The sequence below is a fragment of the Pseudomonas sp. P7759 genome, assembly GCF_013386445.1.
Lineage (GTDB): Bacteria > Pseudomonadota > Gammaproteobacteria > Pseudomonadales > Pseudomonadaceae > Aquipseudomonas > Aquipseudomonas azotoformans_A.
In genome coordinates, this window is the sequence record NZ_JACART010000009.1 from 111199 (window position 1) to 167018 (window position 55820).

A 55820-nucleotide genomic window follows, 5' to 3' on the forward strand; every position below is an offset into this window, starting at 1 on the left:
AAAGCCATCTTCGGCACGCTCAAGCCCCGCAATACAGCGCAGGCAAGTGGTCTTGCCGGAACCGGAATGCCCGTACAGCGCTGTCACGCCGCGACCGGGCACGTGCAGGTCCACCTCCAGGGCAAAGCCCGAATACTTGTGGTTCAGACGTACATCAATCATCGACATCAACTCCAGCCCATCTTGGTTTTACGGCTGGAATACAGCGCCAGCAACACCAGGAACGCGAACACCACCATGGAGCCGGCCAGCCAATGGGCCTGGGCATATTCCATGGCTTCCACATGGTCGTAGATCTGCACCGACACCACCCGGGTCTTGTCCGGGATGTTGCCGCCGATCATCAGCACCACGCCGAATTCACCGACGGTGTGCGCAAAACCCAGGATGGAGGCGGTGATAAACCCTGGCCGCGCCAGGGGCAAAATGACCGTGAAGAACGTGTCCCAAGGATTGGCCCGCAAGGTTGCGGCCACTTCCAACGGGCGTGTGCCGATCGCGGAGAAGGCGTTTTGCAACGGCTGCACCACAAACGGCATGGAATAGATCACCGAGCCAATAACCAGCCCGGCGAAGCTGAAGGTGAGGGTGCCCAGGCCCAGCCATTGGGTGAACTGGCCGAAGTAGCCATTGGGGCCCATGGTCAACAGCAGGTAGAAACCGATCACCGTCGGTGGCAACACCAACGGCAGAGCGACGATGGCGCCAATGGGGCCGCGCCACCAGGAGCGGGTGCGCGACAACCACAGGGCAATCGGAGTGCCGATGACCAGCAGGATCACGGTAGTCAGTGACGCCAGTTTGATGGTCAACCAGATAGCGGAAAAATCGGCACTCGATAACGGCATTTACTTGGCCAGCTCGTAACCATAGGACTTGATGACAGCAGCAGCTTTAGGCCCCTTGAGGTAATCAACCAGTGCCTTGGCAGCAGCACTGTCCTTGCCCTTGTTGAGGATCACTGCGTCTTGTTTGATCGGGTCGTGCATGGCCGCGGGAACGATCCACGCTGAACCGCTGGTGACTTTGCCGTCTTTGTAGATCTGCGACAAGGCCACAAAGCCCAGCTCGGCGTTGCCGGTGGACACGAACTGGTAGGCCTGGGTGATGTTCTGGCCTTCGACGATCTTGTCTTTGACCTTCTCGGTCAGCCCTTCCTTGGCCAGCACTTGGGTAGCGGCCAGGCCGTATGGCGCGGCTTTCGGGTTGGCGATCGACAAATGCTTGAACTCGTTTTTCTTCAGCACGTCGCCTTTGGCATCGACGTAACCTTCCTTGGCCGACCACAGCGCCAGGGTGCCGACGGCGTAGGTGAAGCGCGAGCCTTTGACGGTGTCGCCTTCGGTTTCGAGCTTTTGCGGGGTGGTGTCGTCGGCGCTCAGGAACACTTCGAACGGCGCGCCATTCTTGATCTGTGTGTAGAACTGGCCGGTGGCACCGTAGGCTGCGACCAGTTTGTGGCCGGTGTCTTTTTCGAAGTCGGCGGCAATCGCCTGGATCGGTGCGGTGAAGTTGGCGGCGACAGCCACCTGGACTTCATCGGCATGGGCCGAACCGAAGGCGAGGGCAGCGACCAGGATGGCCAGGCGTGAGGCGTGAATCGTCATGAAGCAGCTCCTTTGAGGGTGTACGGCTTGTTATAGGTAGAAGGCTTAACCGCTATGTATGGGAATATATAGCGGTTGGCCATTGCCGGTACAGTGCAAAGTTGCCACAGGTGCTACGGGTTGAGTTTGGCCAGGGCCTGCTCCGCCAGTTCGCGCGTCAGGTCATAGGTGGTGGTGTCTTTGCCCAGGCGCAGCGCCTGGCCGGACCATAAATTGCTGAAGCCCGCTTCATCCTTGGCCTTGAGCGGTATCAACGCGCCGCCGGAGGTGGGGAATGCCGGGGCGGCTGGGTTGATTGCGCCCAACTCACGCATCACACGGTTGACGATGCCCCGTGCCGGGCGACCGGTGAACAGATTGGTCAGCGCGGTTTCGCTGGCCTGGGCATGGCGCAGTGCGTGGTGGTGCGAAGGGGTGACATTGGCTTCAGGCGTAAACAGGTAAGCTGTACCGATTTGCACCGCCGAGGCGCCCAGGGCAAAGGCCGCGACAATCCCGCGTGCATCACCGATCCCTCCGGCGGCAATCACCGGCACGCTGACGGCGTCGACCACTTGCGGCAGCAGGGCGAAAAGGCCGATCTGGGTATTGAGGTCGTCGGTGAGAAACAAGCCACGATGGCCGCCCGCTTCACTGCCCATGGCGATAATTGCGTCGCAGCCGTGCTGCTCCAGCCAGATCGCTTCTTCCACCGTGGTGGCCGAGGACAACACTTTCGCACCCGTGGCTTTTACTCGATCCAGCAGGTTTTTTTCCGGCAGGCCGAAGTGAAAGCTGACGACTTCGGGACGGAATTCCTCGATGACCTGGCACGCGGCTTCGTTGAATGGCTCGCGGTTGGACACGGGCGTTGGCGCCTCAAAATCGGCACCCAATTCGCGGTAGTAGGGTTCCAGCAAGTCCTTCCAGCGCCGATCGCGCGCGGCGTCGGGGGCTGGAGGCTGGTGGCAGAAGAAGTTGACGTTGATCGGGCGTGGGCTGGCCTCACGGATGGCGGTCAGCGCTTCGCGCAATTGCGCAAGACTCAGTGCCGCCGCTGGCAATGAGCCCAGCGCGCCAGCTTTGTTGGCCTCGATGACCATGGCCGTGGTTGTGCCTACGGCCATGGGCGCCTGGATGATGGGCAGTTCGATCCCCAGCAGGTCGATGATGCGGGTGTCGGGCCAGGTGCTCATGGGATGTCTCTCCAGCGTTAATGAGGCTTTTCGCTGTTTTAACAGGGCCCATGACACCCGGCTACTCTGTTTTATTCACTGGACGAACGGCGCGTTTCGTGGGTTGCCATCAGTTGATGGCGTTTCCCAGTACCGCGTGAATCCGCCCGGCGATGTGGGCTGCGTGGGTTTCCAGGGCGAAGTGCCCGGTGTCGAGCAGTTCCACCACGGCGTTTGGGTTGTCGGTTTTATAAGCGTGAGCACCCGGGGGGATGAAGAACGGATCGTTCTGGCCCCAGATCACCAGTGTCGGCACGTGTTTGGCCCTGAAGAAGGCCTGGAACGCAGGGTACAGCGTCAGGTTGTTGCGGTAGTCGAGGAACAGGTCCAACTGGATCTCGTCATTGCCGGGGCGCTGCATGAGCAGTACGTCGAGCATGTAGGACTCCGGCGCAACCCGTTCGGGTTGATGGACACCGTGCAGGTATTGGTAGCGCGTGCCTTCCAGGCTGATCACCGCGTTGCGGATCACCTCGCGGTTGGCCTGGCTTGGTTCGGCCCAATAGGCGCGAATGGGTGCCCAGGCGTCGCCCAGGCCTTCGAGGTAGGCGTTACCGTTTTGCGAGACGAGCGCGCTGACCCGTTCAGGGTGTGCCACTGCCAGGCGCAGACCTACGGGTGCGCCGTAGTCGAAGACGTACAACGCGTAACGCGTCAATTCCAGCGCATCGACAAAATGCCCGACGGTGATCGCCAGGTTATCGAAGCTGTAGTGGTAGTCGCGCTGGGCCGGGACTTCGGTGAAGCCAAAGCCCGGCAAATCCGGCGCGATCACTCGAAAGCGTGTAGCGAGCAACGGGATCAGGTCACGGTACATATGCGACGAACTGGGGAAGCCATGCAGCAGCAACATGACCGGCGCCGAGGGGTCGCCGGCTTCGCGGTAGAACATGCGTACGCCGTCGGCATCGACATGGCGGTAGTGAACGACGGAGGTTGGAGTGGTCATGATGAAGGCGCCTTTGTAACTTGATTGGATGGATATACGGGTTACCGTTTTAAAAAGTTGCGCCGAAAAATGTAACCGGTCAAGTGATTTATAAAGGTTTCATATTTGTTTCGTGTAACTATCCATCCTCTTGGATAGCGGTTACTATGTCGACGCCCTGAAGAGGAATGACCATGACTATCCCAGCACCCCTTGAGCCTTATGTCCTCGCCGATGACCCGGTGCTGGACATGGTCAACACCCGCGCCAATGTGGACGCGCAACCCCACGACTTCTGGCAGTGCGATGCCGATGTCGAGCGTTGGCTGGTGCGCCTGGAGTGGGTGAAGGAAGGGCAGGTGCCTGCGTTTGAACCGGGCGCATTGCTCCGGGTGGGCCGGGAACTGCGCGAGGTGATCCGTGTATTGCTGGAGTCGCGCAAGGAGGGAGCGCGGGGCGATCCCGCCGCGCTGAATGGCTTTTTGCGCAAGGCCGTCAGCCATCCGCAGTTGGCTTGGCTGGCGTCGGGTGAGTTACGCGTTGAGCGTCAGCGCAAGCAGCAGACCCCGGAGCAATTTCTCTCGATGATTGCTGAGGCTGCAGCACGTTTACTGGTGGAGGGCGATTTCAATTTAATCCGCACCTGCGAACATCCCGAATGCGTGTTGTGGTTCTACGACCGCACCAAGGCTCATAAGCGCCGTTGGTGCAGCATGGCGCTGTGCGGCAACCGACACAAAGTTGCTGAGTTTCGCAAGCGCAAGCTGGGTTAAGCCTTGCTCTCACGCTCCAGCAACTGCTGCTTACGTTCTACACCCCAGCGGTAGCCCGAGAGTTCGCCGTTACTGCGCACCACTCGGTGACAAGGGATCGCCACCGCGAGGCTGTTCGCGCCACAGGCTTGAGCCACCGCGCGGAACGACTTCGGCGCACCGATTCGCGCGGCTATTTGCGCGTAGCTGGCCGTGCTTCCCGCTGGAATATCGCGCAAGGCTTGCCACACCCGCTCCTGAAATGCGGTGCCGCGCAAGTCCAGCGGCAGGTCCAGGCCGAGCGCAGGCGCTTCGATAAAGCCCACGACCTGCGCGACCAACTGCTCGAAGCGCTGGTCGGCGCCTACCAGTTCCGCCCTGGGAAATTGATCCTGAAGATCGCGTACCAGCTTGTCAGGGTCATCCCCCAGCAGAATCGCGCACACGCCACGCGCACTTTGCGCCACCAGAATCGCCCCCAGCGAGCACTGCCCGACGGCAAACAGGATCGCCGAGTTAGTCCCTCCGGCTTTGTAGTCGCTGGGTTTCATGCCAAGCAGCTGGTCAGCCGACTCATAAAAGCGGCTGTTGGAGTTGAAGCCGGCGTCATACAGCGCATCCGTTACCGAGTGCGAGCCTTTGAGCCCATCGCGCACCTTGCGCGAACGGTGCGCAGTGGCGTAGCCCTTGGGGGTCAGGCCAGTGACGGCTTTGAACACACGATGAAAATGAAACGGACTCAGGTTGGCTTGCGAAGCCAGCGCGTGCAGGCTGGGTGCAGTGTCGGCCTTTTCGATATGCCGGCACGCGTCCGCGACCAGTTGCGCATGGTGCGCAACCAACTGGGTCTGGTCTGCGCTCACGCGTTTACTGGGGCGATACCCGGCGGCTTCGGCCTGTGCGGGGGTGTCGAAGAACTCGATGTTTTCCGGGCGTGGCAAGCGTGAAACGCTGCTGGCGCGGCAGTACACACCGGTGGTTTTTACACCGTAGACGAACAACGTATCGGCCTTGGGGTCTCGGGCGAGGATGGCCGCCCAGCGCGGGTCTTGTTCGGTGGTCATGCTCGGTACTCTTGACGGATTCCGTTCAGACTAATCGCGCCGCGCACATCTGGCACTCTGAAGCTTGCGGTCAAATCAGCCGGCGGTGCGAAACGTGAGGTTGATGCGTTGCGGGCCCATGACCGGATGTACGCCTTCCTTGATCGGCATCACCCCGTGGAAACGCAGGCGGTCCACGCCGCCCCACACCACCACGTCGCCGTGGAACAGCGAGACTTTGCGGGTTTTGTCACTGCGCTCATGTCCGCCAAACAAGAAAATCGCCGGCAAGCCGAGTGACACGGATACAACTGGTTCGCTATAGCGACGTTCGTTTTTGTCCTGGTGCAGGGACATTTTGGCGCCAGGTACATAGCGGTTGATCAGGCAGGCGTCGGGGGCAAAGTCGGGAAAACTGGCCTCTGCCGCCGCCTGCACCGCCAATTGACGCAAAACGTCTGGCATCTGCGGCCATGGCTGTTGGCTACGTGGGTCAAGCGGTGAGTAGCGGTAACCGGAGGTGTCGGTGGTCCAGCCCAGGTCGCCGCAACTGCTCAATGCCGCCGACATGGTAAAGCCGCCAGGTGTGACCATTTGCCGGAAGGGTGATTGAGCCAGCACCTGTCGCAGTTCTGGCAGAACGCGCTCAATCCAAGGTAGGGCATAACCCCTTAATACGTAGGACTGATCGCCAATTTGCTCGCGCCCTGCGGGTTGCTGCAGGGCGTCGTCGGCAAACAGGTCAGCGGTGGGGCCGGGCATCGCCTTACAGCGCCTTGCTCACATTGATGTCGGTGATTTCATCACTGGCATCGTGAATTTTCGCCAGGGCTTGTTTGGCTTCTTCCACGCTGTTGGTCTGCAGTTGGGCGAACTCAAAGCGGCGTTCGCCGTTGAGCTTGTACTTGATCACGTATTTTGTAGTGGTGGTCACGGCTATTTCCTGTGAAGTATGCGGATCAGCTCAGTTTGGAGCTGGTACGACGCACAATGCGGATCTTGTGGGACAACGCGGGTTTGCGGGTCACGCTGATTGCACGACGCGTGACCACATCCAGGGTGATGTTCCAGAACCCGGTGCTCGGTGCGGTTATTTTGGCGGGGAACTTGTCGAAAGCACCGCCGTGATAGGTATGACGGCCGCCATTTTTGAAGCTGCGAAAATTCGCGTCGCTCATCAGACGAATATTACAAGTCTGCGAGCATTCGATGACGACAATGTCACCCTCGTTGAGGTGCTCACGCTGATGGATGAATTTCATGGGTGGGGGCTCCAGAAGGGCTTTTTCTGAAAAATCAGAACGATACGTAGGTTAAGATGGAGTTTATCAGCCCCAGCGCGTTTATTATCGGCCCGTCTTCAACGACATCGACAATTTAAAACAGTTATTTACCGAGTTATCAGGGATAAATCCTACGTGGGCGGGAGAAAATTACCATCCCCGCTGTCGTAGGGTCTTTATCGGAGGTTTTAGTATGAAGTGGAGTGTGTTGGTTCTGGCCCTGGCGATTGGTGGGTGTGCTTCGGTTGCAGATATCAAGCAGACCCCTCCGACCTTGGCCGTCATTTCCGGGAAGAAACCCCAGGAATACGCCGCGTGTGTGGTGAAAAAACTCTCGGCGACCCGTCGGCCGTCGCAGATCGAACCGCATAAGGATGGCGGTGTGCAGGTGATTGTGCCGCAGAAGTTTTCCGCCGACCCTTCAGCGATCTTCGAGATCGATGAGCGCTCCAGCGGTAGCAGCATCAAGCTCTACGAGAGCATGTCCAATGTGCCGATCCGTCCGGGTGATGTGAAGAAGGCGGGCGAGGACTGCATTTCCGGCTGATCTGGCCTGTTCAACCCAGCGACTTCCTATCCGATAAAAAAGCCTGGCCGCGTAAGCGCAAAGCCGGGCTTTTTTGCGTTACGTTTTTGGAGTTGTCGCGACGGGGTCATTCCCCTACCATTTGTAGGCTTATGCCGTAAGCGTCTAAGCATATAACTATAAAATGGAGCCGTGATGATGTCCCTGGAACGAGTACTGATGGGCAGTGCGCTGATGTTGTTATTGGGCAATGCCCACGCGCTGGAGGGGAGTAAAATCTTTGCCGAGGGCGGTTCGCAGCCGGGCGCCATGCCCTGTGTCGCCTGCCATGGCGCCGATGGCGCGGGGATGGCTGCAGCAGGTTTTCCTCGATTAGCGGGCTTGTCCGCGACGTATGTACGTAAACAACTGGAAGACTTTAAAAGTGGCAGCCGTTCCAATCCCGTGATGCAGCCATTAGCGAATGCGCTCACGGATGCCGAAATCGAGGCGGTCAGCCGGGCGCTGGCGGCAATGCCAAGTGCTGTTCCCCAGGCGGTCTATCGCAGCGAAATGCCGATCAACGCCGCCCAAAAACTCGCACAACAGGGCGCCTGGGAGCGGCAGATTCCGGCGTGCTCCAGCTGCCACGGCCCAGCAGGGACGGGCGTCGGCGACGCGTTCCCACCCCTGGCCGGTCAACCCGCCGCTTACCTGGCAGCGCAGTTGACGGCTTGGCAAAACGGCACCCGCCACAATGATCCGAATGACTTGATGGGGCACATCGCCAAGTCTCTCACGGCAGAAGAAGTGCAGGGCGTGGCCCAGTATTTCGCCTCGCTGAAACTGGAGGCCAAGCCATGAGCCCGTTGATATTGGCCTTGGGCCTACTGGGTCTACCCTCGGCCCACGCCGCCACGATCGCCATGGAAGACCAGTCGCAGTTGCAACCTGCCAGCCACGCTGCTGCCAGCCAATTCCAGCCTCCTCAAGAAAGCGAACTGCCTGACAATGCCTACGGCAAGCTGGTGAAGGAGGGGTACGCGCTGTTCGTGGATACCAGACGTCTGGCGCCGAACTATGTCGGTAACGGACTCAACTGCAGCAACTGCCACCTGGACCAGGGCCGCCTCGCCAACTCGGCGCCCTTGTGGGCTGCCTACCCGATGTACCCGGCCTATCGGAAGAAAAACGACAAGGTAAACACCTTTGCCGAGCGATTGCAGGGCTGCTTCCAGTTCAGCATGAATGGCGGCACGCCTCCGGCTGCAGATAGTCCCGAGATCACCGCGCTCTCGGTTTACGCTTATTGGTTGGCGAGCAAGGCGCCACTGGGTGTTGAATTGCCGGGGCGCGGCTATCCGGACGTTGCGCAACCGGCCAAGGGTTACGACTTGAGGCAGGGCGCCCAGGTTTATGAAGCGCAATGCGCTGTCTGCCACGGCGCCGAAGGGCAGGGCCAAAAGGTCGGCGACAGCTATGTGATGCCGCCGTTGTGGGGTAAAGACTCCTACAACTGGGGCGCGGGGATGCACCGCATCAATACGGCGGCGTCCTTCATCAAGCACAACATGCCGCTGGGCAAGGGCGGTAGTCTGAGCGACCAGCAAGCCTGGGACGTGGCCGCCTATGTCAACAGCCATGAACGGCCGCAGGATCCGCGCCTGGTTGACGGTTCCGTGGAGAAAACCCGGCTCAAGTTCCACGCAAATGACGGCGTCAATCTCTACGGCCAAACCGTAGAAGGCGTGCTGATCGGGCAGGGCATCCGTTAAACTGTTGCCCAGTCAATGCAAAAATGCCGCGCAAACCCTCGGTTTGTGCGGCATTTGTCTTTTTTGGGAAGTTATTCATGAAGCGTGAACACGTCAGGGCTCGTCAGGCCGAAGGCCAGATATCGGCGACGCACATCATCCAGAACCCGGCCGACTTGGGCGAGTGGATCGTATTTTTCAAGAAAAGCGGCGGCCGCAGTTTTTTCCTGGTGGACGATCAGGACGAAGTCGAGTCGTTCCCGCGCCTGGATGACCTGGTGGAGACCATTCGGGACCTGGGTATCAAGTTTGCCGATATTCAGCTGTAAGCTTGAGGCTTACTTGCACACGACGACCACACTGCGGCTTTTGAAATTGCCCACGTCCTTGCCCAGGGTCTTGTCACTTTCCTGGAGCGAGGGTGTGCCTTCGGTGCCGACGATGCGGTAGCCGGTGCCGGCACATGAGGCGTCGGCCTTTTCATAGCAACTGGCCCAGGAATTGGCCTCGCCGGAGCAGTCGATGGTCAGGCCTTGCTCGCCATTTTTCAGGTAGACGTCAGACGTGGTGGTGCACCCGGCGAGCGCCAGGACTGCAGTCAGTGCCAGAAACTTGTTCATAAGAGTTCATCGTCGAGGGTGTTGGAGGGACGCTGACACGGTCGTGGGGCGTTGGCGCAGGATTATAGCGAACTGCCACCTGGTGCGCAGTCACAGAAATACACTTCGCAACTGCGCGCTCTTGCCCTCAGCGGTTTTTCTGTGTCACGGAACTCCCATCACGAGTACGCCGCTCCCAGTCACAGGCCCCGCGGCAGGCAGCGAGCCCGGTCGCTGAACCAGCGAGAACGTCACATCATCCCCTCCGACACTGTTGGTGATCTGGGTCAGGAACCTACCGTTCACAGTCACCGCGGATCCTGCCCGGACCATCGCCGTGCCAACGTCCGGGTTGGTCATCATCAGCAGGCGGTTGTCGAACGACGTCGCGATGCCTTTATAGGTGATGGTGATCGGTGTGGTGATCCCGGCGTTCGGGCACGAGTAGGTGAGCCTGCGGTTGCTCTTGATGGGCGTCGTCAGCGGGTCTGTACCGATTTGTCGTTGGTGGACGTTGCCAAAGTTGACCTCGATGGGGTTGTTATTGTTGATCGTGCAGGTTGAGGGAGAGATGGAGAAATTGTTGGCGGCCCTGTATACGAGCGAAAGACCTGTCCTACCTGAGTCATAATTGTTTGTCTGGCTCAGGCGCAACGTGCCGAGGACGTCATTTACGACGACGTTGATCGGGTTCGCCGGATCGTTGCGATTCAGGATGTAAGGCGTCACGTTGACGGCAACACCGATGGCGTTATTGGGCATGGTTGCAATTCGAATGTTAGTCGGTACCGGGGTGTTGTAGTACCCCCCGTTTATTCTTAAACCAGTGCCTTGGTTGACAAACTTAGGACCGGGTGTCCAGGCTGGACCGGCGAGAGCCGATGTTGACCAGTAGTCCTCGTAATGGGATGGCCAGCCCGGATAAGGCGTGAATCTGCACTCAAGCCTTACGCCTTCCAGAAGGATGCGGCTTGTGTCAGAACCTAATTGGACGGTTACGGGAACCTCTAGGGGCAGCGTGCCCCCCGTGTCCACTTGTTGCCACGGGCCGCCATTGACCCGACACTGGGCAGCATTCACGTTTGTTGTAATACCCACCAAGGCAAGCAGCACCATGGCGCCATAAAGTCGTTTCATGTTGATCTCTCGTTGCCTCTCTACTGGAATTACCCAGGGGAGATTTGAGTTTTGTCTGGGACTGTTACGGATAGTCCAGGGTAAAAGTCGAGGTCACCGTGTACCGGCCATGCCCGATGGTCTGATCCCTGATCGCATCCGGCTCGCCCTGCACATAGGCTTTGAGCTCAATGACGTTGCTGCCAGTGCTTAACACCTGTTTGTCGCTGACGGTATTCACGGGGAAAGGCTTGTTGTCCGGTGTCTCTATGCCAAGGCCAATCCCCGTCGCTCCGCTGCCACCGTCCAGCGCGAACAACCCCGGCAGCTTCACGTTTTCCGTACCACCGAGCAGGATGGTGACCGTGTCCCCAATCGTGGTGTCGCAGTTCTCCAGGTGCACCTTGAAAGCCTTCGCTCGAGTGCGGGTATTGATGTAGAGGTGCTTGCTGGTCACGTCCCAGAGTTCCAGAGTGATTGCGTCGTCGCCTGGGCGGATCGTGCAGGCCTCCTCCACCAGGTTGCCCTTGAAGCGAAGGTTGTCCGCAGCATCCGCATTGGGCGTCAGTCCGAAGCTCAGCAGTAACGCCAGCCAGGCGCATGCCCCTCGTTTATGATCCATTTCATGTCGCATCGACGCGGCTCCTACTGGTATTCAGCCAACAGCGTGGCCACTGCTGCAAACGGTGCGGGGGGCAGGGTTGCGCCCGGTTGTTTGATGGGCACCACTTCCAATCTCGGCGGAGACGAGAGGACGATGTCCATTGGCGTATTGAGTGGAAACGGCACGTTGTTCTGGAAGAGCCGAATCCCCAGCGCCGGCACGTTGGTTTGAACCGCCGCGCCATCAAATGCCGTGGGCGTGCCGTTGACACTCAATTTCAGCGCCCAGGGCAGGGTGGCTGCGCCACAGCTGATGGTGTAGGGCACCGCTTTGCGGTACTTCACGCCGTCTACGCGCTTTACGCCCACATCGCCAAAGTCGACTTCAATCGTATTGCCTGCATCAATGGTGCAAGGCGGTGGTTCATTCAACGTTCCGCTGAACGTCAGGTTTGCCACCGCGCCACCGCAAAGGCCCAAGGAGCACAAGGCGAGCACCGCTCGCTGCTGCCAACCAGTCATTGATCATTCCTCTTCATTGATAATCGACCACCAGGGTGGCAGCCGCATCAAAGGCCCCTCCGGTCAAGGTGCTGCCCGCGCGCTTGACCGGCACCGCCTGCACCACCGGAAAGTTCGGGTGGGTAAAGTTCACGGGGGTATTGAGTGGCCAGTCAGCGCCATTCACGAACAGCTTTACCCCCAGGTCCGGTTTGCGGGTCATCAGCACACGATTGTCAAACGCAGCGGCCGTGCCCTTGAGTTCCAGCTTCATCGCGTTGCTGACAGGTGAATTGCAGGTGATGGTATAAGGCACCCCGCGACGATAATTGACGCCGTCAACCCGTGAGGTTTGAAGGTCATTACCAAATGGCACGTCGAGTGTGGCGCCGCTGTTAATCACACAGGGCGGTGGTGCGATAATCACTGCGCGGATAGTCAGGCTGGTCTCGGCCTGCACACCCTGGTTGACGGCCCAAAGCAGGCCACCACTGATAAGAACGGCCCATGGGCCGGTTGGCTTAGCCATTGTCACGCCCTTACTCATAGTTGAGCTTGAAATCCACCACGGCCCGGAACGCCCCGCTGGTCAGCGGGGCGGTGGTGCGTGTGGGCTGAACAGTCCAGGTCTGGGTGTTACTGCCCAGTGGCAAAAACAGCGGTTCACCCCGCGATCCCAGCTGTACATCGCGTCCCAGGGCGTCGGCCAGGCGCAGGCCCATTCCTGTTATGCCCTGCACTTTGACGAGCCTTGAGTCATCAGCATCGGCAGGGGCAACAAACATGACCGACAGCACCGGTTGAAAGGCGCTCCACGTCAGGTTGCCCGTTCGTTCGCTGCGGATGCTGCCGGCGGTGCGCTGGCAATCGGCAAAGCGCAATTGGAATGCCACAGGTCTTGCTTGATCACCGGGGCGTTGCAACTGGCTGGCCGATACGGCGCCAAGGTCGATGGTTTGATGCAGTGAGTTCATTTCCAGCGCGCAGGGGATTTCATGCATGCTCCCGGAAATGTTCAACATCCCGTTCATGCCTTCGACGTCCTCGGCCTGTGCGACCCATGGCGCGGCCAATAACAGTCCGCCCAAGCCCTTCACAATGTGCCACTTCATGGTGTTCTCCAGCGGCTGGTGCTACTGATTGGATGGGGAGGCTTGTGCATTCACCGTGCAGGTGTCGCCACTGCAGGAGAAGGCCATCAATGGGCGTCCGCCGTAATCATTCACGTAGGCCAGATGCGGCGTGGTGCCGAGCGCTTTAGCAGTGACGCCCAGGGCCAGCATGCCTTTGGGTGGAACCATCAAGGGCTCAAAACCGGCCACGGTCTTGCCGTCCTTGGTGCTGCGCGCATCCACCAGCGTCACGTAGTAAGGCGTCGGGTTATTCACCTGGTAACGCTCGCCATCGCGGGTGAGGGTGAGTTTTTCCTGCCACGGGGTGGACAAGTCCTGCTGGCTGGGCGCAATGGCTTGCGGCCGGTAGAACAGCTTGATTCGGGTCTGCAGGGCAATCTGCAGGGTGTTGGCTTTATCGCTACGCGGCGGAATTTCGCGCAAATTGAAGTAGTAGACGGTCTCCCGGTCCTGGGGCAACGATTTGGCCGCCGGTAACGCCTGAACCTTCACCTGGCTTTGTTTGCCGGGTTCCACACGCTGGACCGGCGGTAGCACGATCAAAGGGGTGGTGATTTTTTCGCCGGCTTCGTCTTCGATCCAGCCTTGAGCCAGATACGGCAACTGGGTGTTGTTATTGGTGATGCTTACGCTGGTGGCATCTTTGCCACCATCAAAAATCACTCGGGTACGATCAAGGCCAATCGCGGCGTTGGTGCTTTGGCTCAAGCCAAGAACCAGCCACGCGCTGGCCTGGATAAGACGTGTATTCAGCTTCATGAGGATGTTTTCTCCGTGTCGGTACGCTTCCCGGTCAGTGTTTCTTGCTCGGGCAGGGATGAATCATTGGCTACCATTCGGCAGCCCAGTTGCAGCGCGTCAGTCAAGGCATCAGCGGGTAGCACGACAGGGAGCGTGAGGGTGCATCGCTCTGCACCTCCCCAACTGACGGTCATCTCTGCGCCAGGCTGTATGCCGCTCAGGTAGACGTTGCCGCCGTCATTTACAATGCCGGTGTCTTGCTGTTTGAGGTTCTTCACCGTCGCACCGAACGGCGGCGAAGTGCCGTCCGGCAGGCGCAGGACCGCCATGGCTTTTTCGCCGGCAATCACAGGCAGGGATCGATAGCCAATCGCGCCTTCGGTCAGTGTGAGTTGGGTGACGGATTGGGTGGCTTCGACATTGCTGGGCAAACTTTCCAGGTCGACACTGGCCGCCATGCGCTGATAGCTGCCGATGTCGGAAATGACTGCTTTGCCAAAGGCGTTACTGCGTGTCGGTGCGCCGTAACCGCGTACCGGCACATCGGCCACGCCGCCGGTGTCGACCATCAGCCGAGTGCCACCCATGCTGTTGGCCCGATGCAGGGCTGCGCCTTGGGGCGTGAGCGTGGCGCCTCCGCGCGCAGACACACTCAAGGTGCTGTAGCCGTCCCGTTGTTGGCTGGCTGCAAGGTCGATGTCGGCTTGATCACCGATGTGATTCAGGTAGCCACTGACAGCCTTGTCACTGGCACTGAGTTGGTAGCCGTTACGTTCATCCAGGCGATCGCTGTATCGCGTTGAAAAACCGTTATCGCCACGGGTTCTATCAGCGTCCATCGACAGAGTGCCCGTACGCCCTAACGGAAGGCTGACGGTCAGCGTAACGCCGTTATCTTTATAGTTGTAGTCCAGTGTGCGGTGTACATTCAGGGACAGGCTCATGTTTTTGACCGTCCCAAGATTGAAGTAGCGTGACACCGCCAAGTTCCAACGTTGTGTGTCCGCGCGCTCCCAATAAGTCTGTTTGTTATAACTCAAGTAAACGGTGGTGCCCAAATCGCGAAATTGCTTATTGATCGTCGCGGTGTACAAGGCTTTACTGCCACCAATAGGTTTCCAACTTTCTGTGTACTCGTCGTACCTGTAGCGCCCGGCGAGTTCACCGTTCCTGCCGTAATGACGCGCATCGAGGTATTCGCTCATGCTCAAGTAGTTCTGTTCTGAAAACCGATAGCCAGCAAAGGTTATTTGGCTGTCGTACTGCTCGAAGTGCTTCGAATATTGCAGGCGGTAGGATTTGCCCGACAGTGTGTCATTCCAGACATTGGCCTGGGCCTGGGTGGCATCCAACGAAAGGGCGCCGAATGACAACAAGTCACGACCCACCCCGACCGATAACGCGCGGTAGTTGTTATCGGTAATGACGCCGCCAAACAGCGACCAACCGTTGCTGACGCCCCATGAGAACTCCCCGGTAGTGAAGAAGTCGCCATCCGCGCCATATTGAAGATTGGACGGTCGTCCCGCCGCGACCTTGTAACGGATGTGGCCAGGGCGAGTCAGGTAAGGTACGCCTGCGGTATTGACCTCGGAGGTATGGACCGAGCCATCCTGTTCTTCTACCCGCACGTCGAGCTTGCCGCTCACCGCGTCATTCAGGTCCTGGATACGAAAAGGTCCCGCGGCCACCAGGGTTTCATACAGCACGCGCCCCTGCTGGCTGATGATGACCCTTGCATTGGTCTTGGCGACGCCGACCACCTCAGGTGCATAACCGCGCAGATTCGGCGGCAGTTGACTCTGATCGGAGTTGAGCGCGGCGCCGGTAAAACGGAAGCTGTCGAACAGGTCCGAATACAGGTAGTTTTCTCCCAGTACCAGACGTGCCTTCAGCGATGGAATGGCGCGATAGGCATAGTAACGACTCCATTCGAGTCGCGAACGCCTGGCCGACGCCTCGCGGTCCTGGTCGACCCGGCCCTGCCAATCCGCCCTCAAGCGCCAAGCGCCGGCGTTGGCTCCCAACGTGCCGTTACCACTGACGTCATTGCGGGTGCGGTCGTTCCTCTGATGGCTGGTTTGTGCCGTCATGTTGTAGTCGAGCAGCAGCCCTGGCACCCCTTCATCCCAACGCGAAGGCGGGTCCCAGTTGATCGCGCTGTACTCAAGGTAAGCGTGCGGGAGGTTGATGTTCAGCGTGCCGGTGGCCAGGTCGCCACTTACTTCCATACCGGGCAGCGCCCGGATATCCAGGCATTCCCCGCCTTTCCACCAAGTCAATTCAGTGGCGCCGGATTCCTTCAGGCCCAATTGCTCCACGATAGCGGGAGACAAGCAGGCTTCACTGCCTTTGGGATCGTTATCGGGAGGGTAAAATGCGACGGATTGTTCAGGCAGTGGCTGGTTGTTTAGTTGCACCACCATTGAATAAGTGCCGGGCAGAATAAAGCCGCTGCGGGCAAACTGGGACAAGTCAATATTAGTGCGATCATTCAGATCCAGAACGTCAGTATTGAACTCGATATCCCCTGCACCCAATGCAGTGCCCGCCACGGATATCAACCCTCCAAACAGGGTAGGGCAGAGCGAATGTTTGATTTTCGACGCATTCAACATGAAAGCAACCCATCAATATTCAGAAGTATTCCAACTTGAACCGCACTGCCGCGCGGTGATCCCCAGGCATCAGTTGCAATCCGTTACCGACCAGGCGGACCGTGTAGTGAAGGGTCATGTCGCCTTCATTCAGGGGCACCAGCGGCATCGGCTCACCTGGAACACTCTCCTGGCCAAGCGAATCCCAGATATGAAATGCAACCCCTTGGGAAAGCCCTGCGGCGGCGAAAGAGCGGCCTTGACGGTCGCTCGCCCCGTCAAATGTCACGCGCAGATGCTCCCAGTCGGGCAGCGTTAACCCAGGGCGCAGAGGGTCCGGGCGAGTCAATGAGCAATTGACCAGGCGCAGCTGGAAGGGATGAGGCTCGCCGATCGTGTTGCGCAAGAGCCTGCCAATGGGTTCGGGCGGCATTTCGATGGACTGGTCGGCGCTCGCCAGTTCCAGCCCGCACGCCGAGTCAATGACCTCTCCACCCAGCGTGACAACTCCATCGCCCTGACCGGATGTCTTCGCGACGACGCTGAGGCTGACGACCGCCAATGAAGAGGCTATAGCGAGGCTTATTAATGTTTTCACCGTTATCTCCCATCAGTTCGCCCCCCGCCATGTGGGATGGCGGGGGTGAAGTGCTTACTGATAAGCCAGGGTGAAGTTGGTGGTCGCGCTGAAATCCCCGGGTACGACGTTGCCCGTCGCCGCACCTTGTACGTAGGCACCGAACTCCAGCGTGTTATCACCGGCAACGATGGCCTGCGGGGTAGTAGGCACACCCAACTCAACGAGTTTGCCGCCGTGGGTCATCATGATGCCGATGTTGCCCGCGCCACCCACGGTGCCTATCGCGCCTGGAACGACGGACGATGGTGCAGCCGTGAAGGTGGTGGTTACGGTGTTGTCGGTCAGGCCGGTGAGATCGCAACCTTCAAGCTCGATCAGTACGCGGCGGGCTTCGGACTTGCCTCCCGTTTGCAATTGATGTTTTCCGATTGCACCCAGGTGAACGGACTGATCGACAGAGTCTGGCTTGATAGAACAAGCACCTGAGTGGACCGATCCTAAGAAGGTGATAGTGCCATCCGCAGCTTGCGCGACGGACATCGACCCCATCAGCAGCCCAATAGACAACAGTGCGGTTTTGATTTCAGTTTTCATCAGCTAAGACCCATCTATATTAATGAACGTCATAAAGAAACCCCGCAGGCAGGTGAGCACCTACCGTTCATTACTGACATGTAAAGCATGCAGGGAACTTGGTTCGACGCCGACCAAGTTGCAGTGAGGAGGAATTTGATTTTTCCAACTATTTGCATTGCAAGTTTCAGCGGCGTTCGAACTCAGGCCATTGTTGGGTTTGCGTGGATAAAAGTAAGTCGCCTGATTCGCCTAGTTGCGTAGCCGGTTATGTCAGGTTGTGTAAGAGGGATATGGCATTTTGCCAAAAAACAATAATTAGCTGTAAGAGATGGACTACCATCATTAAGGGAGAGGGTGTTTTGAACGTTATGATTTCTGTAAGAATAGAATTACAGAGATTAATGATGCAAACATCGATAGATGTCGCCATGTAACGGCCACGGCGCGGTTTCAGCAGGCAGCCTGCATGAGATGAGCGCCCACAAAAAAGCCCCGATAAACGGGGCTTGATGACAGCGCAGCGGAACTTACTTGGTTTTCGGTCGTTTGCTCGACGCGTGGCCTGCTTCGTCCACAAACACTTCGGCCACGGCGATCGCCTGGCTCTCGGTGGGGAAGACCCCGGCGACGCTGTCACCGTGGAAGTTGATCAGGTGCCAACCGTCCGCTCGCTTCGTGATCAAGTAGCCGTTTACGCCTTTTGGTTCTGACATCTATCAATCTCGTGGTGTGATTCAAGGCGTAATGATAGCGCCAAATGCGGCAGGTGCGCGCAGGTTATTCTCGGTCAGTGTCCTGGGTGCAAAAGCGTGCTAAAAAGGATACAGCCCTTTGAAATCCTGAGGTGCAGGTGGTTTTTGCCGTGCCGGTGTGGAGGCTCTTCACGAGACCAGCGGAACTTACGCCGACATTTTTTCTCTATGATGACATCGCAACGCCAGCAGGACCCATTGTAAGGTGACTGCGGCCTGATTAGACTGCGCCGAATTCCGTACGCACAGCCCTTTGTAAGGACCCATATGATCAAGAAATGCTTGTTCCCAGCAGCCGGTTACGGCACTCGCTTCTTGCCAGCGACCAAGGCCATGCCCAAAGAGATGCTGCCGGTGGTGAACAAGCCACTGATTCAGTACGGCGTCGAAGAGGCACTGGATGCCGGTCTGAACGAAATCTCCATCGTGACCGGCCGCGGTAAGCGCGCGCTGGAAGACCACTTTGACATCAGCTATGAGCTGGAAAACCAGATCAAGGGCACCGACAAGGAAAAATACCTGGTTGGCATTCGCAAGCTGCTGGACGAGTGCTCGTTCTCCTACACCCGCCAGACCCAGATGAAAGGCCTCGGCCACGCCATCCTGACCGGCCGCCCGCTGATCGGTGATGAGCCGTTCGCCGTGGTGCTGGCGGATGACCTGTGCGTCAACCTGGAAGGCGACGGTGTACTGACCCAGATGGTCAAGCTATACCAGAAATACCGTTGCACCATCGTTGCCGTGATGGAAGTGAACCCGACTGAAACCAACAAGTACGGCGTTATCGCCGGCGACGACATTGGCGATGGCTTGATCCGCGTACGCGATATGGTTGAGAAGCCAGCACCGGAAGATGCCCCGTCGAACCTGGCGATCATCGGCCGTTACATCCTGACCCCGGACATCTTCAAGTTGATCGAAGAAACCGAGCCAGGCAAGGGCGGTGAAATCCAGATCACCGACGCCCTGTTGAAGCAAGCCAAAGACGGTTGCGTGATTGCCTACAAGTTCAAGGGCCAGCGTTTCGACTGCGGTGGCGCTGAAGGCTACATCGAGGCGACCAACTTCTGCTACGAGCACTTCTACAAGACTGGCAAGGCTTACTGATCCACGCTGTAAGCGGCCGGTTCCAAAAAAGCCACCTTCGGGTGGCTTTTTCGTTTTTCAGCCCCATGTAAGTCGGTATGCTGGTTGCCTGCCGAGGAGAGTGAAATGGCTTACGATTTTGACCTGTATGTGATTGGCGCCGGTTCCGGCGGTGTTCGTGCGGCGCGTTTTGCCGCAGGTTTTGGTGCCAAGGTGGCCGTGGCGGAAAGCCGCTACCTGGGCGGCACCTGCGTCAACGTCGGCTGCGTGCCGAAAAAACTATTGGTGTATGGCGCACACTTTGCCGAGGATTTTGAGCAGGCCAGCGGGTTTGGTTGGTCCCTGGGCGAGGCGAATTTTGATTGGGCCACCCTGATCGCCAATAAAGATCGCGAGATCAATCGCCTCAATGGCATCTACCGCAACCTGCTGGTCAACAGCGGTGTGACCCTGCATGAAGGGCACGCGCGCCTGGTGGATGCGCATCAGGTCGAGATCAATGGCGAGCGCTTTACCGCCAAGCACATCCTCATCGCAACAGGTGGCTGGCCGCAGATTCCGGAGATTCCAGGGCGTGAACACGCCATCGGCTCCAATGAGGCGTTCTTCCTCAAGGAATTGCCAAAGCGTGTACTGGTGGTCGGTGGTGGCTATATTGCCGTCGAGTTCGCAGGGATTTTCCATGGCTTGGGTGCGCAGACAACCCTGCTGTATCGCGGTGACCTGTTCCTGCGTGGCTTCGACGGTTCGGTGCGTACACACCTGAAGGAAGAGCTGACCAAGCGTGGCCTCAACCTGCAATTCAATGCCGATATCGAGCGTATCGACAAGCAAGCCGATGGCAGCCTCAAAGCCACGCTGAAGGACGGCCGCGTGCTGGAAGCAGACTGTGTGTTCTACGCCACGGGTCGCCGCCCGATGCTGGACAACCTTGGGTTGGAGAACACCGGCGTGAAGCTCGATAAGCGTGGTTTCGTCGAAGTGGACGATCTGTACCAGACCGCCGAATCGTCAATCCTGGCCATCGGCGACGTGATCGGGCGCGTGCAACTGACTCCAGTTGCGTTGGCCGAAGGCATGGCCGTGGCGCGTCGGCTGTTCAAGCCTGAGCAGTATCGTCCGGTGGATTACGCCATGATCCCGACGGCGGTGTTCAGCCTGCCCAACATTGGCACGGTTGGCCTGACTGAAGAAGAGGCGAAAGAGAAGGGACATAAGGTGCAGATCTTCGAAAGCCGTTTCCGGCCCATGAAGCTGACCCTGACCGAGTGCCAGGAAAAAACCCTGATGAAGCTGGTGGTCGACGCTGACACCGACCAGGTGCTGGGTTGCCACATGGTCGGCCCGGATGCCGGCGAGATCGTCCAGGGCCTGGCGATCGCACTGAAGGCGGGCGCGACCAAGCAGCATTTCGACGACACCATCGGCGTGCACCCAACGGCGGCGGAAGAGTTCGTCACCATGCGCACGCCTGTGGCGGGCTGATCAGCGCTCGGGCGTTGCCTCTGGCGCCGTCGCAACGGCGGCCGCCAGGCGCAATGCCTCGATATTCGCCTGGGCTTTGATCAGTTCCAGTTCCAGGGTTTTGTTGGAGAGTTGATGCTCAGTCAACGCGTCCTGGCGTGACTGGCTCTCCAGCACGGCAACGCGCAGGCGCTCCTGGAGCAGGGCGCGCTCGCTGTCAATCAGACTCACCTGTTCGCTCAGCTTGAGCTGCTGGGCCTGGTCTTTGCGGGATTGTTCCTGCTGCGCCGTCAACTCTTTCGATGTCACCCGATGCTCGATCAGCAGCCGCTCGTTGTCGCGATGCAGTTGGGTGATTTCCTCCTGACGCACCATGGCGCTCTGCTGGGCCTGACGCAATTCGGCCTGGACTTGTTGCAATTGGCCTTCGTGGCGGCGCTGTTCCTGCTCACGCTGCTCCTTGATCGCATTACGGTAATGCTCCAGGGCATCCCTTGCGTGCAAGTGCTTTTCTTCCAGCGAGCGAATCTGCTCGTCCTTGTCGTTGATCCGTAATTCGTAATCACTGCACGCCTGGCTCAGCCCGGCGTTACGGGTTTGCTCGGTCTGCAGGCTGGTGCTGGTGGTTTGCAGGGCGGCGCTTTCGTCTGCCAGGGCGGCGGCCTGGATATCAAATTGTTGCTTGAGCTGGTTGTGGGTCTCCTCAAGGGCTTCCACTTGAGCGAGCAGGGCGGCCTTCTGTTGCTCGAACTGCGCCAGGGCCAGGTCGATAGGTTCCTGGGCTTTCTCCTTCAAGCGTTGCGCCAGGCGCGCCACCAGTTCGCCAAGCTCGTCGTCGATGGGTGCCTGGGTGATGGTGGCTCGGGTTTCGCTCTCATCCAGCTCCTTCAGATAGCGATGAATCGTGGTTTTCGAGCCGGTGTTGCCCATTTCGATGCGTACAGCGTCGATGCTGGGATTTTCGCCGCGAGCGAGGATCGCCAGGCGTGCCGTTTGAACTACCGCTTTATTAATGCCGCCACGAGCCATGGGGTCTCCGTCGATTTAGTACTGTGGTACGTAGTATGTATATACGTACTATATCATGAATAAAATATCGTTTGAATTCATGATTTAACAGATGGGATATTGGCGTATTATCCCGTGTCATGCGGGTTTGACCCGCGAAAGCCACCGCCAGCAGTACGAATAGGCCTCTCATGAGCGATCTGGATCGTTACCTCAACGCCGCCACCCGCGATAACACGCGACGCAGTTACCGTGCGGCCATCGAGCATTTCGAAGTGAGCTGGGGAGGGTTCCTGCCCGCGACCAGCGACAGCGTGGCGCGTTATCTGGTGGCGTATGCCGGCGTCTTGGCGGTCAACACGTTGAAGCTGCGACTATCGGCACTGGCGCAGTGGCATACGAGCCAAGGCTTTCCCGATCCGACCAAGGCGCCGGTGGTGCGTAAGGTGCTCAAGGGCATCCGTGCCGTGCACCCGGCGCAGGAGAAGCAAGCCGAGCCCTTGCAACTCAAACACCTTGAACAGGTGGTGGCCTCCCTTGAAAGCGAGGCGAAAGACGCTGCCCACGACTTGCCTCGGCTACTGCGCGCCAAGCGCGACACTGCACTGATCCTGTTGGGTTTCTGGCGCGGCTTTCGCAGCGATGAGCTGTGTCGACTCGAGATTGAGCATGTGCAAGCGACGCCCGGTGCCGGGATCAGCCTGTATCTGCCGCGCAGCAAAAGCGACCGCGACAACCTCGGCAAGACCTACCAAACCCCGGCGTTGCTGCGCCTGTGCCCGGTGCAGGCCTACAGCGAATGGCTCAGCGCCTCGGCATTAGTGCGTGGCCCGGTGTTTCGCGGCATTGATCGCTGGGGCAACCTGGGAGAGGAGGGGTTGCATCCCAACAGCGTGATCCCGTTGCTGCGCCAGGCGCTGGAGCGCGCCGGCATCCCCGCCGAGCACTACACCAGTCACTCGCTGCGCCGTGGGTTTGCCACCTGGGCTCACCGCAGCGGCTGGGATTTGAAGTCGTTGATGAGTTACGTCGGCTGGAGCGACATGAAATCCGCCATGCGCTATGTTGAAGCGACGCCCTTTCTTGGCATGACCCTGGCGACGCAACCGCTGCTTTGAGATTTCTTCTATTAATACAGTCACCTGATAGGGAAAACCAATCGTCAGCATCAGGTTTGCCAATGAGCCATCGGTCGAGAGAGTGGGTAGGATTCACCTCATCAACTTACTAAGCCCTTCTACAAACCTGACGGAGAGTCAACGATGCCTATCATCAACAGCCAAGTAAAACCGTTCAAAGCTACCGCCTACAAAAACGGCAACTTCGTCGATGTGTCCGACGCTGACCTGAAAGGCAAGTGGTCTGTTGTGTTCTTCTACCCAGCCGACTTCACCTTCGTTTGCCCAACCGAGCTGGAAGACCTGGCTGACAACTACGCCGAATTCCAGAAACTGGGCGTCGAAATCTACAGCGTTTCCACCGACACCCACTTCGCCCACGCTGCCTGGCACAACACTTCGCCAGCCATCGGCAAGATCCAATACACCATGATCGGCGACCCAACCCTGACCATCTCCCGCAACTTCGACGTGCTGATCGAAGAAGCTGGCTTGGCAGACCGCGGTACTTTCGTGATCAACCCAGAAGGTCAGATCAAGATCGTTGAGCTGAACGACGGCGGTGTTGGCCGTGACGCTTCCGAGCTGCTGCGCAAAATCAAAGCCGCTCAATACGTTGCTGCCCACCCAGGCGAAGTATGCCCAGCCAAGTGGAAAGAAGGCGAAGCCACCCTGGCTCCGTCCCTGGACCTGGTCGGCAAGATCTAAGTCTGTGAAGTCCCAAGGGCGGTATTCCGCACTGAAGTAAGCTGCATCCGCCCCCAAAACGCCCGGGCGAGATTCGCTCGGGCGTTTTTTTGTCTGCAATAAACCGAAATTGATAGGAAATCGCCCGTATGTTGGACGCCAATCTTAAAGCTCAGTTGAAGTCATACCTGGAACGGGTCACCCAGCCGATCGAGATCGTCGCCTCCCTCGACGACGGTGCGAAATCCCAGGAAATGCTTGCCCTTTTGCAGGATGTGGTCAGCCTCACGTCGCTGATCACCCTGAAAACCGATGGTGATGATGCGCGCAAGCCGTCGTTCTCCATCAACCGCCCAGGTGCCGAGATCAGCCTGCGTTTCGCCGGCATCCCGATGGGCCATGAATTCACTTCGTTGGTGCTGGCCCTGCTGCAAGTCGGTGGCCACCCGTCGAAGGCCAGTGTCGAAGTCATTGAACAGATCCGCGCCCTTAAAGGCGAGTTCAGCTTCGAGACTTACTTCTCGCTGTCCTGCCAGAACTGCCCGGACGTGGTCCAGGCGCTGAACCTGATGGCCGTGCTCAACCCGAACATCCGCCACGTCGCCATCGACGGTGCACTGTTCCAGGCTGAAGTCGACGAGCGCCAGATCATGGCGGTACCGAGTGTTTACTTGAACGGCGTGAACTTCGGCCAGGGCCGCATGGGCCTGGAAGAGATCCTTGCCAAACTCGACACCAGTGGTATTGAAAAAGCCGCCGAGAAAATCAGCGCCAAAGATGCCTTTGACGTGCTGGTGGTCGGTGGTGGCCCAGCCGGTTCTGCGGCCGCGATCTACGCTGCACGTAAAGGCATCCGTACCGGCGTCGCTGCCGAGCGTTTTGGCGGCCAAGTGTTGGACACCATGTCCATCGAGAACTTCATCTCTGTACAAGAGACCGAAGGGCCGAAACTGGCCAGCGCGCTCGAAGCCCACGTGCGCCAATACGACGTGGACATCATGAACCTCCAGCGCGCCAGCAGCCTGGTGCCTGCGAAAAACGCCGGCGACCTGCACGAAATCCGTTTTGAAAGCGGTGCGACCCTGAAGTCCAAGACCGTGATCCTGGCCACCGGCGCCCGCTGGCGCGAAATGGGTGTGCCAGGCGAGCAGGAATACAAGGCTAAAGGCGTGTGCTTCTGCCCGCACTGCGACGGTCCGCTGTTCAAGGGCAAGCGTGTGGCGGTGATCGGCGGCGGTAACTCCGGCGTTGAAGCGGCCATCGACCTGGCCGGTATCGTCAGCCACGTGACCTTGCTTGAGTTCGACAGCAAATTGCGCGCCGACGCCGTGCTGCAACGCAAGCTCTACAGCCTGCCGAACGTTGACGTGATCACCAGTGCGTTGACCAGCGAAGTGAAAGGCGATGGCCAGAAAGTCACCGGCCTGGCGTACAAGGATCGTGACAGCGGCGAGTTCAAGACCATCGACCTGGAAGGGATCTTTGTACAGATCGGTTTGCTGCCCAACACCGATTGGCTCAAAGGCACCGTGGAACTGACACCACGTGGCGAGATCATCGTCGACGCGCGGGGTGAGACTTCACTGCCAGGCGTATTCGCCGCCGGCGACGTGACGACGGTGCCGTACAAGCAGATCGTGATTGCAGTGGGCGAGGGCGCCAAGGCTTCGCTGAGTGCTTTCGATCACCTGATCCGGACTTCCGCCCCGGCGTAAATCCGCAGACGGAAATGAAAAACCCCATGAGTGATCATGGGGTTTTTTCGTTACAGCGGTGCGGGCTGGATAATCTCGACCCAGTAAGCGTCCGGGTCCTTGATGAAGGCCAGGCTCTTCATGCGACCATCGCTCAGGCGCTTCTGAAAGTCGCAGCCCAGGGCTTCGAAACGTTCGCAGGCAGCGACGATATCCGGCACCGAGATGCAGATATGGCCAAAACCGCGTGGGTCGGTATTACCGTTGTGGTAGGCAAAGTCGGCATCGTTTTCGGTGCCGTGGTTGTGGGTCAGTTCCAGGATGCCTGGAATCGACTTCATCCACTGGGTGCGCTCGGCGGCGTCGGCCGGGATCTGGGATTTGTCCACCAGGGCGAGGAAGTACAGGCTGAATTCGGCTTCCGGGAAGTCGCGCTTTTCAACCAGGGAAAAACCCAGGACGCGGGTGTAGAAGTCCAGCGACTTGGTGATGTCCTTGACCCGCAGCATGGTGTGGTTGAACACGAAGTTCGTGGTGGCGGTGTCCGGTTGGGCGGTAACGCCCGGGAAAGTGTTCAGTTCGTGCAGGCTCATGGGCCCTCCAGAAAAAATGGGGCAAACGCAGCTCTGAAATGTGAGCGGTTCCTTGGCTTGCGGCTGGCATCCCTGCAGCCGGTCCATGATACGCAAGGCTCGCCCCAGGCGCCAAATGAAAAAGACCATGCAGGCCTTGCGACACAGGGGCGCCGGGGCTCAAACTTTGACGCTTGAACCTTGGGTATTTTTTGCAATGATCGCATTTCGTAAACCGCTGTTGAGCGCTGTGTGTTTGCTGGTCGGCAGTTCCTGCGTACTGGCGGCCGACCCCGAAATTCACTGGCCCAGTGGCTGGCAAGTCGAAGAGGTTGTACCGGATGGCGAAGCGCCCGCCAAACCTCAGACGGTGTCGCGCCAGCGTGCAATAAAGAATGATGAGAATGGCACGGCCTTGATGGTAATGGAGTTGACCGGTACGCCGATTGAAGCGGGGCACAAGGTTAATCTTCAAGGTGTACTGCTGGAAATGCGCAAGTCCATCCAGAAAGATTTTGCCCAGGGCGGTTATCAAAGTGTGTGCAGCAAGATGCACCCTACAACATTGAGCCGTCTTGAGGCGTTGGAAACTACTTGTGTGATAACCGAAAATGGACGTCACGTGCTTTCGCAAACATTGGTGGGCGCGGTTGATGCCAATAAGGCCTATGTTTTTTCATACGCAGGGCAGGCCGAGGCGTACGAATCAAGCAAGGATGAGGTCAGTTCGGTACGCGATAGCCTGAAACTTTAAGTGTGGGGTCCCTGTCGATTCTGAACATAATGAAACGTTATTTAAGTTCGGTTTCGAACCGCAGAATTAAAAAAGCCCCGCATATGCGGGGCTCTTTGTTAGTGCCGTGCAATCAACCGCGAAGCCAGGAATCTACAGTGGCTGCGCCGTACTGTTCTTTCCAGGCCTTGAGGCCACGGTGGTTGCCGCCTTTGGTTTCGATCAGCTCACCGGTGTGCGGGTTCTGGTAAACCTTGACCACGCGTGCGCGGCGCTGTTTTGGTGCGCTGACGGCAGCAGCACTGGACTTGCCCGGGTTTGGATCAAGGATGGAGATGATGTCGCGCAGGCCTTTGCCGTAGGTCTTCATCAGGCCCTGGAGCTTTTCTTCGAATTCGATTTCTTTCTTCAGGCCGGCGTCGTTCTTCAGGGATTCCAGCTGGGCAAGCTGCTCTTGAAGGGCTTTTTCGGCTGCGCGAAATTCGGCGAGTCTGGACAAAATAGGTACTCCAATAGTGTGTTTGGCTGATATCAACTGCAGACAAAGCTATAAGCCAAGCGCTTTAAGGCGACTCAAGAAAGAAGCCGTCCCGCGAGTTCTGCACAGGCTGGAAAAATTGTAGTAGTTAATTTGCCACGAGTAAATCATGTCTTTTGTCTAAATAACATTATTTCAGTGCAGGTAGTGCATGGCTATTCAATGGCTGGCCAGTGATTTAATAAATTCATCGCACGGCAAAGGCTTTCCAAACAGGTAGCCCTGCAGGAAATCCACGCCTTGAGCGGCCAGGTAATCGGACTGTTCAGGCGTTTCCACACCTTCTGCAACAATGCCCAAATCGAGTTTGCCGGACAGTTCAATGATGCTGTCGAGAATATGCCGCGAGAGTGCATCTGCACCGATCATGGCGACAAAACTCTGGTCGATCTTCAAGTAGTCGACATTGAAGTTACGCAAATAGCCCAGGCTGGAGTGGCCGGTGCCGAAGTCATCAATAGCGATCATTACCCCCAGTTGATGCAGGGCGTCGAACAGCTGGCGGGTAATGTCAGTGGGCACGATCAGCTCGCGCTCGGTCAACTCCAGCACCAACGTCACCTGGCCCACAGCAAAGGCGGCCAGAAACTCACGGCAGTCATCCACCAAGGCCAAATCCTGGCAATGGCGTGCGGTGATATTCACGCCGATATGAAACCCCGGACTGAAACGCGACGCATGGGGCGCCAGTTGCGCGGCGGTCTGGCGCAGCAGGGCGCGGGTCATCGGTACGATCAGGCCCGAATGCTCGGCCAGGGGGATAAACAGGTCAGGGCGTACCAGGCCTTCTTTAGGGTGTTGCCAGCGCATCAGTACTTCGCAGCCGGCCCACTCACGGGTATCGCCTCGGACCACCGGTTGGAAATACGGAATGAATTCATTGGCGCCCAATGCCCGCTGCAATTCGTGAGTCGGTGCCGATGAGCGCTTTTGCAGCCAGTGCGCCAAAAGGCCTGCCAGCACGCCAAAAAACATGATCAGGCTGAACAGTGCCGGGTATCGGGCCTGCATGTAGCGCCACACTTCACCGGCCGGCATGCCTGCGTCCACGCTATAGTGATAGCGCGCGGACGCCAAGTGATGGTGGGCCACTGCGAATGTCGGCACCGCAGTGTCATGCACCTTGCCATCAGCCCCGAGCCAATTGGGGCCTACTTGCAGCACCAGGTGGGCGTATCGGCTGATCAGGCGCAGGGCGTTGGTCAGGTGATAGCCATCAATCGACGCAAAAGCCGCCTTGTCGCCCTCAACCAACCGGTAGACCAGCAGCGCGGTATCGGGTGTCACCGGGTTGCCGTTCATCAGCCATAAGCGGCCATCTACGTAATCATCCGGGTTGACCGGCGATTCGTAGTTGCTGCCAAACAACGAGCTGCAATAGATGTTTTTTTGCCAGGACAGGGTGGTCGCACGCACAAACGGGCGACGTGTGACTTGTTCGCGCAGGGCCAGTTGTGCGCCGTTATCACAGGGTTGCCCCGCCAGTGGCAGCAAGGCCTTGGCGGCAAGTGCGGTGTTGTCGAGCATCAGGTCGAATTGGCGCACCGCCTCCTGGGCGGTCTGGGCCGTGCTTTGTTGCAAGGTACGTTCGGCTTGCCAGTGCAGGATGACGACCCCAAGCGCAATCGGCAGCAGCGCACTCAGCGAGGTGATCAAGTAGCGAGTGGCGCGTTTTCGCGGGCCGTTGACGGTCAGGGGCATGGAGTGAACGGCCTGTTACAGGGATCAGATTGAGTCGATGATAGATGGCTCGACTGAAATAAGCTCGCGAGCCTAGCCATTTGGCCAGTATGCGCCGCTATAGCTCCAGGCCTTGGGCAATGCGAATAAAGGCGAGTGCACCAGGAGAAGATTGGCGCCGGTCGAGCACGGCGAGGCCAACTTGACGCGGTACACGAGGGGATAATGCGCGCTGTACATACCGAGGATCACGTCCAGCCGGCAATGAGGCCTGTGCCACCACGCTGACCGCATCACCCCGGCCGACGGTCTCCAGGGTGCTCAGCAATTGCGAACAGCGATAACGTACCTTCGGGGTCAGCCGCGCCTGGTTGAACAGGCGCATCACCAATTCAGTGGAACCGGCCTCGGTCAGCGCGAAAGGATCGCTGCACAAATCCTTGAGGTTCACGTGTTCACGGGCAGCCAGCGTATGCCCGGCCGGCAGCAGCGCGACCATCTGGTCCTCGAACAGTGGGAAAGTGTCGAAGCGTTCTTGGTCGAGCACCACAAAGCCAATATCAATCCTACGTTCGTCGAGCCATTGGATGACCTGCCTGTCGGGTCCTTCGTCCACGTGGACTTCAATGCCCGGATACTCCAGGCGGAACCGGTTGAGGATCTTCGGCAGCAAGTAGGTCGAAGAGGTGGGGCCAAAGGAGCCGATTCGCAGTGTCCCGCGTTTCATGCCGCGCGCATCCGCCGCTTCCTGTTGCAGCGTGTTGGCCAGCCCCAGCATCGCCCGTGCACGCCCCAGCAACTGTGTGCCGATGTCGCTGAGTTCGACCTGGGCCTGATGGCGCCTGAACAGCGCCACCCCTAGTTCTTGTTCCAGGCCTTTGATGGCGTGAGAGACCGCTGATTGGCTGATGCCGAGGCGGTGCGCGGCGCTGGTAAAGCCTTGCAGCTCGGCAACGAGTGAGAAGATTTCGAGTTGGGTCAGGGTCATGAGCAATCACTCATTTTACGATGACACCGTATTACCAGAAGAATGCAGGCATTCTCAAGCCATCAGAGCCCTGTCCCGTGCATTCAAGTTCAGATCGCATCACCTATATGAAGCTGGCCGCCGTCACCATGATCTGGGGCGGCACCTTTGTGGCCGGTCGCTACCTGAGCGGGACGGTCGACCCTTTGCTGTCGGCCAGCCTGCGGTTTGCGCTGGCCAGCCTGGCATTGCTGGTCTTCCTGGGCTTGGCACGCATCCGGTTGGTTCGGCCAAACCCTCGGCAGCTACTGCAACTGGCGATGCTGGGTTTCTTCGGCATTTTTTTCTACAACCTGTGTTTCTTCTATGGGTTGCAGTCCATCAACGCGTCGCGCGCTTCATTGATCGTGTCGCTGAATCCGGCCGTGATCGGCCTGGCGTCCTGGTGGTTGTTCAAGGAGCGCCTCGGTGTCGGCAAAATCGCAGGGATCGTGCTGTGTCTGGCGGGGGCCGCCGTGGTCATCGTCAGTCGCAACCCCCAGGTATTTAACGACGCAACCAGCACTTGGCGTGGGGATGTGCTGATCTTCGGGTGTGTCGCGGGGTGGGGCATCTACTCACTGTTTTCCCGTGGTTTGAATCAGAGCCTGGGGCCGCTGCAGACGGTCACGTGGTCGATACTGCTGGGCACGCTCATGCTCACCGTCACCACACTGGTCATGGGGCGCTTTACGCTGGAGGCGATGGGCAACGTGCATCTCGCGCAGGGACTGAGCCTGATGTACCTCGGCGTGCTGGGTTCGGCGCTGGCCTATATCGGCTATTACGATGGCATCCGGCGTATCGGCGCGACGCGCTCCGGGGTCTTCATCGCCCTGAATCCGCTGACAGCGGTGATCTGTGGCGCCTTGTTGCTGGACGAACAGTTGACCCTTTCCATGCTGACCGGCGGTGCGCTGATCCTGCTGGGCATCTACCTGTGCAACAAACCCCTTGCACGCGCGAGGGCAATGGGGATTTGATAAGAGTACGGACAAACGTGGTTACGCTGTGTAGAATCGATTTACGCATACAAGAATATGGACTTGCGCTCACGCAAGCCTAAGCCGTCAGAGACTGATGACCCCATGAAGCTACTCGGCTCCCCCCTCATCTTTGGTGACTTCCTCGCCCGCAGCGTGCGAGGCCTTTCCTGTGCGCCACCCTGCAACCTCATCCTTGCTCGCCACTAATACTGTGTCTATTACAAGAATGATGAGGTGCCACCATGGCAGATCTATACGAAAACCCAATGGGCCTGATGGGCTTTGAATTCATCGAATTTGCGTCGCCGACGCCGGGCACCCTGGAGCCGATCTTCGAGATCATGGGCTTTACCAAAGTCGCGACCCACCGCTCCAAGAACGTGCACCTGTACCGCCAGGGCGAGATCAACCTGATCCTCAACAACGAACCCAACAGCATTGCCTCCTACTTTGCGGCCGAACATGGCCCGTCGGTGTGCGGCATGGCGTTCCGCGTCAAGGACTCGCAAAAAGCCTACAACCGCGCCCTGGAACTCGGTGCCCAGCCGATCCATATCGAAACCGGCCCGATGGAATTGAACCTGCCGGCGATCAAGGGCATCGGCGGCGCGCCGCTGTACCTGATCGACCGTTTTGGCGAAGGCAGTTCAATCTATGACATCGACTTCGTGTTCCTCGAAGGGGTGGAGCGCAATCCGGTCGGTGCAAGCCTCAAGGTCATCGACCACCTGACCCACAACGTCTATCGCGGTCGCATGGCCTACTGGGCCAACTTCTACGAAAAACTGTTCAACTTCCGTGAAGCGCGCTATTTCGACATCAAGGGCGAATACACCGGCCTGACCTCCAAGGCCATGAGTGCGCCGGACGGCATGATCCGCATCCCGCTGAACGAAGAGTCGTCCAAGGGCGCGGGGCAGATCGAAGAGTTCCTGATGCAGTTCAACGGTGAAGGCATCCAGCACGTGGCATTCCTCACCGACGACCTGGTCAAGACCTGGGACGCGTTGAAGAAGATCGGCATGCGCTTCATGACCGCACCGCCGGACACCTATTACGAGATGCTCGAAGGCCGCCTGCCGAACCACGGCGAGCCGGTGGATCAACTGCAGGCACGCGGGATTCTGCTGGACGGTTCTTCCGTTGAAGGCGACAAGCGCCTGCTGCTGCAGATTTTCTCGGAAACCCTGATGGGCCCGGTGTTCTTCGAATTCATCCAGCGCAAGGGCGATGATGGGTTTGGCGAGGGCAACTTCAAGGCGCTGTTCGAGTCCATCGAACGCGACCAGGTGCGTCGTGGTGTATTGACCGCCGACTAAGCGTAGAAAAGCCCGGCCGAGGGTGACCCCGGCCGGGCTTTTCATTGCCTGCGCATCAGGCTTTGCGTTGGCGCACCAAGTGTTTGAAGCCTTCAAACACCAGCACCATCACCGCCAGCCAGATCGGGATGTAGGTGAACCATTCGCCACCCTTGATCCCTTCACCCAAGATCAGCGCCACGCCTAACAGCAGGACCGGCTCAACGTAGCTGAGCAACCCGAACAGGCTGAACGCCAGCAAGCGGCTGGCGATGATGTAGCTCACCAGCGCCGAGGCACTGATCAGCCCCAGCATTGGGATCAGTGCGTACAGTTTAGGGTGGGCATCCATGACCGCAAAGCCTTGCTCGCCACTCTGCACAAACCACCAGGCCACCGGCAGCATCAGCGCCATATCCAGCCAGAGCCCGCCCAGATGGTCGGTCTTGAGGTATTTGCGCACGATGAAGTAAACCGGATAACCAATGATCACCACCAGCGTTGCCCAAGAGAATCCACCGGCCTGGTACAACTCGTTGAGTACACCGAGGGCGGCAAAAAACACGGCGATCCGTTGCAGATAGGACAGCTGTTCACCCCACACCAGGCGCCCGGTCAGCACCATGGTCAGCGGCAACAGGAAGTAACCCACCGACACATCCAGGCTGCGCCCATTCAGCGGCGCCCACATAAACAGCCACAATTGCACGCCCAACAACGCGGAAGACAACAATACACCCGCAATCAAGCGTGGCTTGGCCGCCAACAACTGTACCAACTCCCACACGCGCCGCCATTCGCCGCTGACGATCATGAAGATCGTCATGCACGGCACGGTCAGCAACATGCGCCAGCCGAAAATTTCCAGCCCGCTCAAGGGCGTGAGCAATGATGTGAAGTAATACATCACAGCAAACAGCACCGAGGCCAAGACCGATAAAACAACACCTTTAGACACACTGTCCTCGCGAAAAACCATTGATACAAAAGAGGGGGGATTTCAGGGGGGATTATGGAGCTTTTTGGCGGGAGAAGGTTGCGCTGTTTTGGGGCGTTTTTTAGAGGGCTTATCGCGGAGTACTGGTTCAGATCAAACCTTGTGGCGAGGGAGCTTGCTCCCGCTGGACTGCGTAGCAGTCCCAGTCTTTCAAAAAAGCCGGGGCCGCTTCGCGACCCAGCGGGAGCAAGCTCCCTCGCCACACTAGTTTTTCAGGCTTAAACGCGTGGCACGCGACCGGAAACAAAATGCCCGACATCATTGAACCCCGGCGTGGACGAATGCCCCGGCGTCACCAGCGAATCAATAAACGCCTCATCTTCGGCGCTGATCTTCACCTCCAGCGCGCCGATATAAGCGTCCCACTGCGCCTCGGTACGTGGCCCGACAATCGCAGAACTGACCGCCGAGTTGTTCAGTACCCAGGCAATCGCAAACTCGACAATCCCGACGCCGCGACCTTGGGTGTACTGCTGGATCTGCTGGGCGATGCGCAGCGACTCCACACGCCATTCGGTTTCCAGGATGCGTTTGTCCTGGCGCGCCGCGCGGCTGCCGGCTTCGGGGGTAACGTCCGGGGCGTATTTACCGCTGAGCACACCGCGGGCCAGTGGGCTGTAAGGCACCACGCCCAGGCCGTAGGCCGCTGCCGCGGTAATCTGCTCCACTTCGGCCTGGCGGTTGACGATGTTGTAAAGCGGTTGGCTGATCACCGGCTTGTCGACGCCCAGGCGCTCCGCCACACGAATCACCTCGGCAATACGCCAGCCACGATAGTTGGACAGGCCCCAATAACGGATCTTGCCCTGGCGGATCAGGTCGCCAATCGCCGACACCGTCACTTCCAGCGGCGTGTTGTGGTCTTCGCGGTGCAGGTAGTAAATGTCCAGGTAGTCGGTATCGAGGCGTGTCAGGCTGGCTTCCAGCGCATTGAAAATACGCTTGCGGCTCAAGCCGCTGCGGTTGGGCAAGCCGTCCGCCGGGCCGATGCCGACCTTGGATGCCACCACCCAATCCTGGCGATTGCGCACAATGGCTTCGCCGACGATTTCCTCGGAACGCCCACCGGTGTAGACGTCCGCCGTGTCGATAAAATTGATGCCCTGGTCCCAGGCCTTGTCGATGATGCGCAGCGAGTCCTCGGTGTTGGTCTGTTCGCCAAACATCATGGTGCCCAGGGTCAAGGCGCTGACCTTCAACCCGGACTGGCCCAATGTGCGGTAAATCATGGATAACTCCTCAAGGCGGGAAATGTACCCCTGCAATACCAGACTCAGCCGCTCTGGGACAAGCCCCGCGCGCGTTTCTTCATGAACCCAGCAACGCCTGGCAACGTGCCTGTAGAAATCGATGCAGCACCTTCACCCGTTCCGACACCTGCAGGCGGTGAGGGCACATCAGGTTGAACGGGGCAGGCTCGCCTTGCCAATCCTCAAACAGCGGCACCAGTCGACCGGCCGCGATATCGCCGATCACGTCGAGCCTGGCCTTGTAGGCGATACCATGCCCGCCAAGCGCCCAACGGCGGACGATTTCTCCGTCGTTGCTGAGGAAATCACCTGAGACTTCCACCTCCTGTAGCTGATCACCCTGGCGAAACCGCCACGTCTTGCTCACCTGGCCCTGGCGCATGTACCGCAGCGTACTGTGCGCGGACAATTCCATGGGCTCGCGCGGTGTGCCGTGGCGTGCCAGGTAAGCGGGGCTGGCGCAGGCGACGCGGTGGTGATCAGGGGCAATCGGCAACGCTACCAGGCTGGAGTCCTGGGGCACGCCAAAGCGCAGGGCGATGTCCACGGTTTCGCGGAACAGGTCGGCATTGCTGTCGTTGAGCATCAATTGCAGGCGGATGTTCGGGTGCTCGGCCTTGAATTCATCCAGCCAGCCCAGCACCACATTGCGCCCGAAATCCGACGGAGCGGCCAGTTGCAGCAACCCACTCAAGCCCTGGCTTTGCTGCTTGAGTGCTTGTTCGCCTTCAGACAACGCCGCCAGTGCCACGCGCACGCTGTCGAGGTAACGCCGGCCTTCCTCGGTCAGGCGCATGCTGCGCGTGGAGCGTGCGAGCAAGCGGATACCCAGGCGGGTTTCCAGGCGTTTGAGGGCGATGCTCGCTGCCGCCGGCGTCAAGCCCAGGCCACGGGCGGCGGCGGACAGGCTGCCGGTGTCGGCGGTGCGCACGAAGACTTCAAGGTCGAGGATCGAACTCATTTGTAAAAATCCTTTAAAGATCTTGTCGTTTTACCGGGATTTTTCGCGGATTGCCAAGCTGGGAAGATAAACACTCACTTTCTCAACCAGGAATCCCTCCCATGCCTTCTTCCCTCAACGGTAAAACCGTCATCGTGATCGGCGGCAGCAGCGGCATCGGTGCCGCCGTGGCCAAGGCTGCTGCCGCGCGGGGTGCGCAGGTGGTACTGGCTGGGCGGCGGCTAGTGAGTGGCGTCGAAAACGGCCTGCGCAGCGAACCGGTTGACGTCACTGATGCAGCTTCCCTGCAACGCCTTTACGAAACGGTGGGGCGCTTTGATCACTTGGTCTACACCTCAGGGCCGAGCGTGCGCGCCAAGACCTTGATCGAAACCGACCTGAGCGAAGCCCAGGAGAACTTCAACGTAAAACTGTGGGGCTCATTGCGGGCGATCCAGTTGGCGCTGCCATTTTTGAGCGAGCACGGCAGCATCAGCCTGACCTCCGGGCAACTGGGGCGTAAATCCGTGCCGGGGCAATTCATCAAGACCGGTATCAACGCTGCGACCGAAGCACTGGTCAAGCAATTGGCCAAGGAACTGGCGCCACGCCGCGTCAATGCGATCAGTCCGGGGGTGATTGATACGCCGGCCTATGCCGGGCTTGCAGACGATCAGCGCTTGGCAATGTTCGCCAAGGCCGGTAGTGCGCTGCCGGTGGGGCGAGTGGGGCAGGCGGAGGAGGTCGCAGCGGGGTATGTACTGGCCATGGAAAATGGCTTTATGACCGGCGCCGTCATTGATATCGACGGCGGCGGTCTGCTCTGATGGCTGGAGCGTTTTAAGCCTTCAGGGTGCGCGTCATTCTTAGCGCCAACACACTACCGGCGACGATCACCGCCGCCAGCAGGTACAACGCCACATCCGTGGACCCGGTGGCATCCTTCACAAAGCCGACGATGTACGGGCTGAGGAAGCCGGCCATCTGGCCCATGGAGTTGATCAACGCCAGGCCACCTGCCGCCGCGCCCGCACTGAGCATGGCAGTAGGCACCGGCCAGAACATCGGCAGGCCGGTGAGCGCGCCCATGGTGGCGATGGTCAGGCCGAGGATTGCAATAGCGGGTGTGGTCGCGAAGTTCACTGCGATCACCAGGCCGACAGCGCCCATCAGCATCGGTACCACCAAGTGCCAGCGACGCTCCTTGCGCAAGTCGGCGGAGCGGCCCACCAGCAACATGAAGACTGCCGCCAGCAGGTAAGGGATCGCACTCAGCCAGCCGATCACCAGGTTGTCGCTGAATCCCAGGTTCTTGATGATCGACGGAAGCCAGAAGTTGATGGCGTACACGCCGCTCTGGATGCAGAAGTAGATCAGGCCGAACGCCCAGATGGCCGGGTTCTTGAACACCTCAGCGAGGGAGTCGGTGGTGGTCTTCGGCTTGTTCGCCAGGTCGGTCGCCTGATCGGCTTCCAGTACTGCGCGTTCGTGGGGCTTGAGCCACTTGGCGTTGGCAAAGCTGTCGCTGAGCAGGAAGTAGGCGAGGGCGCCCAGCACGACGGTCGGAATACCTTGCAGCAGGAACATCCACTGCCAGCCCGCGAGGCCGCCTTGGCCGGCGGCGAAGTGGTTGAGGATCCAGCCGGAGAACGGGCTGCCGAGCAACCCGGAAACCGGGATCGCCGACATGAACAGCGCCATGATCCGCCCACGGCGGAAGGTCGGGAACCACTGCGAGAGGTACAGCACCACGCCGGGGAAGAAGCCCGCTTCGGCGGCACCGGTAAACAGGCGCAAGGTGTAGAAATGTGTCGGCGTGGTGACGAACAGCAGGCAGGTGGACAGCGTGCCCCAGACGATCATCATCAACGCAATCCAGCGCCGTGGACCGAACTTGGTCAACGCCAGGTTGCTCGGTACGCCACACAGCACGTAGCCGATGAAGAAGATCCCGGCACCGAGGCCGTATACGTTTTCGCTGAATTTCAACGCATCGAGCATCTGCAACTTGGCAAAGCCAACGTTTACCCGGTCGAGGTAATTGAACAGATAGCAGATGAAAATGAAGGGGATCAGGCGCAGGGTAATGCGCTTGTAGATGGCGTTTTTATCGTCATCGGTGGCCAGTGGGGTCGTGGCGCTCTGTGACATGGCAGTCTCTCTTTATTATGATTTTTCGCGATGCGAGGGTAACGTTGATCGCCCATTGAGTCTCGGCCACCTGGCAGGCTGCTGTCTTTGTGCTTGCGCACAGCGAACCCGGCTTTGCGCTGTGCCTATGAACAACCCATCGCTTTCAAGGAATTTAGCCCCATGTTCGAGCTGGATCATGACCTGGCGCAGGATATCGTCGATCGGACCATGGCGATCCTGCCCTATAACGTCAACGTCATGGACAGCCAAGGCCTGATTCTCGGCAGCGGCGAGCCCGAGCGCATCAACACCCGCCATGAAGGCGCACAACTGGTGCTCGCCAATGGTCGCGTAGTGGAAATCGACGGCCAGACTGCCAAGCACCTCAAGGGGGTGCAACCGGGCATCAACCTGCCGTTGCTGCACGACGGGCGCCTGATCGGCGTGCTTGGCATCACCGGCGAGCCCGAGGGCCTGCGTACTTACGCTGAACTGGTGCGCATGACCGCCGAGATGCTGGTCAGCCATCGCCACCAGCAGGCCGAGCAACAATGGCGGCGCCAGCGTTGTGATGATCTGCTGGCCTTGCTGCTGGCCGAAACCGGCGATTCGCCGCGCCTGGTGGACGAAGCTCAGCAACTGGGGCTCAAGCCGCAACTGGCGCGCACGCCGTACCTGTTTGAACTGGGCGCAGGACAATCGGCGGAAGCCCTGAGTGCCTGGCTGACCTCGCGTTATCCGGACAGCTGGTGTGTCAGCTCGGCGCAATACTCATTGCTGTGGTGCCGGCCAGCGGCAGTGCCGGTCGACAACCCGCGTTTGCTGGAAAAACTCGAAGGTCTCGGTTGGAACATCCTGCGCGTCGCCGTGGGCGGGCAAGCGGATGGTCTGGCGGGGTTGCGCCGTTGCTATCGACGTGTGGGTGATCTGCTCGCCTATGGCCGTGATGTGCTGCCGCAGTCGCGCCTGTTGACGCTCAATCGCTATCGCTTGCCCGTGATGCTCTGGCGCCATCGCAATGACGATGCGCTCGACGAACTGCTCAACCCCCTGCGCAAAGTGCTGGCCAAGGACAGCAATGGTCAGCTGCAAGCCACATTGCGCAGTTGGTGTGAACACGACGGGCAAAGCCAGGCCTGTGCCGATGCCCTGGGTATTCACCGCAACAGCCTGCGTTACCGCATGGAACGGATTGCCGAACTCAGTGGCGTCGACCCCTTGACCCTGGACGGCATGCTCGCGCTCTACCTGGGCGTACAGCTGCTGCCCCAGCCTTTGTCGGAATGAACAACAAAGCGCCGCGGTACTTGTGCATCGGACCGGCGTCATCGGCCGTGGCAACTGGCAGCATGGGCGTTATAAAAACCGGAGAAAGCCCATGAAAATCATCATCGCCCCCGACTCGTTCAAGGACAGCCTGAGTGCCGAAGGCGTCGCCCAGGCCATTGCTGCCGGGTTGGCCCAGGTCTGGCCGGATGCGCAATTGATCCAGTGCCCGATGGCGGACGGCGGTGAGGGCACAGTGGATTCGGTGCTGGCCGCCTGTAATGGCGAGTTGCGTCACCACAGCGTACGCGGCCCGTTGGGTGTCGCAGTTGAAGCGCACTGGGGCTGGTTGGCCGACAGCCACACCGCAATCATCGAAATGGCTGAAGCCAGCGGCTTGCAACTGGTTCCGGCCGGCCAGCGCGACGCGTGCAAAACCACCACCTATGGCACCGGCGAACTGATCCGCGCCGCCCTGGATGCGGGCGCCCGGCGCATCATCCTGGCGATTGGCGGCAGTGCTACCAACGATGGCGGCGCAGGGGCGATGCAGGCGCTCGGCGTGCAACTGTTCGATGCCGAACACCAGGCACTGCCACCCGGTGGCCTGGCCTTGGCCCGCCTGGCGCAGATCAACCTTGAGAACCTCGACCCACGCCTGGCCCAGGTGCGCTTTGAAATCGCCGCCGACGTGAACAACCCGCTGTGCGGCCCCCACGGCGCCTCAGCGATTTTTGGCCCGCAAAAAGGCGCGAGCCCCGAGCAAGTCCAACAACTGGACGCTGCACTCGGCCACTTCGCCGACCACTGCGCCAAGGTCCTGCCCAACGATGTACGCGACGAACCTGGCAGCGGCGCTGCAGGTGGCCTGGGTTTCGCCGCCAAGGCCTTCCTGGGCGCGCAGTTCCGCGCAGGTGTCGAGGTGGTGGCCGAGCTGGTCGGCCTGGCCGAAGCCGTACGTGGCGCCGACCTGGTGATCACCGGCGAAGGCCGCTTCGACGCCCAGACCTTGCGCGGAAAAACCCCGTTTGGCGTGGCACGCATTGCCCAACAACACAACGTACCGGTGATCGTGATTGCCGGCACCTTGGGCGATGGCTACGAACAGATGTACGCCCACGGCGTGGACGCCGCCTTCGCCTTGCCTTGCGGCCCGATGAGCCTGGAACAGGCATGCAACGAGGCGCCGCGTTTATTGCAGGAGCGGGCGGCGGATATTGCGCGGGTGTGGCGCGTGGCAACACGGCGCTGACGTAAAACCCCAGGCATGGGACAATCCGCGACTTTTTTGACACGGAGAGTCCCTATGCTGCGCCCCGCACTCCTGGCTCTGTCTCTGGCAGGCGCCACCGCCCCAGCCTTCGCTCAACCCCCTACCGAATCGGTCCCGCTGCTGCGGGAGATCAAGCAGTGGGTCATCGGTTGCGACAACCTGCGTAATTGCCACGCCCTCAGCGCGCCCAGCGGCGTCAATGAAGAGGATTACAGCTCGCTGACCCTGCACCTCTGGCACCAGGCCGGACCTCAAGGGTATCTGCGTTTGCGTTTTGATCATCGAGGCGAGGAGGTGGACCTGTCTGATTTGCTGCTGGATGGCAAGCCGCTGGGCCTGGAACTGACGCAGGACTTGCACGTCGAGCTGGATGACCAGGGCGGCGACCCCGAGGTGCAGTCCTTCGGGGTGATCGAGGACGCGGCCGCGCGGCGTTGGTTGCAGCGTTTGCGCAATGGCCAGCGCCTGCAGTTGCCGGGCGACGAGGCGGCCCATGTGTCGCTCAGCGGCCTGAGTGCTTCGTTGCTGCTGATGGATGCCGTGCAGGGCCGCGTGGACAACGTGACGGCACTCGCCCGACCCGGCAAGGGTGCCGCCAGCGAAGTTGCGCCACGTGTGCCAGCGCCGGTGCTGCGCAAGTTTGCAGTAGCGCCGCCGCTGACTGCCCAGGAGCAGGCGGGCCTAGTGGCTGCTGCCTTGCAGGCCGTGAAGCCTGAGGAAGGTGAGCCCGAGGCAAAAGTTGGCGCGCTGACGGCGCAACAGGCCATGACGGTGACGCGTTATGACTGTGCGGCCTATAACTGCGAGTTCGACGTCAGCAGCCGTGAGCGCCAGGCGCCTTACAAGGAAACGCCAATGGACCTGCAACCGCTGCCCCTGGAAGACGCCGCGCTGCAAGGCTCGGTCGGGTATGACGAAGCGTCCGGGACCCTGAGTTATTTCTACAAGCAGCGTGGGATCGGTGATTGCGGCGGCGGTGCTTCCTGGGTGTTCGATGGCAAGCGTTTCCAGCTCAGCGAGTTCCACAGAATGCCGCGCTGCACCGGGGTCGGCTACGGAGATTGGCCAGCGTTGTGGACGACCGTGCCGGCGCCCTAGCCATCGGGCCCACAGCGCCTCTACACTGGCCGGCCACTTGTTTTTCAAAGGATGAAACACAATGCATACACCTGAACCCCACATCGTGATCCAGCGCTTCACTGAGGCCCACCTCGAGGGCGTCGCCGCGCTCTATAACGAACCGGCCGTGTGCCGTCAGGTGCTGCAAATGCCTTTCCAGTCGGTAGAGGCGTGGCGTAACAAGCTGGTACAGGACAACGAGCGGCGCCTGCAACTGGTGGCCGTGCACGGTGGTGAAGTGATCGGCCAGCTTGGCCTGGAACAGTACCTGCGGGTACGCCAGGCCCATGTCGGTTCATTCGGCATGGGCGTGGCCACGGCGTGGCAGGGCAAAGGGGTTGGCTCGCGCCTGCTGACGGCTGCGCTGGACGTGGCCGACAACTGGATGAACCTGCGCCGGGTGGAACTCACGGTGTACGCCGACAACGATGCGGCACAGAGGCTGTACCGCAAGTTCGGCTTTGAGGTCGAAGGCGTATTGCGTGATTACGCCCTGCGTGACGGCCAGTTTGTCGACACCGTCAGCATGGCGCGCCTGCGCCAGTCGGCTTAGCCCAAGGCAAACGCCACCGCAGCCTGCGCATGCAGCTCGGTGGTGTCCAGCAGCGGCAAGTCGCTGTGCTCGGGCTTGATCAACAGGCTGATTTCCGTGCAACCGAGGATGATCGCCTGGGCGCCGCGTGCGGCCAGGGACTCGATCACGCCTTGGTAGACCTTGCGTGACGCATCGCTGATCACGCCGACACACAATTGCTCATAGATGATCCGGTGCACGGCCTGTCGCTCGTCCGCCTCGGGCACCAGCACGGTCAGGCCCTGGGCCGCCAGGCGCGATTTAAGGAAGTCCTGCTCCATGGTAAACGCGGTGCCGAGCAGGCCGACAGTCAGCGTGCCGGCTTCCACGGCCGCTGCACCTGCAGCATCGGCGATGTGCAGGAACGGAATCGACACCGCCGCTTCAATGCGCGGCGCCACCAAATGCATGGTGTTGGTACACAGCACCACACACTCGGCGCCACCGGCTTGCAGACGGCGCGCGGCATCTTCGAGGATCAGTGCGGTGTCATCCCAGCGGCCGGCGTGCTGGGCCTGTTCCACCGGGCCGAAGTCCACGCTGTACATCAACAGTTGCGCCGAGCGCAGCGGGCCGAGCTGGTCGCGCACGCGCTGGTTGATGATGCGGTAATACTCGGCGCTGGACTCCCAGCTCATGCCGCCGATAAGGCCGATGGTGCGCATGCGATGCTCCTGACAAGGAAAGTCACTTCACCTTACCCATCGGGCGGGGATTAGTCATACGCAGTTGGCCGCGAAATGACCGGTGCAGTTTCACATGTCCAGGTTGACCCAACCCGGCTTGGCTTCCTCCGGCGCCACCGCGTTGATCCGCTTGCCGGTCGTCCGCTCCACGCGCCGCGCCACCTCCGGGTCATCGGCAAAGGGTATCAGGCTGGCGTCGTCCAGACTTTTGTCCGACTGCCCGCGCAAGCAATACTCCACCGCGCCGTACAGGCACACCACCATCAGCAGGCCCCACATCTCAGGCGATCCGCGCATCGAGCTGCGCCATTTTCAAGTCCGCGACTCGCACCGTGCGCCAAGTGTTGTAGGCCATCAGCACCATCCCCGTAAGAAAGAACACCCCCCCGGCAAACCGCACCACAAACCCCGGATGGCTGGCCTGCAAGGCTTCGACAAAGGAATAGGTGAGGGTGCCGTCATCGTTGACCGCCCGCCACATCAGGCCTTGGGTGATGCCGTTGACCCACATCGACGCGATGTACAGCACGGTGCCGATGGTCGCCAGCCAGAAATGCAGGTTGATCAGCGGCACGCTGTGCATTTGCTCGCGCCCGAACACTTTGGGGATCATGTGGTACAGCGAGCCAAAGGTGATCATCGCCACCCATCCCAGGGCGCCGGCATGCACGTGGCCGATGGTCCAGTCGGTGTAGTGGGACAGGGCATTGACGGTCTTGATCGCCATCATCGGCCCCTCGAACGTCGACATCCCGTAGAACGCCAGGGACAGCACCAGGAACCGCAGGATCGGGTCGCTGCGCAACTTATGCCAGGCGCCGGACAAGGTCATCATGCCGTTGATCATCCCGCCCCAGCTCGGCGCCAGCAGAATCAGCGACATGGCCATGCCCAGTGACTGTGCCCAATCCGGCAGGGCGGTGTAGTGCAGGTGATGCGGGCCGGCCCAGATATACAGGGTGATCAACGCCCAGAAGTGCACGATGGAAAGACGATAGGAGTACACCGGGCGTCCGACTTGTTTCGGCACGAAGTAATACATCATCCCCAAAAAACCGGTGGTCAGGAAAAACCCTACGGCGTTGTGCCCGTACCACCACTGCACCATCGCATCGGTAGCCCCGGAATACACCGGGTAGGACTTGAACCAATCCACCGGGATCGCCAAATGGTTGACCACGTGCAACATGGCGATCACCAGGATAAAGGCGCCGAAAAACCAGTTGCCCACGTAAATATGTTGGGTTTTGCGTCGCACCACGGTGGTGAAAAACACAATGGCATAGGCCACCCAAACCACGGCCATCCACACCGCGCCGGAGAACTCGATCTCGGCGTATTCCTTGGTGGTGGTGTAGCCCAGCGGCAAGCTGATCAGCATGATCACGATCACCGATTGCCAGCCCCAGAAGGTAAAGGCTGCCAGAGTGTCGGAAAACAAGCGCACCTGGCAGGTGCGCTGTACCGCGTAGTAGCTGGCGGCAAACTGCGCGCTGCCGGCAAAACCGAAGATCACCAGGCTGGTGTGCAAGGGCCGCAAACGGCCGAAGGTGGTCCAGGGCAAATCCAGGTTCATTTCCGGCCACACCAATTGCGAGGCGATCCACACGCCCATGGCCATGCCCACCACGCCCCAAATGATGGTGGCGATAACAAATTGGCGGACGACTTTATAGTTATAGGCCTGCCCGATTGTTGCTGTGTTCATGCTCAGTCCTCCCACGGTTCCAAGTGGCGGCACTGTAGGAAGCGTGGGCAAAACAAAACAGGCTCAGAAAAACCTCATTGTTGCGGATCAGTTTTAAGCCGTACGTTGAGCGACTGCATCTGCCATGATCAGGCTTCGCAACCTGGCTCACCCAAGGAAATCCGCAATGGACGACGTACAACAACTGGGCGAGATGCTTCGTCATTACGCCGACAGCGAAGCGCATAAAAAACAGCAATTCGATGTGCAGTCAGCCCGTTGGGCGCAAAAGCTCGATGAGTTGTTCGGTCAGATCGAGCAGTGGCTTGAGCCGGTGAAGACGGTCGGGTTGCTGGAGGTGCATCGTGAAGCCTATGTCGCCAGTGGGCCCAGCGTGCCGGTGGAGGCATCGACCTTCAAGACCGAGAAACTGACCGTGAATATCACCGGCAAACCGGTGGAATTCGTGCCGGACGTGATGGGTGTGGGCGGGTTGATCTCCGTGTCGGTCATGGGCTTGACCGCTGCGCGGCACGGCAGCGTTTCGCTGGTGCTGCCGGCGGATAAAAATGATTGGCTGTGGAAGAAGACCAATGGCCTGAAAGATCCGGACACCTTTGGCTTCGACGCGAATTTCCTGGCCTCGCAGTTGCAGAGCCTGATTCCACGCGAACGCGTCTGAACTGTCGGTTGTGGGCAAGTTTATTTAAGCGCTGGATCACCAGGGTTGAGCTTTTTCCAACGTTGCATCACTACCTGCGCCTTGGGCTCCTGACCGTTTTCCAGGTAGTACTGGATCAACGACAGCCGCGCATTGCGGTGATACGGCTGGCGCTTGAGCAGGTTTTCCAATTGCTGGCAGGCTTCGTCGACACGGGCGCTGTCATGCAACGCCACCGCCAGCACAAAGGTGAACTGACCGTTGGCAGGCTCCAGGCGGGCGGCGTTGCGCAGGTGAGACATGGCCTTTGCCGTATCGCCCGCGCGAATCAGCATCAAGCCTTGGGTGTGCTGCAATAGCGCGGCATCTGGGTGTCGAGCCAACTCATCAGCAATCAGGCTGCGTGCTTCTGGCGTACGGCCGTTGGCTTCCAGCCACTGCGCCAGGGTGACCAGCGCCGGGAAGAAATCCGGGTCGCGTAGCAGCGCCGTGCGCAATTGCGCTTCCACTTTGTCGCCACGACCGCTGGCCTGGTAGAGCATCGCCAGGTTGAGGTTGGCTTCGGCACGTTCGAGCAGACTTGATTGCACCTGTTCATATTCAGCAATGGCGCTGTCCCAGGCGGGGCCCTGGCCGGACACGCTCAACAGGTCCCGCGCGACAATGATCCGCACGGCGCGCACGGGATCCCTGAGCAAGGGCGCGTACAGGGTGACGCGTTCCGCTGGCGGCAGCAGGGCGCTGACGGCACGCACGGCACTTTCCCGCACTTGCGGGGCAGGGTGGAGGAGGTCCTTGGTCGCCAGTATCAACGCCTGTTCACTGGGATAGTTGGGCAGTTCGACCAACAGCGTCGCGCGCTGGATGGCCGGTAGGTTGCTGCGAGCCAGTTGGTCATACAACGCCTGGGCCGCACCGGGTTGGCCGCCGCGAATCAACACCATGCTCTCGGCGTAAGTCGGTGCTTTCAGCACGTCCCGTGCCCCGGCAGGGATGCTGAAGCTGTGGTCATGACGCAAGTCGTTGCCCATATAGACCTTGCCTGGCATATGGCAGTCAACGCAGAACGAACCCGGTTTACCGGTGTGTTCAGGAGCGTCGTAGTTTTTGGCCTGTAGCCCGCGCCCATCCACTGTGGTGATCGAAGTTTTGCCTGCAGTGTTATGGCATTGCAGGCACACCGCATTGCCTGGCGCCTTGAGTTCATTGCTGTGGGGGTTATGGCAGTTGCTGCAACGCACGCCTTTCTCGGCCATTTTGCTTTGGGCGAAGGAGCCGTGTTCGAACACCTCATCCTTGATCTTGCCGTCCAGGGCATACAGCTCACGGGTCAGCACGCTGGGCAGGTAGTCGTCCATCAGGCGTTTACCCACGGTAAAGCCATCGCCCAGGGGCGCACGGCGTGCATGGCAGCGGGCGCAGGTTTCCAGTTCGACGGTGGCGTCCTTGTCTTTGAGGTCCACGGCAAAGCCTGCGTGCAGCAGGTCGCCTTTTTTCGCCGCCCATTGCAGGTGGTTGGACGCCGGGCCATGGCACGCCTGGCAGCCGACACCGAGACTGTTCCATTGGCTGTCGAAGGTGTTGTTCTGCGCATCGAAATTGCGCTTGTAGCCGGTGGTGTGGCATTCCACGCACATGAAGTTGGCGTTCTGGCTGGGTTTGCTCCAGTGCAGCGGGTTCTTGAAGTTCACGCCCTGGCCGGGATACAGGTGAAACCAGCGGTTCTGTTGGGTATCCCAAGCCACGCCAAGGGCTTGCAGGCGACCGCCGCCGACGTCGATCAGGTATTGCTGTAACGGTGCGATGCCAAAGGTGTAGGCCACCTTGAAATCGGCCACCTTGCCGTCGCTGCCCGGTGTGTTGACCCAGAACTCATCGCCCCGGCGGAAGAACCGCGTGGTCTCACCTTCGCCGATAAAGCTCGCATCGTTGAAGTCCGCCGGCACGGTCTGCGGCGTGGCCAATTGCATCGCCAGTTGATGGTGCGAGCCCTGCCAATCCTTGGCCTGGGCTTGGTGGCAGCCTTGACACTGTTGCTCATCGACCAGGGTGGCCGGGGGCATGACCACCGGCTTGGCGGCCACCACCGGCGGCGGCAACCGAGGCGTACTGGCCTGCAGGAAGAACCAGATCCCGGTCATGGCCAACAACAGCAACACAATCAGAACGGGGTACAGATAACGACGGGGTGATTCACGGTGGGGCGCAGCGTGTTGTTTTTTGGGCCTGGGCATTCCGACTTCCGTTGTCTTGATGCGTGGACGCTCTGTTGGCGCGCTTAAGCTCTGTGCAGCTTTGACGCTGGGGGCTGGTCTGTCAAACAGGCCGCGCAAATGAGGTTAATTCCCCAGGATTGGCTATACCTACAGCTCACTGTTTCGATGATGATCGCCAGGGAGTTCAATAATGAAACTAAGGCTAATGATCAGCACGCTGTGCGTGGCGTCGGTCGCCATGGCAGGTTGTGCCAGCAAGGTCACTTCACCAGACGAGTACTCCGGCTTTCTCTCGGACTACAGCCAACTCAAGGAAGCCCAGTCGCCTTCGGGAGCCGAGGTGATGCGTTGGGTCGATCCCAAGCTGGACCTCAGCCGCTACCACGCGGTGTTCGTCGAACCGACGCAGTTCTACCCCAAGCCCCAGGCCACGGCGAAAATCCCGGAAAGCACCCTGAACGGCATCAACACCTATTACAACCAGGCGCTCAAGCGTGAGTTGGAAAAATCCCTGCCCCTGGCCAATGCACCTGGGCCGGGTGTGATCGTGGTGCGGGCGGCGATCACGGCCGTGAGCAGCAAGACCGAGGGCCTTGCTCCGTATGAATACATCCCTGTCGCCCTGGTCGTCGCGACGGTCAGCACCGCGTCCGGCCATCGTGACCAGGAGACCACCTTGGGCACAGAGGCGCAGTTCCTCGACGGCGCCAGTGGCAAGGTGCTTGCCCAAGTGGTGCGCAAAGGCACCGGGAAGCCGCTATCGAACGAGGCCCAGGTAATGAAGGCCGACGATGTGAAAAGCGTGATCGATGGCTGGGCGTCGGACTTGCATCAGTCCTACGTCAAGCTCAAACACTAGGCCGTCCGGAAAGGGAGAGGGCCTATGTGCCCTCACCACCGCTTCACTGACCGCCAAACCAACGGAAATAAGGATTGGCGCCGTCTGCGCGCATGACCTCTCGCATCTCCCGGCTCCAGGCATCCCGATCACCGTTATAGGCGTGCAGGCTGGCGCGGTAGAACTGCATCAGGCGCTGTTGTTCGGTCGTCAACGTTCGGGCGAAGGTCTCATCCGCATGGATCAGCGGCACGGGCACGCGCAGATCGAGCAAGGCCGGCAGTACGCGGGTGATTTCCTTGCTGCGCACCCACGGCGCGTACTCGATGCGCGGTTGATCGTCGGTGACCGGCAACGTATCCCCGGCAAATCGTTCAAGGCCCTGGCGATCAGTGACCCAGGTTGCCAGCAGAGTCGCCGCCGAATCGATACCAACGTCCGCCAGGGCGCTGCGCAAGCCCGGTTCCTCAAATCGTTGGTGTATGCGTTGTGCATCCAGGGTGATCGGCTCCAGGGAGCCCACCAGCAGCATCTCATGGAACTCGCTGGTCCACAGCGACGCGTACGGGAACACGTTGAGGAAGCTGCGCACCAAGGCGCGGGAGTCGTCGATGTTTTGCGTCGGCAGCGGCAGCCATTGGGCGAGCAAGCCGTTTTTCTCGAGGCGCATGGCCGCTAATTGGTAGAAGTCCTGGGAATACAGGTTCACCACGCCGGCAGCGGAGGGTGGCGGGGGTTCCAGGGTGATCAGGTCGTAGGCTTGCGGGTTGCGCAGCAGTTCCTGGCGACCGTCGCGCAAGCGCAAGTCGATGCCTGGATCGCTGGCGGCATTGAAGTTGCCTTTGAACAAGGGGGCGGCTTGCACCACCGCTGGCAGGAGTTCAGCGACCACCCGATGTTCCAGGCCTGGATAGCGCAATAGCGCACCCGCCGTGATGCCGGTGCCGAAGCCGATCACCAGCGCAGACTCGGGCTCGGCGTTGTGAATCAGCAGCGGCAACAGCGCCTGGATCCGCATATAACGCAGCGATGGCATGGCGTCGCCGGTGTTGGAGATGCCCTGGATATACAAACGCTGAAACGCCCGCGCTCCTTGGCCCTGGGTAACGACTGCCACCGTCGCGCCACGGCCTTCCTGGTAAAACGCCAGGCTGGCGTTGCGCGCACCGGGTAGCAATTTGGCCAGGCGATCCTCTGGGGTCAACAGTGCTATCGCCAGCGACACCAGCCCCAGTGCAATCACCGCCTGCCGCCGTCCTTTTTTAACACCCTGGCCACGGCGTACCGCCAGGTACCCCACGACGCCAGCCACCACAGCCAACACGCCCAAGGTCCGTACCAACCCCAACCACGGGATCAACACGAACCCGCACAGCATCACCCCGATAATCCCGCCCAAGGTGTTGAAGGCCACCACCGCGCCGACGTCACGGCCGACATGCCGATTGCCCACACTCAAGCGCAACGCCACGGGAAACGCCGCGCCCAGCAGCAAGGTCGGCACAAATACGATGCACAATGCCGCCACTGCAAAACGTGCGCTCATCCCCGGCAGCTCGCTTGCGCCCAGGCCCAGCACCAGCGCTTCAGCCTGGGTTTGCAACAGCACCAACCAGCGCCCCAACAGGGCGATTTCCAGCAGCGCCACCAAGCCTGCGCCCGCGATCAGCAGGCCGAATACACCCCAGGGATCGCGAAGACGTTCTACACGACCTGACATCAACTGGCTGCCGATGAACAAGCCGGTCAGGTAGGTGGCAAGTACCACGGCGAACGCATACGTGCGGGTACTCATGAATTGCACGATGGACTGCGACCACACCACTTCATAACCGAGGGCAACGCCACCGGCGATGGCGTACAGCACCAATGCCAGTCGTGCCGGTTGCATGGGGCGCGGCTGTGCGATCTCAACAGGCGCTTGATGACGCACCGCCAACACTGCCCCCACCGCAGCAAGCAGATTCAGCATCGCCGCCATCATCGCGCTGCCGCGCACGCCAAACTGGGCAATCAATACAAACGCCGTGAGCAACGTCCCGACAATCGCCCCGGCGGTGTTGGCCGCGTAGAGGCGCCCACCCGCCTGGCTCAAACCCTTGGCGTCGATACCCAACGAGCGCACCAGTACCGGCAACGTGCCGCCCATCAACACCGCCGGCAGCCCGACCAGGGCAAACGGCAACGCCCAGGCCAGCAGGCCAATGCGTTGTTCCAACCAGGCAAACGGTTCGGCCGCCACGCCCAGGGCGAGCGTCGCGCCCACCCCGAGCAGAGCAACCAATAATTCCAGACCTGCATACAACAACAGCGGCCGCGCGAAGCGGTCCGCCAAACGTCCGAACAGCCAGCCGCCGAATGCCAGCCCGGCAAAAAACGCGCTGATGCCCGCAGTAATTGCATACACCTCGACGCCTACCACCAGGGACAGCTGCTTGATCCACAGCACCTGATACACCAAGGCCGCACCGCCGGAGAGGAACAGGAGGAGGGCGGGGATCAGGATGGGCAGGACAGCCGTGCGCACGACGACTGTGTTGGCGAAACGTGAAGACATGAGGATGACCTTGAACACTGAATCCAGGGGATGTACTCGGTCCAAATGTGGGAGCGGGCAAGCCCACTCCCACACTGGTCCTGTGTTGTTGTCGTTATGACGCGGGAGCTGCTTTCATCTTCTCTTCAATTTTTTTGTCTACCGCTTCACGAATCTGGTCGATGCTGAAGCTCGGCGGTTTCTGGCTCGGCGGGTAGTCGATGAAGGTCTGCAGGAACTTCGCTGCCTTGGTCACTGCTACTGCTCCCAGGTAGACGTTCTTCGTGGTCCAGTCATAATACTGGTCGGAAACCACGTCCGCTCGCTCATACGGGTCCATCCTCAAGTTAAAGATTTTCGGTACCCGCAGTTGCACGAATGGCTCGCTCCACACCCGGAAACCACCGGGCTGGCGTTGCTCGGCGAATACCACTTTCCAGTTGTCGAACCGCATCGAGACCAGCATGCCGTCGTCATTGAAGTAGTAGAACTCGCTACGTGCGCCTTTAGGCTGCTGGCCGGTCAGATAGGGCAGTTGGTTGTAGCCGTCCAGGTGCACCTTGAAGTTGGTGCCGCCCGTGGTGGGTGCCCAGCCTTTGAGCAACTTGTCCTTCACGTCGGCGTCACCCGCTGCGGCCAACAGGGTCGGGAACCAGTCCATGCCCGAGACCATCTCGTTGGAAACTTCACCCTGCTTGATCTTGCCCGGCCAACGGATGATCGCCGGTACCCGATACGCACCTTCCCAGTTGGAGTCCTTTTCGTTGCGGAACGGCGTGGTCGCCGCGTCCGGCCAGGAGAACTGGTTGGGCCCGTTGTCGGTGGTGTACACCACGATGGTGTTGTCGGCGATCTTCAGGTCGTCGAGGGTTTGCAGGAGTTTGCCCACATCACCGTCGTGCTCCAGCATGCCGTCGGCGTATTCGTTGCCGGGCATGCCGCTCTGGCCCTTGATCGAGTCACGCACATGGGTGAACACGTGCATGCGCGTGGTGTTCATCCACACGAAGAACGGCTTGTTGGCTTCGGCTTGTTTCTTGATGAAGGCCTGGGCCGCGGCGGTGGTTTCATCGTCGATGGTTTCCATGCGCTTGGTGGTCAAGGCGCCGGTATCTTCGATCTTGCCGTCGGCAAAGCTGTGAATCACGCCACGGGGGGTGTTGGCCTTGACGAATTCCACGTCGTCCTTGGGCCAGTAGGGACGTTCGGGTTCTTCTTCGGCGTTGAGGTGGTAGAGGTTACCGAAGAACTCGTCAAAACCGTGGTTGGTAGGTAGGTATTCATCCCGATCACCCAAGTGGTTCTTGCCGAATTGTCCGGTGGAGTAACCCAGGGACTTGAGCGCCTGGGCGATGGTGATATCACGTTTTTGCAGACCTACTGGGGCGCCCGGAATACCCACCTTCGACAGACCCGTGCGCAACGGCGTCTGGCCGGTGATGAAGGACGAACGCCCGGCGGTGCAGCTGTTCTCCGCGTAGTAGTCGGTGAACATCATGCCTTCTTTGGCGATACGGTCGATATTCGGGGTCTTGTAGCCAACCACGCCCATGGAATAGGCGCTGATATTGGTTTGCCCGATGTCATCGCCGAAGATCACCAGGATATTCGGCTTTTCGGCCGCCCAGGCAGATGCCGAGGCGCCGATCACCGAAACTGCCACCAGGGCGAGTTTCGGCAGCCACTTACGTATGCGAGTCATAAGACTTGCTCCTTTTAGGGCTTGAGTCGCATTGCCTGCGACCAACGTTTTTAACAGTCCATCGCGACGTCTTTTCTTATTGCACCTTCACTTGCACAGCTGGATCGAACGGATAGATACGGCCCCAGTCGCGTGCCATATCCACCACGGTCCACTGCTGTTGCTTGGCCAGGTCCAGTGCCTTGTCCAGGCGCCCCACCTGAGAATTGCGGTCGTAGGCCCATTCGCGCTGGGCATCGGTGTGGTGCACCAGGCCCATCAAGCGTTTGCCAGGGCCGGCGGCGGTCCATTGCAGCATTTGCAGGTCGCCGTCGGAGTTGCCGAAGGCCAGGATCGGTCGACGCCCGATGATGGCGTCGATGCTTTCGGGTTTGCCTGGGCCGTCATCGTTGTGTGCCAGCTTGGCGGTGCGCAGCACCTGCGGCTTGCCGTCCTTGAGCTGGTATTGGGTGACGAAGTTGGAGCCGATCACCTGCTCGGGCGGCACGCCGTACACCTCTTCGGCAAAGGCGCGCATGAAGGCGGTGTCGCCCCCGGAGACGATGTAGGTCTTGAATTGCTGGCTGCGCAGGTAGTCGAGCATTTCCAGCATGGGCTGGTAGATCATTTGGTCGAACGGCTTGCCGGTCTTGGGGTGACGGGCCTGCTTGAGCCAGTTTCTGGCGTTGTCGATAAAGGCTTCGGTGCTGACCCCAGTGTGGGTGGCGCCGATGATTTTCAACAAGCCGTCCATGCCGGCAGCGGCAAGGGCCTTGTGGTCGCCTTCGAGCACGGCCTGGAAGGGCTGCGTGGTTTTCCATTCCGGATGCTGCGGGGCCAGGCGCTTGACCTCGTCAAAGGCGAACAGCACTTCAAAGTACGCCGGTTGTTCGGTCCACAGCGTGCCGTCATTGTCGAACACGGCGATGCGTTCGGCGGGCTTCACGTAGTCCTTGGAGCCTTCGGCGGTCACCGCCTGGACGAACTCGATGATCTGTTTTTTGTTCGGGCCTTCGTTCCATGACGGCAGCGGATCGGCCGCCAGGGCAGGCAGGCTCAGGAGGAGGAGAAGGGGCAGGGCAGAACGCAGCGACGTCATGGGAAGTCCTTTTCGTGACGAGGGTTCAGTGGAACCAAGCGTAGTTGACGACAGGCCCAGCGCAATGCTGGCCATGCCTTTCGCCACAATGACCGCAGGCGGGGCCATAGGGCACGGATCAGATAAGCCGCCAGCACCAGCACGACGATGGCCGCCATCCATCCCAGCAAATGCCGCGACAGCTGCCAGCGTGCGTGCTGCCCGAGCGCCTTGAGGTCGTCGGTGACGGAAAAGGTCGGCGTGTAGGCGCTGGTGGCCTGGGCCACAAATGTCAGTGCGGGTAACTGCGCGATTTGCAGGCGATGGTTGCGGCTGTCCCACCATTTCAGCTGGAGGGCGGGCAGGGTGTAATGGCCGCCTTTTTCCACGCGATACACCAAGTGATCGATGCGTTGGCCACCGGTGAGGGTGCCGCGTCCGTCATCCAGGTTGCTGATGGCAGGCGCCTGCGGGTATCGGCGAAGCCCGCGGACGTCAGCTGCAACAGGCGACGGCAGTGACAGCCCTGGCGTGTTATCGCCTTGCAGGGTCACTGTCCGCGTCAGGCTGTCGCCAACCTTGAGATCGCCGGCCGAAAGGGTCTGGCTCAGGCGTAAACCGCTGGCGACCAGCACGGGTTCACCGGGCGCAAACCCAGGTGGCTGAGTGGCCTCAAAGGTCAGCGGCGCACTCTGCGCACTCAACGGCGCGCTGGCCTGGCCCGGCTGGGCACTTACCGTCAGCGCGGGCACGCTGAAGTGTTGCGCCGTCGTCGGCGTGATCAGGTAGGCGTAGCGCATCCCGTAGAAGGTTTGCCCGTCGATCACCTGTGTGGTGTGCTCGGCCTCGCCCCCCGGTTGCTGTACGCGTGCTCCCGCCAATTTCAGGTCCGGCAACGTCGCGGCGGCGGTGAACCAGGTATCCGTCAGCACATCCACCTGCACCTGAAACTGCTCGCCCACGACGACTGATGCACCGGGGATCAGTTGCGCGTTCACCCGTAATTGCGGTTCGGCCGCCCATAACGGCCCTGACAACAACAGCAACACGCCCCAGTAGCGCTTCATGGCCGCGCCTCCTGGTCTTGCAGGCTGAATTTGCGGCGCAGGAAGTTGGCCGGTGACGTGGTCAGGTTCTGCAACCACAGTGCGTCATAATTTGCCTGCTGGGTCTGGATCGCTTTGCTCTGCCCCTTGCCTGGTGCTTTATCGAACTTGATCTCATCCGGCTTGACCTGCGGCGTGTTGTTCGCCGCGCTTTCGGTGTCTTTTTTCAGCGCAATCGCCAGGGCCAGGTTGGCCGTGGCTTCAGGGAAGACAGGTTGCAACTGCAAGGCCTGTTGATAGGCCGCGATGGCGTCATCGAACTTGAAGCGACGTACATGGATGTTGCCCAGATAGAACGCTGCTTGCGCGGTGTTCATGGCGGCGAAGGTGGTTTGGGCCAGGTCGTAATCGGCGGCGTTGTAGGCGGCGATGCCTTTCCAGTAAGGGTCGACGAAGAGCGCGGCGGCCTGCGGGTAATGATGGTGCTCGAAGGCCCAGCGGCCTTGCTGGTCGGGCGTCATGAACGGATTGGCCTCGGCTTGCGTCGGCGGTAGCAGCAGGCCGAGCAACACCACTGCCGCCCAGTTCAGGCTCCAGCCCTTGCGCACACTCAACAACGCCAACAGCAGTAACGGCCAGCACAGCCAATAGCCAGCGTCTTTCCATTGCAACAGGCGTTGCTGCTCGTCGACGTTCTGGAAGTGCTGCTGGGCGTGCAGTTCGATCCAGTCCAGATCATCGTCATTCAGGGTCAGGCTGCCCAGCGGCGCCTCCAGGGCCGAGGCCAATGGTTTGAGCGTGGGACTGCTGCCGAGGGCCAGGATCAGGATCTGCAGCGCGTTGTCCTTGAGGGCGGGCAGTTGGGCGACATCGGCGCCGTCCGTCACCAGCAGCAAGGTGCCGGGCGATTGCTGCAACAGGCGCTTGGCCTGATCGATCACGCCGGCTACATCCTTGCCGCTCTTGCTGATCAAGTCGGTGCCCAATGCCTGAATGAAGGTATCGAGCAAGGCCGGATCATCGGTCGGCGGCAACACCAGATGGGCGCTGCCGGCGTAGACCAGCAACGCGGTGCGCGCGCCTTTGCGGCGCTCGACCAGGTCATGCAGCTTGTGTTTGGCGGCGGTGAGGCGCGTGGGCGGCACATCGGCGGTGTCCATGGACGCTGACAGGTCCATGGCGATGATCAGCGGTGCACGGTTCTCCAGGAAATCCGGGCGGTCCTGCTGCCAGGTCGGGCCCGCCGCGGCGAAGGCACCGACGACCAGAAGCGCACTCACTAAATGCAGCGGGCGCAGGCGATGGCGATCGGTCGGCGTAAGCAGTAAATGCGGCAACAGGTGCGGGGCGATCGTGCCGCGCAGGCGGCGCTGCAGATCACGGCTGCGCTGCCACACCCACGGCAGCAGCACGCCCAAAATCGTCAATAACAGCCAGGCAGGACGCAGAAAGTGGAAGTCACTGAAGTCCATCAGCACGCTCCCGTTTCCATCGATGCGGCCACAACGCAGCGATCAAGTGATACACCACCAACACGATCAGCGCGGTACACAGTGGCCACCAGAACAGGTCGCGCTTGGGCTGATGGCTGAGGGTTTTCACCTGATGCGGTGTGATCTTGTCGAGCGTGGCGTAGACCTGATCCAGACTGTCGCGGTCTTCGGCACGGAAATAACGCCCACCCG

59 protein-coding genes (2 of these 59 only partly in view) are annotated in these 55820 nt (G+C 59.8%); 20 read left to right on the top strand and 39 right to left on the bottom strand.

Annotated features, from left to right (window positions below; translation table 11 throughout):
* The 5 genes from modC to HX823_RS12240 form a co-directional block, all read right to left on the bottom strand.
* Window positions 1–162 carry the 5' portion of a molybdenum ABC transporter ATP-binding protein gene (modC, locus tag HX823_RS12220; RefSeq protein WP_177075009.1) on the bottom strand. The gene continues 918 nt to the left of window position 1, outside the view, so 162 of the gene's 1080 nt are visible here — the first part of the coding sequence; its start codon is at window positions 160–162; the stop codon falls past the left edge of the window.
* Window positions 163–167: 5 nt separating this feature from the next.
* Window positions 168–848: a molybdate ABC transporter permease subunit gene (modB, locus tag HX823_RS12225; protein ID WP_033902954.1), complete on the bottom strand. Its 681-nt coding sequence runs from the start codon at window positions 846–848 to the stop codon at window positions 168–170.
* Complete coding sequence (modA, locus tag HX823_RS12230; RefSeq protein WP_038850969.1) at window positions 849–1607, bottom strand: molybdate ABC transporter substrate-binding protein; 759 nt, start codon at window positions 1605–1607, stop codon at window positions 849–851. It lies immediately after the preceding gene.
* Window positions 1608–1720: 113 nt separating this feature from the next.
* Entirely contained in the window at window positions 1721–2782 is a 1062-nt protein-coding gene (locus HX823_RS12235) for a nitronate monooxygenase family protein (protein WP_177075010.1), read from the bottom strand.
* A gap of 109 nt (window positions 2783–2891) precedes the next feature.
* Window positions 2892–3770, bottom strand: coding sequence for an alpha/beta fold hydrolase (locus HX823_RS12240; protein WP_177075011.1), 879 nt, complete (start codon window positions 3768–3770; stop codon window positions 2892–2894).
* Between the two features lie 173 nt (window positions 3771–3943).
* On the opposite strand from HX823_RS12240, the gene HX823_RS12245 reads away from it, so the two are divergent.
* Window positions 3944–4522: an ABATE domain-containing protein gene (locus tag HX823_RS12245; protein WP_177075012.1), complete on the top strand. Its 579-nt coding sequence runs from the start codon at window positions 3944–3946 to the stop codon at window positions 4520–4522.
* On the opposite strand, the gene ada is transcribed toward HX823_RS12245, so the two are convergent.
* From ada to HX823_RS12265, 4 genes are all read right to left on the bottom strand, one after another.
* A complete protein-coding gene (ada, locus tag HX823_RS12250; RefSeq protein WP_038850963.1) occupies window positions 4519–5565 on the bottom strand; it encodes a bifunctional DNA-binding transcriptional regulator/O6-methylguanine-DNA methyltransferase Ada in 1047 nt (348 codons plus the stop codon). The two genes, HX823_RS12245 and ada, sit on opposite strands and share 4 nt — an antisense overlap.
* A 75-nt stretch (window positions 5566–5640) precedes the next feature.
* Window positions 5641–6306 carry a DNA oxidative demethylase AlkB gene (gene alkB, locus HX823_RS12255; protein WP_177075013.1) on the bottom strand — a complete coding sequence of 222 codons (666 nt, stop codon included), beginning with the start codon at window positions 6304–6306 and terminating at the stop codon, window positions 5641–5643.
* 4 nt (window positions 6307–6310) lie between these two features.
* A complete protein-coding gene (locus HX823_RS12260; RefSeq protein ID WP_177075014.1) occupies window positions 6311–6478 on the bottom strand; it encodes a hypothetical protein in 168 nt (55 codons plus the stop codon).
* Between the two features lie 25 nt (window positions 6479–6503).
* The gene (locus tag HX823_RS12265) at window positions 6504–6806 is read right to left on the bottom strand and encodes a DUF1883 domain-containing protein (RefSeq protein WP_003191319.1); all 303 of its coding nucleotides are present in this window, start codon (window positions 6804–6806) and stop codon (window positions 6504–6506) included.
* 214 nt (window positions 6807–7020) lie between these two features.
* Here HX823_RS12265 and HX823_RS12270 point away from each other — a divergent pair, with 214 nt between their 5' ends.
* The 4 genes from HX823_RS12270 to HX823_RS12285 all read left to right on the top strand — a co-directional run bounded on the left by HX823_RS12270 (window position 7021) and on the right by HX823_RS12285 (window position 9415).
* Entirely contained in the window at window positions 7021–7374 is a 354-nt protein-coding gene (locus tag HX823_RS12270) for a hypothetical protein (protein WP_033902948.1), read from the top strand.
* Window positions 7375–7548: 174 nt separating this feature from the next.
* Window positions 7549–8196 carry a c-type cytochrome gene (locus HX823_RS12275; protein ID WP_177075015.1) on the top strand — a complete coding sequence of 216 codons (648 nt, stop codon included), beginning with the start codon at window positions 7549–7551 and terminating at the stop codon, window positions 8194–8196.
* Window positions 8193–9107: a c-type cytochrome gene (locus HX823_RS12280; RefSeq protein WP_038850957.1), complete on the top strand. Its 915-nt coding sequence runs from the start codon at window positions 8193–8195 to the stop codon at window positions 9105–9107. Before HX823_RS12275 ends, HX823_RS12280 begins: the two co-directional genes overlap by 4 nt.
* Window positions 9108–9184: 77 nt before the next feature.
* Complete coding sequence (locus HX823_RS12285) at window positions 9185–9415, top strand: hypothetical protein (protein ID WP_177075016.1); 231 nt, start codon at window positions 9185–9187, stop codon at window positions 9413–9415.
* A gap of 9 nt (window positions 9416–9424) precedes the next feature.
* Here the strand turns inward: HX823_RS12285 and HX823_RS12290 are convergent, their stop codons facing one another.
* From HX823_RS12290 to HX823_RS12340, 11 genes are all read right to left on the bottom strand, one after another.
* Window positions 9425–9706, bottom strand: coding sequence for a hypothetical protein (locus tag HX823_RS12290; protein WP_033902944.1), 282 nt, complete (start codon window positions 9704–9706; stop codon window positions 9425–9427).
* Between the two features lie 144 nt (window positions 9707–9850).
* The gene (locus HX823_RS12295) at window positions 9851–10822 is read right to left on the bottom strand and encodes a fimbrial protein (RefSeq protein ID WP_038850954.1); all 972 of its coding nucleotides are present in this window, start codon (window positions 10820–10822) and stop codon (window positions 9851–9853) included.
* A 64-nt stretch (window positions 10823–10886) separates the two neighbouring features.
* The gene (locus HX823_RS12300; RefSeq protein ID WP_177075017.1) at window positions 10887–11435 is read right to left on the bottom strand and encodes a fimbrial protein; all 549 of its coding nucleotides are present in this window, start codon (window positions 11433–11435) and stop codon (window positions 10887–10889) included.
* 11 nt (window positions 11436–11446) lie between these two features.
* Window positions 11447–11926, bottom strand: a complete 480-nt coding sequence (locus HX823_RS12305) for a fimbrial protein (protein WP_177075018.1) — start codon at window positions 11924–11926, stop codon at window positions 11447–11449.
* Between the two features lie 13 nt (window positions 11927–11939).
* Complete coding sequence (locus tag HX823_RS12310; protein WP_177075019.1) at window positions 11940–12434, bottom strand: fimbrial protein; 495 nt, start codon at window positions 12432–12434, stop codon at window positions 11940–11942.
* A 10-nt stretch (window positions 12435–12444) separates the two neighbouring features.
* On the bottom strand, window positions 12445–13017 hold the full coding sequence (locus HX823_RS12315) for a fimbrial protein (RefSeq protein ID WP_177075020.1): 573 nt from the start codon (window positions 13015–13017) through the stop codon (window positions 12445–12447).
* Between the two features lie 21 nt (window positions 13018–13038).
* Window positions 13039–13797, bottom strand: coding sequence for a fimbria/pilus periplasmic chaperone (locus HX823_RS12320; RefSeq protein ID WP_177075021.1), 759 nt, complete (start codon window positions 13795–13797; stop codon window positions 13039–13041).
* Window positions 13794–16397 carry an outer membrane usher protein gene (locus tag HX823_RS12325; RefSeq protein WP_177075022.1) on the bottom strand — a complete coding sequence of 868 codons (2604 nt, stop codon included), beginning with the start codon at window positions 16395–16397 and terminating at the stop codon, window positions 13794–13796. The genes HX823_RS12320 and HX823_RS12325 overlap by 4 nt, the downstream gene beginning before the upstream one ends.
* Window positions 16398–16416: 19 nt before the next feature.
* Window positions 16417–16974, bottom strand: coding sequence for a fimbrial protein (locus HX823_RS12330; RefSeq protein WP_038850944.1), 558 nt, complete (start codon window positions 16972–16974; stop codon window positions 16417–16419).
* Between the two features lie 54 nt (window positions 16975–17028).
* Complete coding sequence (locus tag HX823_RS12335; protein ID WP_177075023.1) at window positions 17029–17550, bottom strand: fimbrial protein; 522 nt, start codon at window positions 17548–17550, stop codon at window positions 17029–17031.
* Between the two features lie 509 nt (window positions 17551–18059).
* Window positions 18060–18245, bottom strand: a complete 186-nt coding sequence (locus tag HX823_RS12340) for a hypothetical protein (protein ID WP_033902935.1) — start codon at window positions 18243–18245, stop codon at window positions 18060–18062.
* A 306-nt stretch (window positions 18246–18551) separates the two neighbouring features.
* On the opposite strand from HX823_RS12340, the gene galU reads away from it, so the two are divergent.
* Both galU and gorA read left to right on the top strand, forming a co-directional pair.
* A complete protein-coding gene (gene galU / locus HX823_RS12345; protein ID WP_003173830.1) occupies window positions 18552–19391 on the top strand; it encodes a UTP--glucose-1-phosphate uridylyltransferase GalU in 840 nt (279 codons plus the stop codon).
* Between the two features lie 105 nt (window positions 19392–19496).
* Window positions 19497–20855 carry a glutathione-disulfide reductase gene (gorA, locus tag HX823_RS12350; protein ID WP_177075024.1) on the top strand — a complete coding sequence of 453 codons (1359 nt, stop codon included), beginning with the start codon at window positions 19497–19499 and terminating at the stop codon, window positions 20853–20855.
* Here the strand turns inward: gorA and HX823_RS12355 are convergent, their stop codons facing one another.
* Window positions 20856–21863 (bottom strand): DNA-binding protein, encoded by a 1008-nt coding sequence (locus tag HX823_RS12355; protein WP_177075025.1) that lies wholly within the window; start codon window positions 21861–21863, stop codon window positions 20856–20858.
* A gap of 170 nt (window positions 21864–22033) precedes the next feature.
* On the opposite strand from HX823_RS12355, the gene HX823_RS12360 reads away from it, so the two are divergent.
* The 3 genes from HX823_RS12360 (at window position 22034) to ahpF (ending at window position 25362) form a co-directional block, all read left to right on the top strand.
* Window positions 22034–22960, top strand: a complete 927-nt coding sequence (locus tag HX823_RS12360; protein WP_177075026.1) for a site-specific integrase — start codon at window positions 22034–22036, stop codon at window positions 22958–22960.
* 144 nt (window positions 22961–23104) lie between these two features.
* Window positions 23105–23668, top strand: a complete 564-nt coding sequence (gene ahpC, locus HX823_RS12365) for an alkyl hydroperoxide reductase subunit C (protein ID WP_010210361.1) — start codon at window positions 23105–23107, stop codon at window positions 23666–23668.
* Between the two features lie 128 nt (window positions 23669–23796).
* Window positions 23797–25362, top strand: a complete 1566-nt coding sequence (gene ahpF / locus HX823_RS12370) for an alkyl hydroperoxide reductase subunit F (RefSeq protein ID WP_038850934.1) — start codon at window positions 23797–23799, stop codon at window positions 25360–25362.
* A gap of 50 nt (window positions 25363–25412) precedes the next feature.
* On the opposite strand, the gene gloA is transcribed toward ahpF, so the two are convergent.
* The gene (gloA, locus tag HX823_RS12375; RefSeq protein ID WP_016974784.1) at window positions 25413–25934 is read right to left on the bottom strand and encodes a lactoylglutathione lyase; all 522 of its coding nucleotides are present in this window, start codon (window positions 25932–25934) and stop codon (window positions 25413–25415) included.
* Window positions 25935–26130: 196 nt separating this feature from the next.
* Here gloA and HX823_RS12380 point away from each other — a divergent pair, with 196 nt between their 5' ends.
* Window positions 26131–26667: a DUF4946 domain-containing protein gene (locus HX823_RS12380; protein ID WP_177075097.1), complete on the top strand. Its 537-nt coding sequence runs from the start codon at window positions 26131–26133 to the stop codon at window positions 26665–26667.
* 112 nt (window positions 26668–26779) lie between these two features.
* Here HX823_RS12380 and HX823_RS12385 read toward each other — a convergent pair whose 3' ends face one another.
* From HX823_RS12385 to HX823_RS12395, 3 genes are all read right to left on the bottom strand, one after another.
* Window positions 26780–27145, bottom strand: coding sequence for a histone-like nucleoid-structuring protein, MvaT/MvaU family (locus HX823_RS12385; RefSeq protein ID WP_038850932.1), 366 nt, complete (start codon window positions 27143–27145; stop codon window positions 26780–26782).
* Between the two features lie 198 nt (window positions 27146–27343).
* Window positions 27344–28885, bottom strand: coding sequence for an EAL domain-containing protein (locus tag HX823_RS12390; protein WP_177075027.1), 1542 nt, complete (start codon window positions 28883–28885; stop codon window positions 27344–27346).
* 97 nt (window positions 28886–28982) lie between these two features.
* The gene (locus HX823_RS12395; protein WP_177075028.1) at window positions 28983–29852 is read right to left on the bottom strand and encodes a LysR family transcriptional regulator; all 870 of its coding nucleotides are present in this window, start codon (window positions 29850–29852) and stop codon (window positions 28983–28985) included.
* A gap of 77 nt (window positions 29853–29929) precedes the next feature.
* Between HX823_RS12395 and HX823_RS12400 the strand changes: the two genes are divergently transcribed.
* Window positions 29930–30853 (top strand): DMT family transporter, encoded by a 924-nt coding sequence (locus tag HX823_RS12400; protein ID WP_177075029.1) that lies wholly within the window; start codon window positions 29930–29932, stop codon window positions 30851–30853.
* A gap of 245 nt (window positions 30854–31098) precedes the next feature.
* Window positions 31099–32175 (top strand): 4-hydroxyphenylpyruvate dioxygenase, encoded by a 1077-nt coding sequence (gene hppD, locus HX823_RS12405; RefSeq protein ID WP_038850927.1) that lies wholly within the window; start codon window positions 31099–31101, stop codon window positions 32173–32175.
* A 55-nt stretch (window positions 32176–32230) separates the two neighbouring features.
* Here the strand turns inward: hppD and rarD are convergent, their stop codons facing one another.
* From rarD to HX823_RS12420, 3 genes are all read right to left on the bottom strand, one after another.
* Window positions 32231–33112 (bottom strand): EamA family transporter RarD, encoded by an 882-nt coding sequence (gene rarD, locus HX823_RS12410; protein ID WP_038851006.1) that lies wholly within the window; start codon window positions 33110–33112, stop codon window positions 32231–32233.
* A 257-nt stretch (window positions 33113–33369) separates the two neighbouring features.
* Entirely contained in the window at window positions 33370–34380 is a 1011-nt protein-coding gene (locus HX823_RS12415; RefSeq protein WP_177075030.1) for an aldo/keto reductase, read from the bottom strand.
* 79 nt (window positions 34381–34459) lie between these two features.
* Entirely contained in the window at window positions 34460–35362 is a 903-nt protein-coding gene (locus HX823_RS12420; RefSeq protein ID WP_177075031.1) for a LysR family transcriptional regulator, read from the bottom strand.
* Between the two features lie 101 nt (window positions 35363–35463).
* On the opposite strand from HX823_RS12420, the gene HX823_RS12425 reads away from it, so the two are divergent.
* On the top strand, window positions 35464–36168 hold the full coding sequence (locus HX823_RS12425) for an SDR family oxidoreductase (protein ID WP_177075032.1): 705 nt from the start codon (window positions 35464–35466) through the stop codon (window positions 36166–36168).
* Between the two features lie 13 nt (window positions 36169–36181).
* Here HX823_RS12425 and HX823_RS12430 read toward each other — a convergent pair whose 3' ends face one another.
* Window positions 36182–37492 carry an MFS transporter gene (locus HX823_RS12430; protein ID WP_177075033.1) on the bottom strand — a complete coding sequence of 437 codons (1311 nt, stop codon included), beginning with the start codon at window positions 37490–37492 and terminating at the stop codon, window positions 36182–36184.
* Window positions 37493–37654: 162 nt separating this feature from the next.
* Between HX823_RS12430 and HX823_RS12435 the strand changes: the two genes are divergently transcribed.
* The 4 genes from HX823_RS12435 (at window position 37655) to HX823_RS12450 (ending at window position 41685) form a co-directional block, all read left to right on the top strand.
* Entirely contained in the window at window positions 37655–38761 is a 1107-nt protein-coding gene (locus HX823_RS12435; RefSeq protein WP_038851532.1) for a sugar diacid recognition domain-containing protein, read from the top strand.
* A gap of 91 nt (window positions 38762–38852) precedes the next feature.
* Entirely contained in the window at window positions 38853–39992 is a 1140-nt protein-coding gene (locus HX823_RS12440) for a glycerate kinase (RefSeq protein WP_033902920.1), read from the top strand.
* 54 nt (window positions 39993–40046) lie between these two features.
* The gene (locus HX823_RS12445) at window positions 40047–41111 is read left to right on the top strand and encodes a DUF1176 domain-containing protein (RefSeq protein ID WP_177075034.1); all 1065 of its coding nucleotides are present in this window, start codon (window positions 40047–40049) and stop codon (window positions 41109–41111) included.
* A gap of 61 nt (window positions 41112–41172) precedes the next feature.
* Window positions 41173–41685 carry a GNAT family N-acetyltransferase gene (locus tag HX823_RS12450; RefSeq protein ID WP_177075035.1) on the top strand — a complete coding sequence of 171 codons (513 nt, stop codon included), beginning with the start codon at window positions 41173–41175 and terminating at the stop codon, window positions 41683–41685.
* Here HX823_RS12450 and HX823_RS12455 read toward each other — a convergent pair.
* From HX823_RS12455 to ccoN, 3 genes are all read right to left on the bottom strand, one after another.
* Window positions 41682–42371, bottom strand: coding sequence for an aspartate/glutamate racemase family protein (locus HX823_RS12455; protein ID WP_038851526.1), 690 nt, complete (start codon window positions 42369–42371; stop codon window positions 41682–41684). The genes HX823_RS12450 and HX823_RS12455 overlap by 4 nt on opposite strands.
* 90 nt (window positions 42372–42461) lie before the next feature.
* On the bottom strand, window positions 42462–42671 hold the full coding sequence (locus HX823_RS12460; protein WP_038851525.1) for a cbb3-type cytochrome c oxidase subunit 3: 210 nt from the start codon (window positions 42669–42671) through the stop codon (window positions 42462–42464).
* 1 nt (window position 42672) lies between these two features.
* Window positions 42673–44100, bottom strand: a complete 1428-nt coding sequence (ccoN, locus tag HX823_RS12465) for a cytochrome-c oxidase, cbb3-type subunit I (protein WP_177075036.1) — start codon at window positions 44098–44100, stop codon at window positions 42673–42675.
* Window positions 44101–44266: 166 nt separating this feature from the next.
* On the opposite strand from ccoN, the gene HX823_RS12470 reads away from it, so the two are divergent.
* On the top strand, window positions 44267–44761 hold the full coding sequence (locus HX823_RS12470; RefSeq protein ID WP_177075037.1) for a hypothetical protein: 495 nt from the start codon (window positions 44267–44269) through the stop codon (window positions 44759–44761).
* Window positions 44762–44781: 20 nt separating this feature from the next.
* Here HX823_RS12470 and HX823_RS12475 read toward each other — a convergent pair whose 3' ends face one another.
* The gene (locus HX823_RS12475) at window positions 44782–46974 is read right to left on the bottom strand and encodes a tetratricopeptide repeat protein (RefSeq protein ID WP_177075038.1); all 2193 of its coding nucleotides are present in this window, start codon (window positions 46972–46974) and stop codon (window positions 44782–44784) included.
* A gap of 172 nt (window positions 46975–47146) precedes the next feature.
* Here HX823_RS12475 and HX823_RS12480 point away from each other — a divergent pair, with 172 nt between their 5' ends.
* Complete coding sequence (locus tag HX823_RS12480) at window positions 47147–47815, top strand: DUF3313 domain-containing protein (RefSeq protein ID WP_177075039.1); 669 nt, start codon at window positions 47147–47149, stop codon at window positions 47813–47815.
* A 43-nt stretch (window positions 47816–47858) separates the two neighbouring features.
* On the opposite strand, the gene HX823_RS12485 is transcribed toward HX823_RS12480, so the two are convergent.
* The 6 genes from HX823_RS12485 to HX823_RS12510 form a co-directional block, all read right to left on the bottom strand.
* Window positions 47859–50351 carry a fused MFS/spermidine synthase gene (locus HX823_RS12485; RefSeq protein WP_177075040.1) on the bottom strand — a complete coding sequence of 831 codons (2493 nt, stop codon included), beginning with the start codon at window positions 50349–50351 and terminating at the stop codon, window positions 47859–47861.
* 94 nt (window positions 50352–50445) lie between these two features.
* Window positions 50446–52032, bottom strand: coding sequence for an arylsulfatase (locus HX823_RS12490; RefSeq protein ID WP_038851517.1), 1587 nt, complete (start codon window positions 52030–52032; stop codon window positions 50446–50448).
* 76 nt (window positions 52033–52108) lie between these two features.
* Window positions 52109–53110 carry an HAD family phosphatase gene (locus HX823_RS12495; RefSeq protein ID WP_038851515.1) on the bottom strand — a complete coding sequence of 334 codons (1002 nt, stop codon included), beginning with the start codon at window positions 53108–53110 and terminating at the stop codon, window positions 52109–52111.
* Entirely contained in the window at window positions 53107–54156 is a 1050-nt protein-coding gene (locus HX823_RS12500) for a BatD family protein (RefSeq protein ID WP_177075041.1), read from the bottom strand. Before HX823_RS12500 ends, HX823_RS12495 begins: the two co-directional genes overlap by 4 nt.
* Complete coding sequence (locus HX823_RS12505) at window positions 54153–55607, bottom strand: VWA domain-containing protein (protein WP_177075042.1); 1455 nt, start codon at window positions 55605–55607, stop codon at window positions 54153–54155. The genes HX823_RS12500 and HX823_RS12505 overlap by 4 nt, the downstream gene beginning before the upstream one ends.
* Window positions 55594–55820, bottom strand: partial view of a VWA domain-containing protein gene (locus HX823_RS12510; protein ID WP_038851535.1) — the 3' portion only. Its footprint extends 766 nt past the window's final position; the window shows 227 of its 993 coding nt (coding positions 767–993); the start codon falls outside the window, past its right edge — the gene reads right to left on this strand; the stop codon is at window positions 55594–55596. Before HX823_RS12510 ends, HX823_RS12505 begins: the two co-directional genes overlap by 14 nt.

Bases quoted from the DNA above. Each gene is read 5' to 3' on its own strand.
- modB (WP_033902954.1), bottom strand. From the start codon at position 848: ATGCCGTTATCGAGTGCCGATTTTTCCGCTATCTGGTTGACCATCAAA.
- modA (WP_038850969.1), bottom strand. From the start codon at position 1,607: ATGACGATTCACGCCTCACGCCTGGCCATCCTGGTCGCTGCCCTCGCC.
- HX823_RS12235 (WP_177075010.1), bottom strand. From the start codon at position 2,782: ATGAGCACCTGGCCCGACACCCGCATCATCGACCTGCTGGGGATCGAA.
- HX823_RS12240 (WP_177075011.1), bottom strand. From the start codon at position 3,770: ATGACCACTCCAACCTCCGTCGTTCACTACCGCCATGTCGATGCCGAC.
- HX823_RS12245 (WP_177075012.1), top strand. From the start codon at position 3,944: ATGACTATCCCAGCACCCCTTGAGCCTTATGTCCTCGCCGATGACCCG.
- ada (WP_038850963.1), bottom strand. From the start codon at position 5,565: ATGACCACCGAACAAGACCCGCGCTGGGCGGCCATCCTCGCCCGAGAC.
- alkB (WP_177075013.1), bottom strand. From the start codon at position 6,306: ATGCCCGGCCCCACCGCTGACCTGTTTGCCGACGACGCCCTGCAGCAA.
- HX823_RS12265 (WP_003191319.1), bottom strand. From the start codon at position 6,806: ATGAAATTCATCCATCAGCGTGAGCACCTCAACGAGGGTGACATTGTC.
- HX823_RS12270 (WP_033902948.1), top strand. From the start codon at position 7,021: ATGAAGTGGAGTGTGTTGGTTCTGGCCCTGGCGATTGGTGGGTGTGCT.
- HX823_RS12275 (WP_177075015.1), top strand. From the start codon at position 7,549: ATGATGTCCCTGGAACGAGTACTGATGGGCAGTGCGCTGATGTTGTTA.
- HX823_RS12280 (WP_038850957.1), top strand. From the start codon at position 8,193: ATGAGCCCGTTGATATTGGCCTTGGGCCTACTGGGTCTACCCTCGGCC.
- HX823_RS12285 (WP_177075016.1), top strand. From the start codon at position 9,185: ATGAAGCGTGAACACGTCAGGGCTCGTCAGGCCGAAGGCCAGATATCG.
- HX823_RS12290 (WP_033902944.1), bottom strand. From the start codon at position 9,706: ATGAACAAGTTTCTGGCACTGACTGCAGTCCTGGCGCTCGCCGGGTGC.
- HX823_RS12295 (WP_038850954.1), bottom strand. From the start codon at position 10,822: ATGAAACGACTTTATGGCGCCATGGTGCTGCTTGCCTTGGTGGGTATT.
- HX823_RS12300 (WP_177075017.1), bottom strand. From the start codon at position 11,435: ATGCGACATGAAATGGATCATAAACGAGGGGCATGCGCCTGGCTGGCG.
- HX823_RS12305 (WP_177075018.1), bottom strand. From the start codon at position 11,926: ATGACTGGTTGGCAGCAGCGAGCGGTGCTCGCCTTGTGCTCCTTGGGC.
- HX823_RS12310 (WP_177075019.1), bottom strand. From the start codon at position 12,434: ATGGCTAAGCCAACCGGCCCATGGGCCGTTCTTATCAGTGGTGGCCTG.
- HX823_RS12315 (WP_177075020.1), bottom strand. From the start codon at position 13,017: ATGAAGTGGCACATTGTGAAGGGCTTGGGCGGACTGTTATTGGCCGCG.
- HX823_RS12320 (WP_177075021.1), bottom strand. From the start codon at position 13,797: ATGAAGCTGAATACACGTCTTATCCAGGCCAGCGCGTGGCTGGTTCTT.
- HX823_RS12325 (WP_177075022.1), bottom strand. From the start codon at position 16,397: ATGTTGAATGCGTCGAAAATCAAACATTCGCTCTGCCCTACCCTGTTT.
- HX823_RS12335 (WP_177075023.1), bottom strand. From the start codon at position 17,550: ATGAAAACTGAAATCAAAACCGCACTGTTGTCTATTGGGCTGCTGATG.
- HX823_RS12340 (WP_033902935.1), bottom strand. From the start codon at position 18,245: ATGTCAGAACCAAAAGGCGTAAACGGCTACTTGATCACGAAGCGAGCG.
- galU (WP_003173830.1), top strand. From the start codon at position 18,552: ATGATCAAGAAATGCTTGTTCCCAGCAGCCGGTTACGGCACTCGCTTC.
- gorA (WP_177075024.1), top strand. From the start codon at position 19,497: ATGGCTTACGATTTTGACCTGTATGTGATTGGCGCCGGTTCCGGCGGT.
- HX823_RS12355 (WP_177075025.1), bottom strand. From the start codon at position 21,863: ATGGCTCGTGGCGGCATTAATAAAGCGGTAGTTCAAACGGCACGCCTG.
- HX823_RS12360 (WP_177075026.1), top strand. From the start codon at position 22,034: ATGAGCGATCTGGATCGTTACCTCAACGCCGCCACCCGCGATAACACG.
- ahpC (WP_010210361.1), top strand. From the start codon at position 23,105: ATGCCTATCATCAACAGCCAAGTAAAACCGTTCAAAGCTACCGCCTAC.
- ahpF (WP_038850934.1), top strand. From the start codon at position 23,797: ATGTTGGACGCCAATCTTAAAGCTCAGTTGAAGTCATACCTGGAACGG.
- gloA (WP_016974784.1), bottom strand. From the start codon at position 25,934: ATGAGCCTGCACGAACTGAACACTTTCCCGGGCGTTACCGCCCAACCG.
- HX823_RS12380 (WP_177075097.1), top strand. From the start codon at position 26,131: ATGATCGCATTTCGTAAACCGCTGTTGAGCGCTGTGTGTTTGCTGGTC.
- HX823_RS12390 (WP_177075027.1), bottom strand. From the start codon at position 28,885: ATGCCCCTGACCGTCAACGGCCCGCGAAAACGCGCCACTCGCTACTTG.
- HX823_RS12395 (WP_177075028.1), bottom strand. From the start codon at position 29,852: ATGACCCTGACCCAACTCGAAATCTTCTCACTCGTTGCCGAGCTGCAA.
- hppD (WP_038850927.1), top strand. From the start codon at position 31,099: ATGGCAGATCTATACGAAAACCCAATGGGCCTGATGGGCTTTGAATTC.
- HX823_RS12415 (WP_177075030.1), bottom strand. From the start codon at position 34,380: ATGATTTACCGCACATTGGGCCAGTCCGGGTTGAAGGTCAGCGCCTTG.
- HX823_RS12420 (WP_177075031.1), bottom strand. From the start codon at position 35,362: ATGAGTTCGATCCTCGACCTTGAAGTCTTCGTGCGCACCGCCGACACC.
- HX823_RS12425 (WP_177075032.1), top strand. From the start codon at position 35,464: ATGCCTTCTTCCCTCAACGGTAAAACCGTCATCGTGATCGGCGGCAGC.
- HX823_RS12430 (WP_177075033.1), bottom strand. From the start codon at position 37,492: ATGTCACAGAGCGCCACGACCCCACTGGCCACCGATGACGATAAAAAC.
- HX823_RS12435 (WP_038851532.1), top strand. From the start codon at position 37,655: ATGTTCGAGCTGGATCATGACCTGGCGCAGGATATCGTCGATCGGACC.
- HX823_RS12440 (WP_033902920.1), top strand. From the start codon at position 38,853: ATGAAAATCATCATCGCCCCCGACTCGTTCAAGGACAGCCTGAGTGCC.
- HX823_RS12445 (WP_177075034.1), top strand. From the start codon at position 40,047: ATGCTGCGCCCCGCACTCCTGGCTCTGTCTCTGGCAGGCGCCACCGCC.
- HX823_RS12450 (WP_177075035.1), top strand. From the start codon at position 41,173: ATGCATACACCTGAACCCCACATCGTGATCCAGCGCTTCACTGAGGCC.
- HX823_RS12455 (WP_038851526.1), bottom strand. From the start codon at position 42,371: ATGCGCACCATCGGCCTTATCGGCGGCATGAGCTGGGAGTCCAGCGCC.
- HX823_RS12460 (WP_038851525.1), bottom strand. From the start codon at position 42,671: ATGTGGGGCCTGCTGATGGTGGTGTGCCTGTACGGCGCGGTGGAGTAT.
- ccoN (WP_177075036.1), bottom strand. From the start codon at position 44,100: ATGAACACAGCAACAATCGGGCAGGCCTATAACTATAAAGTCGTCCGC.
- HX823_RS12470 (WP_177075037.1), top strand. From the start codon at position 44,267: ATGGACGACGTACAACAACTGGGCGAGATGCTTCGTCATTACGCCGAC.
- HX823_RS12475 (WP_177075038.1), bottom strand. From the start codon at position 46,974: ATGCCCAGGCCCAAAAAACAACACGCTGCGCCCCACCGTGAATCACCC.
- HX823_RS12480 (WP_177075039.1), top strand. From the start codon at position 47,147: ATGAAACTAAGGCTAATGATCAGCACGCTGTGCGTGGCGTCGGTCGCC.
- HX823_RS12485 (WP_177075040.1), bottom strand. From the start codon at position 50,351: ATGTCTTCACGTTTCGCCAACACAGTCGTCGTGCGCACGGCTGTCCTG.
- HX823_RS12490 (WP_038851517.1), bottom strand. From the start codon at position 52,032: ATGACTCGCATACGTAAGTGGCTGCCGAAACTCGCCCTGGTGGCAGTT.
- HX823_RS12495 (WP_038851515.1), bottom strand. From the start codon at position 53,110: ATGACGTCGCTGCGTTCTGCCCTGCCCCTTCTCCTCCTCCTGAGCCTG.
- HX823_RS12500 (WP_177075041.1), bottom strand. From the start codon at position 54,156: ATGAAGCGCTACTGGGGCGTGTTGCTGTTGTTGTCAGGGCCGTTATGG.
- HX823_RS12505 (WP_177075042.1), bottom strand. From the start codon at position 55,607: ATGGACTTCAGTGACTTCCACTTTCTGCGTCCTGCCTGGCTGTTATTG.